This is a genomic window from Paracoccus sp. L-17, from assembly GCF_056857655.1.
In genome coordinates, this window is sequence record NZ_JBSXNM010000045.1 from 109,860 (window position 1) to 164,222 (window position 54,363).

Consider the following 54,363-nt stretch of genomic DNA (forward strand, 5'->3'; position numbering starts at 1 on the left):
GACCGAGCGCGAGGCCAGCACCCGGTCATAGACCTGCAACATGAACAGCGGTCCGGTCAGCATCAACAGGTTCACCACGGCCGAGAACAGCGCGACGGCAAGAAACAGCGGGAAACCCGCCGATCTGGCCTTGCGCAGCTCCTTGCTGCCGGAAAGGGGATATGGCGGCTTGCTCATTGATCTGCCGTCCTTCACGTTCGGAACTGCTGCCATCGGAACCGGGCGGCTTGCCGCAGGCTCGCGGCACGATTATCCGAACTGGATGGTTCCTGTCATCCCCGGACGGCCCCTTATGCCGTAAAACAAGAAGGTTAGAAATCCATTTGCGCCCGATGACCCTCTTTCAGAACGCCGGTATCGCCCTGATCGCGGCGGTCGCGCTGGCCGGATGCGCCGCCTCGCCCCGGATCCAGGACGGAATCGTGATCAACGACCCCTACGAGGCGCAGAACCGCCGGGTCCATGATTTCAACAAGGCGCTGGATGCGCGCGTGGTCGGGCCTGTGGCGAGGCTGGCGTCCTCGGGCGCCGGGGATCCGGCCGGCGCGGGCCGCGCCAAGCCCGTCGATCTGGTCATCAACATGGGCTCGAACCTGTCGCTGCCGGGCAAGGTCTTGAATCAGCTGCTTCAGGGGCGACCCGGCCCGGCCGTGCAGAACACCTTCCGGTTCTCGGTCAATTCCACCCTGGGGATCCTGGGCCTTTTCGACCCCGCCGGCCGCGATTTCAACCTGCCCGAACGCGACACCGACTTTGGCGAGACGCTGGCCGTCTGGGGCGTTCCCGAGGGCGCGTATCTGGAATTGCCGGTCCTTGGCCCCTCGACGCAGCGCGACACGGCGGGCAAGCTGGTCGATGCGCTGATCGACCCGCTGGGCCAGGTGCTGAACCGGGACGAACTTGCGCTGGGCTTCGGGCTGCGCCTCGGCTCAAAAGCCGGTGAGCGGGCCCGTTTCGGAGACACGGTGGATAGCGTATTGCAAGGCAGTGCTGATAGCTATGCGCAGACGCGGCTGATCTACCTGATGCATCGCCGCTACGAGATCGGACAACAGGAGGCGACCATTGACCCCTATGACGACAGCCAGGCGGCGGCCGGCGCGGATGCAGGTTTCATCGACCCCTATGCGCCCTGACCGACGCAACGTCCTGGCGCTGATCGCGGGTGGCGCGGCGCTGATTCCGCTGCGTCCGGCGCTGGCGCTGAGTGCCGACGCCGCCCAGGCGATGATCCAGAAGACCGTGTCCGAGGTCTATGCCGTCATCAACAGCGGCCAGCCGCCGGCGCAATTGTATCGCCAGTTCGAGGCGATCTTCGCGCGCCGCGCCGATGTGGACATCATCGCCCGCACCGTGCTGGGCCCTGCCGCGCGTCAGGCCGGCCCGGCGCAATACGCCGCCTACGAGCAGGCTTTCCAAGGCTATATGGGCCGAAAATACGGCAAGCGGTTTCGCGAATTCGTCGGCGGCCGGGTCGAGGTGGGGGCGGCACGCCCGCTGAAAAGCTATTTCGCGGTCCGCTCGACTGCCTATCTCAACGGCCGCGCGCCGATGGAGGTGGAATGGCACGTCTCGGACAAGGGCGGCGGCATCCGCTTTTTCAACATCATCATCGAGGGCGTGAACATGCTGGCCAGCGAACGGTCCGAAATGTCCGCGATGCTGGCGCAGAACAGGGGCGACCTCGCGGCGCTGACCGCCGCCCTGCGACAGGCCGGATAGCCCGCCCGGCCCTTGCCGTCAGACGAACTGCTCGCGGATCAGGCGTTCCTCCAGTCCGTGACCGCTGTCGAACAGAACCCGGTGCCGGATCTCTGCGGCGCTGCGGATCTGGACCCAGACGACGTGACGGACCGATCGTGAATCGGCGTCTGCCATGACCGGGCGGCGTTCGGGGCTGAGAACCTCGATCGCGATTCGCGCTGTCTTGGGCAGCAGCGCGCCGCGCCAGCGGCGGGGACGGAAGGGGGCGATGGCGGTCAGCGCCAGAACCTCGGAATCGATGGGCAGGATCGGGCCGTGGGCCGAGTAATTGTAGGCGGTGGAACCCGCCGGCGTCGCCAGCAGCGCGCCGTCGCAGACCAGTTCCTCCATCCGCATCTTGCCATCGACGTGAATCCGCAGCTTCGCCGCCTGCGGACCCTCGCGCAGCAGGCTGATCTCATTGATGGCCAGCGCCTCGTGGATCGATCCGTCGGCGCAAGTGGCGCGCATGTGCAGCGGGTTGATGACGGTTTCCTCGGCCGCCGCCAGCCGTTCGGGCAGACCCTCTTCGGCGAATCCGTTCATCAGGAAGCCGACCGTGCCGCGGTTCATGCCATAGACGGGCAGGTCGCGGCCCTCGGTGGCGTGAAGGGTCTGCAACATGAAGCCGTCGCCGCCAAGCGCCACCACCACCTGCGCCCGCTCCAGCGGTGCGTCGCCATAGCGCGCGCCCAGCGTCGCCAGTGCCGCCTGGGCCGGCCCGGCCTGGCTGGCGGTGAAATGAATTCGTGGCGTCATCCGCGTTCCGTCCCCTCGTGCGGGCGCAGCATCGGCCGCGGCCGAGCCGTTGACAAGCCCCGCAGCGCAGGTCGCAGCGGGTCCGCGCGCGGTCGTTTTGACACTTTCCGCAGGTCTGGCCATGCGATAAGACAGCGCCATTCCCGCCGCCCCTCAGCCATGCAAAGGACGCGAGACTGATGAACGCCCCCACCCGCGAATCCGGTTTTTTCACCGATGATCTGGCCAGCAGCGACCCCGAGATCGCGAAGGCGATCCGTCAGGAACTGGGCCGGCAGCGCGACGAGATCGAGCTGATCGCATCGGAAAACATCGTCTCGAAGGCGGTGCTCGAGGCCCAGGGCTCGGTCCTGACGAACAAATATGCCGAAGGCTATCCGGGCAAGCGCTATTACGGCGGCTGCCAGTTCGTCGATGTCGCCGAAACACTGGCCATTGAACGCGCCAAGCAGCTGTTCGATTGCGGTTTCGCCAATGTGCAGCCCAACAGCGGCAGCCAGATGAACCAGGCGGTGTTTCTGGCGCTGTTGCAGCCGGGCGATACCTTCATGGGACTCGACCTGAATTCGGGCGGCCACCTGACGCACGGGTCGCCCGTCAACATGTCGGGCAAGTGGTTCAACGTGGTCAGCTATGGCGTGCGTCAGCAGGACCAGCTTCTGGACATGGAGGCGATCGCCGAAAGCGCACGCCGGGCCAAGCCCAGGCTGATCGTGGCGGGTGGCACCGCCTATAGCCGCATCTGGGACTGGGCCGGCTTCCGCAAGATCGCCGACGAGGTCGGCGCCTACCTGATGGTGGACATGGCCCATATTGCGGGCCTGGTCGCTGGCGGGCAGCATCCCTCGCCCGTTCCGCATGCCCATGTCGTGACCACGACGACGCACAAATCGCTGCGCGGGCCACGCGGCGGGATGGTGCTGACCAATGACGAGGCGATCGCGAAAAAGATCAACAGCGCGGTGTTCCCCGGACTTCAGGGCGGGCCGCTGATGCATGTGATCGCGGCCAAGGCCGTGGCCTTCGGCGAGGCCCTGCAGCCGTCGTTCAAGGCCTATGCCGCGCAGGTCGTGAAGAACGCGCAGGCCATGGCGGACGAGCTGATGAAAGGTGGTATCGACATCGTCTCGGGTGGCACCGACAACCATCTGTGCCTTGCCGATCTGCGCCCCAAGGGCGTCACCGGCAAGGCCACCGAAGCCGCGCTTGGTCGCGCCCACATCACCTGCAACAAGAACGGCGTGCCCTTCGATCCCGAAAAACCCTTCGTCACCTCGGGCATCCGTCTGGGCGCGCCGGCGGGCACCACGCGCGGTTTCGGAGAGGACGAGTTCCGCCAGATCGCGCGCTGGATCGTCGAGGTCGTCGACGGGCTGGCCAGCAACGGCGAGGACGGCAATGGCGCGATCGAGGAAAAGGTCAGGGCCGAGGTCGAGGATATGTGCGGTCGGTTCCCGCTGTATTCCGGCATGTGATCGCCGGATTGCCTTGCCTGCCTGGGGGGGGGGTCGCGGCGGGGCGCCGGACGGAACCTGCGCCGGCGGCGCCGTTTCCCGGATCAGAGCCGCGAGACCGATCGCTGCGCAAACAGCCTTTCGACATCATGGGCGTGGCACAATTCGGTGGCCGGTGTCATCACCGCAGCAGAAGCCCCCGCCGCACCAAGCGCCAGCGCCTCGGGGACGGCCCAGCCGCGTGCCATGGCCAGGACATAGCCTGCCACGAAACTGTCGCCCGCGCCGACGGCGCTGACGACGGGCACCGGAGCCGCCTGGGCGTGCCATGCGCCTTCGGGACCGGCGATGACGGACCCGTCCGCGCCGCGCGCCACGATCACCGATTTCGCGGCCCCGTCGCGGACCAGCCCGGCGGCGAAGGCGGCGCTGTCGGCGCGCAGGGGCAGGGCGCGGCCGGCCAGCGCCTCGGCCTCGTGGCTGTCCATGCGCAGGACATCGACGGGGATGGATGATCCCGCCAGTGCGCGCAAGGCGTCGCCCGACGTGTCCACCAGCAGCCTTGCGCGCCCGTCCTGCAGCCGCACGGTCAGCATCTGTTCGAATCCCGGCGCGACCCCGGGCGGGTTCGAGCCCGACACCACCACCCAGCCACCGCCGCGCGCATGTTCGGCGATGGCCGACATCATGTCGGCGACCTGTGCCATGTGCCATTCCGGCCCCGGCATGACGAACCGGTATTGACCGCCGTGGCGCCGGTCGGTGACGGCCAGCGATTGCCGCGTCTCGCCCGGTGCGGTCAGCCGGACCACGGACAGCCCGTCGGCCTGCAGCATACCGGCGATCCGGGCGCCCGTCGCCCCGCCAAGCGCCACCATCGCGGTCGATGTCCCGCCCATGATCTTGATCGCGCGGCTGACATTGATGCCGCCGCCGCCGGGATCGGCCACCGGCTTGTCGCAGCGCAGTTTCAGGTCGGGACGCACCGCGTCGGCCGCAGTCGACAGATCCAGCGCCGGGTTCAGGGTGACGGTCAGGATCGGTGCCTGATCCGTCATTCCCACCACCGGTCGATCCGCGCGATGTCGTCGTCGGACCAGCCGAAATGATGCGCGAATTCGTGGATCACGACATGGGCGATCAACTGGCCCAGCGTCACGTCACCCCGCGTGGCCCATTCGTCCAGCAGCGGTCGGCGGAACAGCCAGACGATATCCGGTCCGCCCGGCTGGTCGGCCACCGATTTCTCGGTCATCGGAATGCCGTCATAGAGGCCGGTCAGTTCGAACGGATCGTCGATCTGCAATTCGTCCAGAACCTCGTCGGGCGCGAATTCCGCCACCCGGATCGCCACATCCTGCGCAGGGCCGCCGAATTCCGCGGGCAGCGTGGCCAGCGCGGCGCGGGCCATCGCCTCGATCTCGGTCGCATCCGGGGCCGTCAGTTCGTTCCAGTCGCTCATCCGCATCTCCGTCGCCGCGCGCCTCACCGATATGGACAAAAAAGGCGGTCTGTGAAAGAGCAGCGGCAACAGGAGACGTTTCATGACCACCACCCGCTTCGCGCCGTCGCCCACCGGCCACATTCACGTCGGCAACCTGCGTACCGCCCTGTTCAATCATCTGATCGCGCGCCAGGCCGGCGGCAGCTTCATCCTGCGCCTCGACGATACCGATCAGGAGCGCAGCAAGCAGGAATACGTGGACGGCATCAAGCGCGATCTGGACTGGCTGGGCCTGCATTGGGACCGCGAGGAACGCCAGTCGCTGCGGCTGGACCGCTATGCCGAGGCCGCCGACCGGCTGCGCACCGACGGCCGATTGTACGAGGTGTTCGAAACCCCGGTCGAACTGGATCTGAAGCGCAAGAAGCAGCTGAACATGGGGCGCCCGCCGGTCTATGACCGGGCCGGGCTGGCGCTTTCGGATGCCGACAAGGACAGGCTGCGGGCCGAGGGCCGCGAGGGGTATTGGCGGTTCCGGCTGGATCTGGAACGGATCGAGTGGGTGGACGGGATTCTGGGCGACATCTCGATCGACGCCGCCTCGGTCAGCGACCCGGTGCTGATCCGCGCCGACGGGCAGGTGCTGTATACCTTTGCCTCATCCGTCGATGACGTGGATATGGGCGTCACCCATATCGTGCGCGGATCCGATCACGTCACCAATACGGCGACCCAGATCCAGATCATCAAGGCGCTCGGTGGCACGCCGCCCGCCTTCGCCCATCATTCGCTGCTGACCGGTGCGCAAGGCGAGGAATTGTCCAAGCGCATCGGCGCGCTGTCGCTGAAGGATCTGCGCGAGGCCGGCGTCGCCCCCGAGGCGCTGATTTCGCTGATGGCGCGGCTGGGCTCGGGTCAGCCGGTGCGGCTGGCCAGCCTGGACGAGTTGGCGGCCGAGTTCGACCTGTCCCAGTTCGGCGCCTCGCCGACCAAGTTCGACGCCGAAGACCTGTGGCCGCTGACCCGCGAGAAGAATCAGGCGCTGCCCCTCGAGGCCGTGGCCGACCGCATCGCCGCGCTTGGCGTGCCGGCAGAGCAGGCCGAACGGTTCTGGCGCGTGGCCTCGCAGAACATCACGGTGCTGGACGATCTGGCCGGTTGGTGGCGCATCTTCAGCGAAGGCGCCGAGCCGCAGATCGACCCGGACGACGCGGAATTCGTTGTCGAAGCGATGAAACTGCTGCCGCCACCGCCCTATACCGAGACGACCTGGGACGAATGGACCACGCGCGTCAAACAGGCGACCGGCCGCAAGGGAAAGGGCCTGTTCATGCCGCTGCGCAAGGCCGTGACCGGCCAGGCCCACGGCCCCGAGATGGCCGAGGTGATGCCCTTGTTGCAGGTGGTCAGGGCGCGGGGCTGAGGCGATGGTCCGACAGTTGCCGTCGCGGCTTCGATGGCGGCACCCAAGATCAGGCGGAACGGCATGACACCCTCGTCCCAGCCGATGACAGAGACTGGCTGAGCGCAATCGCATGGGCGACGTGGTCACAAGGCTGGCTGCGGCATGGTCTGCAAGCCTGCTTTTTTCCCGCGATGCATGAAGGCTCCCGGTCGGGATCGGCAGGCAGGGCGAACACTTCCATGGCGCGAGCGCGATCACTCCGTTTCGCGTAGACAGGATCACGCGCCGCTGAGTATAGCGTGAGTGTGATGATTTGATTGGAGATTGAGATGCGTATCGGATCCGCGATTGCTGCTTTCGTGATGCTGGTCGGGACGGGGCACATGGCTTCTGCCGCCACCGTCATCAAGCAACCTTCGACGATCACTCTCGTCAGGCATGAGTATGATTGCAATTATTGCCAACCCGGCCAGGTAAAGCCGGTGGCAGGAATTCTGAATGGCCTAAGCACCGGGAATCCTGCCACCGGGATCGTCACATTCACTTTCGATGACGACTCGATGGCCATCGACATGCAATATGGAAACGGTCAGGAAATAAGCTCGCCTGGTCGCCTCGCGAAGTGGGAAGAAGGCGTATACTGGACTGTTGGCGCCGCTCCTGCTTGGCGCATCGACATCGACTGGGACACCATGTCGGGTCTTTTCAGCTACGAAGGCGACGAAACGCCGTATCTCTCTGCGTGGGCCGTGTCATTCTCGCCCAGCCCTGTTCCCGTGCCGGCTGGCGCCGCCCTCGTTCCTGTCGGGATCGGCGCTTTCGCCTTCCTGCGCAGGCGCCGGCGGGCGAATTCGGATGGCTCTCAGGCCGCCGGGTAGGGCCGACGAACACCGGTCTGCGCCCTGGTGGACCGCCATATTTCGGATCGGTCCGGATTGCCGGGCCGTTTGCCCGAGAATGTGATCGAGGGTGGCTCGGATCCGACATCCGCCGGACCTCCGCACGGTGTTCCCGCTTTCGCAATCAAGTCGGGGTTTCTGGTAGCGGAGGAGGGATTTGAACCCCCGACACAAGGATTATGATTCCTCTGCTCTAACCAACTGAGCTACTCCGCCACGGGTGGGGGCGATGTAAGGGAGGGCGCAGGGGGCGTCAAGCGGTTTTCACCCGGTTTCTCGTGGCATCAAGACAGGTTCGCCCGGTCGGTCGGACCGGCGCCGGGCCGCGCGCCGATCAGACCAAAGTGGCATGGGCGATTGGTCGATCCGGGCTGGCGCGGCGCGCGCTTGCGCGGCAGACTGGCCCCGTTCAGCGCAAGGAGGAGGCGATGAACGACGTCCGGGTTGAAACCGATGCCATCGCGCGTCTGGGCGGTCAGATCGGCGCGGCGCTGATCGGTCACGACATGCTGGTGGAACGGCTGCTGATCGCGCTGCTGGCCGGCGGCCATGTGCTGATCGAAGGGCCGCCGGGCATCGCCAAGACCCGTGCCGTCAAACATCTGGCCGCGCATCTTCCGGGCAGCCATGCGCGCATCCAGTGCACGCCCGATCTGCTGCCATCGGATCTGACAGGCACGCAGGTCTTCCGTCCCGAAACCGGGCATTTCGACTTCATGCCCGGTCCGATCTTCCACAGTCTCGTGCTGGTGGACGAGATCAACCGCGCGCCCCCCAAGGTGCAATCCGCGCTGCTGGAGGCGATGGCCGAGCGTCAGGTGACATCGGGCGGCATCACGCGACCGCTGCCCGATCCGTTCATGGTCGTGGCCACGCAGAACCCGATCGAACACGAGGGCACCTTTCCGCTGCCCGAGGCGCAGCTTGACCGCTTCATGCTGCATCTGCGGCTGGATCTTCCCGATGCGGTGGCCGAACGCGCGATCCTCGATCTGGTCGAGGCCGAAGGCATGGCGCCGCCCTCTGACGTTCCGAATGTCGTCACGGCCAAGGATCTGGCGCGGGCGCGTGACCGCGTCTCGCGGGTGCATCTGGCTCCGGCGCTGAAGGATTTCATCGTCCGGCTGGTCATGGCGACGCGACCCGGCGGCGCGGTGGCGGAATGGGTTGAACATCCGGTATCGCCGCGTGGTTCGCTGGCGCTGGCGGCAGGGGTGCGCGCGCGTGCCTGGCTGCATGGCCGCGATCACGGCTTGCCCGAGGATGCCGAGGCGCTGGCCGCAGATGCACTGTCGCACCGGATGGTGCCTGCGTGGCAGGCTGTCAGCGAAGGGCGAAGCAGGCGGTCCCTCGTTGCCGATGCGCTAGCCGCGGTGCGACCGTGGTAGTTCCGGCCGGCTTGCCCGATGTCGCGGGGATCCGGCTGCAAGCGGCCGAACTGCTGGCCCTGCGCGACGAAGCGACGGCCCCCGAAAGACAGCGTCCTGCCACCCGGCGGACCGGAGCGGTGGCGGCGCGACTGCCCGGCAGCGGCATGGATCTGCGCGAGATCCGCGCCTATGTCGCGGGGGACGATCCGCGCCGGCTGGACCCGGCGGCGACAGCGCGCACCGGCCAGCCGCATGTGCGCAGCCTGCACGAGGATCGCGACGACACCACCCTGCTGGTCGCCGATTTCCGCGCGCCGATGCTGTGGGGCACCGGCGCGGCCTTGCGATCGGTCCGCGCCGCGCGGCTGCTGGCGCGGGCCGGATGGCTTGCGGCGCGGCGCGGCGGCTCGGTCGCGGTCCTGTCGGTCTCGGGTGCGGGACTGGCCGAGATGCCGTCCGCCACGGGCGAGGCGCAGATGGCCGCGATCGCGCGATTGCTGGCGCATCAGCACGATCGCGCGCTGGCCGAACCGGGCGCGCCCGGCCTGACCGAAGCGCTGTCCCATGCCGCCCGGCTGGCGCCCGCCGGCGGGCGCGTGGTGCTGGCGACTCTGCCGGGCGGCTGGTTGCAGGCCGAGGCGGCGCTGACCGGGCTGTCGCGGCGGCGCATGGTCAGCGTCGCGCTGGTGCTGGACGAAGCCGAAATCGCGCCCCCGCGCCCGGCCCTGACCATCAGCGACGGCCAGCGCAGCCGTCTGGCACGGTTGCTGGCGCCCGATCTGCGGCCCGAGATCGCGCGCCTGCGCGCCCTTGGCGCCAGCCCGGTCGAGGTCCGGCCGTGACGCAAGATCAGTTGCTGGCGGCCCTGGCCCCGCCGCGCCTGCCGGCTGGCATGGCGGTCATGGACTGGCGCGAGGATCTGGGCCTGCTGGGCCTGGGATTGCTGGTCGGATTGGCGCTGTTTCTGGCGCTGCGGCCCTGTCTCGACCGCCGCCCCTCGCGCCGGGCGCTGATCCGCGCCACCCGCGGATTGCCCGGCCCCGAGCGGATCCTTGCCGTGGCCCGGATCCTGGGCCACCTGCCCGACGCCTTGCGCGCCGCCGCCTATGGTGCCGCGCCGCCCCCCGATGACGGCCGGATCGAGCGTGTCGCCCTGCGCAGCCGCAGGAAGCGGGGATGAGCCTGTCCGCGCCGCTGCTGCTGATCCTTCTGCCGCTGCCGCTGCTGGTGCGCTGGCTGACCCCGCCCCTCGCCGTGCCTCGGCCTGCGCTGATCCTGCCTGCGCATCTGGCTGCGGCGGCCGCGGCAGCCGGCGTCGCGAACCGACGTCGCGGTGTCTGGCTGGCCGGGCTGGGATGGCTGCTGCTGGTGGTGGCTCTGGCCGGCCCGCGTGTTCAGGCGGTCAGCGACATCGTTCCGGCCTCGGGGCGCGACATCGTTCTGGCGCTGGATCTGTCGGGCAGCATGATGAAAAAGGATTTCACGCTGGACGGCGGGCCGGTGACGCGGCTGGAGGCGGTCAAGCGCACGGCGGCGGCCTTCGTCGCGTCGCGTCGCGGCGATCGGATCGGGCTGGTGATCTTCGGCGAAAGGGCCTATTTCGCCGCGCCGCTGACCTTCGACGTGAATGCCGTGGCGCGGGCCATCGACGAGGCGCAGATCGGCATTTCGGGCCGCGGCACCGCGATCTCGGACGGGATCGGGCTGGCCACCAAACGGCTTGCGGCCAGCGATGCGCCCTCGCGGGTGATCGTGCTGCTGTCGGACGGGGTGGATACCTCGGGCAGGGTTCCGGCGGTCGAGGCGGCGCGGCTGGCGCGCGACCACGGCATCCGCATCCATTCCATCGCCCTTGGCCCCGAGGATCTGGAAAACCGCCCCGCCTCGCGCGATGCCGTCGATACGGCGACGCTGCGCGCCATCGCGCGGCAGGCTGGCGGTCAAAGCTTTCGTGTCCGCACGACCGGCGACTTGCGCGACATGGCCGGCAGCCTGGACCGGCTGGAGCCGAACCCGTCGGACCGGCCGTCGATGCGGGTCTGGCGATCCCTGTGGGTCTGGCCCGCCACGGGCGCGGCCCTTTGCCTGCTGCTGATCGGTATCAGGAGGCGCGGTTGGACGGCCTGATCCTGTTGCGGCCGCTCTGGCTGATCGGATTGCTGCCGCTGGCCGGGCTGGTGGCGCTGATCCTGCTGCGCATACCGGATGCCGGCGGCTGGCAACAGGTGATGCCACGTGACATGCTGCGCGCGATGCAGGCACTTGGGGCGCTGACCGGGCGACAGAGGCCGTGGCAGCTTCTGCTGGCGCCCGCCGGCCTGGCGGCGCTGGTCCTGGGGCTGGCGGGGCCGGCGCTGCCCCGCGGAGATGCGCCGGTGCTGGTGCAGACCGACGCGGTGGTGCTGGCGGTCGATCTGTCGCCATCGGTTGCGCAGGGAGGCGCGCTGAGCCAGGCGAAATTCGCGGCGGCGGGGCTGGCGCAGGCGCTGGCGGGACGGCCGGTCGGCCTGGTGCTGTATGGCGGCGAGGGATTCACGGCCTCGGCTCCGACGCTGGATATCGCCAGCCTGCGGACGCAGATCGGGGTGCTGGATTCAGAGACCATGCCGGGACAGGGCACGCGCGCCGCCGCCGCGCTGGCACGGGCGGGGCAGATGCTGGAGGGATTGCAGCGTGCCGATCTGATCCTGATTTCGGACGGCGGCGGCATCGACGCCGCCGCCACGGCCGAGGCCGACCGACTGGCCGACCGGGGCGTGCGCATCTCGGCCCTGCGCGTCGAGGGGCTGGCCCGGGGCGCATCGGTCCCGCCGCCCGATGCTCTGGCCGAGATGGTCCGGGGCGGCGCCGTCGCGACGCTGGCGAATCTGCCGGATCTGGCGGCTCGGTTGCGCCGCGGCGGTGCACTTCGGCGCGATCCGGTGCTGCGATCGCTGCAATATCGCGATCTTGGTCCGTTTCTGGCCGCCCTTGCAGGTCTGCCGCTGTTGCTGATGCTGCGGAGGCAGCGGTGAGGCCGGCGGCCCTGCTGGTCCTTGCGGCCGGTCTGGCCGCGCTGGCGGTTGCGGGGCCGTCGGCGCTTGGGCGGCTGGCCCTGCGCGCAGGCTGGGACGGCGCGGCGGTGCGGTTGCTGGACGATCCGGCGGCGCGCGGCGTCGCCCTGTTCCGGCTGGGCGACTACAAGGCCGCCGACGAGGCTTTCGCGGCGGCGGGACGCGGCCAGACCTATAATCGCGGCCTCAGCCTGGCCGCGACCCGGGAATACGCGCTGTCGGTTGCCTATTTCGACGCGACGCTGTTTGCCAATCCGACCGACGATCAGGCCCGTTCCAATCGTGACCTGGTGGCGGCGCTGGCGCCCGTGGTGGTGGGCGAAAGCACGGCGCCGGGCCGCATCAAGGGCGCGGGCGGCGCACCCGCCGGGGACAGGCCGATCACCGATCTGCTGGCCAACCTGTCCGGCCCGGAATGGCAGCGCAGGCTTGACGCCAAGGGCCTGGCCGCGACGGATGAGTGGCTGGACACGATCGCCGACGATCCGGGCGCGTTCCTGAAGCTGCGCATCCGGGCCGAATTCGACCGCCGCGCCCGGATGGGTCTGATCCGGCCGGTAGAGGGCGATCCATGGTGACGCGCCTTTTCCTTGTCCTGCTGCTGGCGATGGCTTCGGCGGCGCGTGCGGAACAGCCGATGGCGCGGCTGATGCTGCTCTATGATCGCGGCAATCCCGTCGTCGCCGAGATGATCGCGCTGACGGTGCGCGGCGAATATGACCTGACCGTGTCGCTGGAGCAGATGCAGTTTCCCGATTCGCGCGACTACGACTGGATTCAGACCGCTCGCGACGATTGGCGGAAAGAGCGGGTCAACGGCAAGCTTCTGCAAATCTTCGAACGCAGGATCGCGGTGTTTCCGCGCCGTGACGGGCCGGTCAGGATCGGCCCGGTGACACATCGGCTGACCTATGTCACTGCGGACGGCCAGCGCGCCACGCGGGACGTGACCGCGCCGCCCGTCAAGATCGGCGTCAAGCCGTTTCCCGGCGGCTATCGTCCGCTGGCGGCCAGCCAGTTGACGCTGACCGACGACCTGTCGGCCCAGCCGGGGCAATTGCGCAAGGATCAGGTTCTGACCCGCCGCGTCACCATCGAGGCGCTTGGCGCGATGGCCCATGACCTGCCGCCGCGTCCTGACCTCAGCGAGCCGTGGCTGATCAGCTTTACCCGGCCCGAAATCCGCGAGACGGTCCTGACGGAAAAGGGTCCGGTGGCCCGCGTCGTCTGGGAATGGGAACTGCGCCCGACCACCGGCGAGCCCGCGATCCTGCGCGCTGCGGCATTTCCGTGGTTCGACACCGACAGCCGTCGGATCGAGGTCGCGGCAATGAAACCCATTCCTTTCGGTTTTGCCGGGTTCGGCGCGAATTCCGGATCCGCGGACAAGGCGGCGGCACGGCAGGACGCGGCCGCGGTCATGCTGGTGGGGGCGGGGACGGCGTCTGCGCTGGCGCTGCTGCTGCGCGGGCAGGGGATCGCGGGTTCTGGCCGGCTGCGACGGCGCATTCGGCAAAGTCTGCCCAGCCCGCATGGGCGCGCCATGCGACGCGCCGCAAGGTCCGGCGATCTGCCCGCCTTGCGCGCAGCCGCCCAGCGGCATCTGCGCTGGAACGGACGCCCCGCTCCGGTGATCCTGGCGCGGCTGGACGATCAGCTTTATGCTGCCGCGCCGCCGGCGGGTTTCGACGCGCGGGCCTGGTTGGCGGCATTTCGCAAGGCGCTGAAATCGCGGATCCGTCGCTGACAGGCGCGGCCGCAGGTTCGGGGATACGCCACCGGGCGAAACGCCCGGCACGCCGTCGCGCAAGCGGGGCCTTGTCTCTTTTCCGACATTGCGCCACGTTGATCGGCATGAAACCCGGCTCACGGGGCATGACCAACCGACAGGGAAAAACGACCATGAAAGCTTTGCTCACTTCGCGTGCGATTCTTCTGGCATCGGCCATCGCCGTCGCGCCCGCCGCTTTTGCCCAGACCCCGGCCGACGTGCTGGTCGTCGCCGCCACCATCGACGACATCATCACGCTGGACCCGGCGCAGTCCTTCGAGTTCTCGGGCAACGACGTCACCCAGAACCTTTATGACCGGCTGGTCGATTTCGATCCGATGGACATGGAAGCCGGCTTCAAGCCCAGCCTGGCCGAAAGCTGGGAGATCAGCGAGGACGGCAAGACCATCACCTTCAAGATGCGCGACGGCGTCAAGTTCCATTCCGGCAATCCGGTCCGCGCAGAAGACGCGGCCTGGTCGATCCAGCGCGCCGTGAAGCTGAACAAGACGCCTTCCTTCATCCTGACGCAGTTCGGCTTTACCCCCGAAAACGTCGACGAGATGGTCAAGGCCGACGGCAACACGCTGACCATCAAGCTGGACAAGCCCTATGCCCAATCCTTCGTGCTGAACTGCCTGACCGCCAATATCGGCAGCGTGGTGGACAAGGAACTGGTCATGAGCAACGCCGAGGGCGACGACATGGGCAATACCTGGCTGTCCAACAACGACGCGGGTTCGGGGCCTTTCGTGCTGAATGCCTGGCGGCCGAACGAGGCGGTCCAGATGACCGCCTTCCCGGATTATTTCCAGGGCGCGCCGGCGATGAGCCGCGTGATCGTCAAGAATGTCGCCGAATCCAGCGCGCAGCGCCTGCAACTGGAACAGGGCGACATCGACGTGGCCCGCAACCTGTCGCCCACGGATGTCGATGCGCTGCAAACCGCCGACGGCGTCAAGATCCAGGACGAACCGCGCGGCCGAATTCTTTATATGGGCTTGAACCAGAAGGACGAATTGCTGTCGAACCCCGCCGTGGTCGAGGCCATGAAATACCTGGTCAATTACGACGGCATCGCGGGCAGCTTCCTGAAGGGCCAGTTCAAGGTGCGCCAGGCCTTCCTGCCCGAAGGCTATCTGGGCGCGCTGGACGAAAACCCCTGGACCTATGACGTCGAGAAGGCCCGGAAGATTCTGACCGATGCCGGGATCGAGGGCGGCACCATCACCACCAAGATCCGCGATCTGCGGGAATATGTGGATACGGCACAGACCTTGCAGGCGTCGATGGCCGAGGTGGGGTTGACGCTGAACATCGAACAGATGACCGGCGCGCAGGTTCTGGACGCCTATCGCGCCCGCGAGGTGCCGATCTTCCTGGGCGAATGGGGCCCGGATTATTCCGACCCGAACACCAATGCCGCGACCTTCGCCTATAATCCCGACAACAGCGACGAGGCGCGGGCGACCGGCCTGCTGGCCTGGCGCAACGCCTATGCGGTACCGCAGTCGATGAACGAGGCCACGGTGGCCGCGACGCTGGAACAGGACACCGACAAGCGCGCCCAGATGTATCGCGACATCCAGAAGCAATATCAGGCCGAGGCCCCGATCATCCCGCTGTTCCAGCGCATCGAACCGACCGGATTGCGCGACAATATCCAGAACTGGAATTCCGGACGCTCGGTCACCTCGGTCATGTATCGACAGGTGACGAAGGGCGAATAGGCCTTGTCTTCCGCGGCCGACCTGAACACCGGGACCGGACGGGGCAAGACCCCGCCGGAACCGGGCGGTCACCGCGCCGCGGCGACGCGGCGCAAGGCCAGACGCATCGGCGGCGTCCTGCTGTCGCTGCTGCTGACGATGCTGGGTCTGTTGCTGGTCACCTTCGTGATCGGCCGCGTCATGCCCATCGACCCGGTGTTGAAGGTCGTCGGCGATCGCGCCACCCAGGCGCAATACGACGCCGCCTATCAGGCGATGGGGTTGGACCGGCCGCTCTATGTCCAGTTCGCAGGCTACGTGAGCGAGGTGCTGACCGGCGATTTCGGGCGCTCGATCTCGACCGGGCAAATGGTCATCGACGACATCAGGCGGGTCTTTCCCGCGACGCTGGAACTGGCGACGCTGGGCACGCTGATCGGCGTGTTCGCGGGCGTGCCCCTGGGCGTGATCGCGGCCGCCCGGCGCGGCGGCATCGTCGATCAGGTCGCCCGCGTGGTCGCGCTGGTCGGCTATTCGATGCCGATCTTCTGGCTGGGCCTGATGGGCCTGTTGATCTTCTACGGTATTCTGGGCTGGGTCGGCGGGCCGGGTCGCCAGGGCATCATCTATGACGGCATGGTTCCCAAGGTCACCGGGCTTCTGCTGGTGGACACCCTGGTCGCGGGCGATTGGGGCGCGTTCAAGGACGCGTTCAGCCACATCATCCTGCCCGCCTCGCTGCTGGGCTATTTCAGCCTCGCCTATATCAGCCGCATGACCCGCAGCTTCATGCTGGAACAGCTTTCGGCCGAATACATCACCACCGCCCGCGTCAAGGGCCTGTCCGAGAGCGCGGTGATCTGGCGCCACGCTTTCCGCAACATCTCGATCCCGCTGGTCACGGTCATCGCGCTGTCCTTCGGCTCGCTGCTGGAAGGATCGGTGCTGACCGAGATCATCTTCTCGTGGCCGGGCCTGGGCCAATACATCACCAAGGCGCTGCTGGCCGGCGACATGAACGCGGTCCTTGGCGGCACGGTCGTCGTCGGGACCTCTTTCGTGGCGCTGAACCTGCTCAGCGACATCCTGTATCGCGTGCTGGATCCGAGGTCCGAATGAGCCGACAGATGACCCGCCGCGCATGGCTGCTTTCCGATGCGCCGCAGACCCGCAACCAGGCGCGGCTGGGCGCGATCTATCAGGGCTGGCTGACATTTCGCGGCAACAAGCTGGCCATGTTCGGGCTGGTGATCCTGATCCTGCTGATCGCGATGGCGATTTTCGCGCCGCTGCTGGCCCCGCAAAACCCCTTTGCGCAGGATCTCGCGAACCGGCTGAAACCGCCATCGGCGCAGAACCTGCTGGGCACCGATGCGCTTGGCCGGGACATCCTGTCGCGCCTGATCCACGGCTCGCGGATCACGCTGTTCATCGTCGGCACGGTGGCCCTGATCGCGCCGATCATCGGACTGTTCATCGGCACCGTGGCGGGCTTCGCGGGGGGCTGGGTCGATCAGGTGCTGATGCGGATTACCGATATCTTCCTGGCCTTCCCCAAGCTGATCCTGGCGCTGGCCTTCGTGGCAGCACTTGGTGCAGGGATCGGCAACGCGGTGCTGGCGCTGGCGCTGACAGCCTGGCCGCCCTATGCCCGCCTTGCCCGGGCCGAGACGCTGACCATCCGCAACGCGGACTACATCGCCGCCGCCCGCCTGCAAGGGGCGGGGCGCATGCGGCTGCTGATCCGGCACATCTGGCCGCTGTGCCTTTCGTCGCTGATCGTGCGGGTGGCGCTGGACATGGCGGGGATCATCCTGTCGGCGGCGGGACTGGGCTTTCTGGGTCTGGGCGCGCAGCCGCCGATGCCGGAATGGGGGGCGATGATTTCGGACGGGCGGACCTATATCCTGGATTTCTGGTGGGTCGCGGCGATGCCCGGGCTTGCCATCTTCATCGTCAGCCTTGCCTTCAATCTGCTGGGCGACGGGTTGCGCGACGTTCTGGACCCGAAGGGCGCAAAGGAATGAACGCGCCGTTGCTCTCGGTCCGGGATCTGCGGGTGGCCTTTCCGACGCGGCAGGGCATGTTCGAGGCGGTGCGCGGCGTCAGCTTCGACCTGGGGCGCGAAAGACTGGGCGTGGTGGGCGAATCCGGGTCGGGCAAATCCATGACCGGCCGCGCGATCCTTGGCCTTGTCCGTCCGCCGGGCCGGGTCACCGCCCGGCGGATGGACCTGCATGGCCAGCCGATCCTGAATCTGTCCGAACGCAAGATGCGCAAGATCCGCGGCAGCCGGATCAGCATGGTCATGCAGGATCCGAAATTCAGCCTGAATCCGGTGATGACCATCGGCGACCAGATCATCGAGGCCTATCGGCTGCATGCCGGCGGCCCGAAGGGCGCGGGCCGCGCCAAGGCGCTGGAAATGCTGGAGGCGGTCCAGATCCGCGACCCCGAACGGGTCATGGGCGCCTATCCGCACGAGGTCTCGGGCGGGATGGGTCAGCGCATCATGATCGCGATGATGCTGGCGCCCGACCCCGAGATTCTGATCGCCGACGAACCGACATCGGCGCTGGACGTATCGGTCCGGACCGAGGTGCTCAACATCATGGACCGGCTGGTCCGCGATCGTGGCATGGGACTGATCTTCATCAGCCACGACCTGAACCTGGTCGCGCAATTCTGCGACCGGGTGCTGATCATGTATGCCGGACGCATCGTCGAGACGCTGGCCGCCAAGGATCTGCATGCCGCCCGCCACCCCTATACGCAGGGCCTGCTGAACAGCCTGCCGCGCCTCGATGCGCCGGTCGAACGCCTGCCGGTGCTGCAACGCCAGGACACGTGGCGCGACGGCGATCCGATCACCGAAAGCCTTGAAACCGAACTTCCCGGAGGCTTGTGACATGGTCCTGCTTCGGTCCGGAAATATCCTGCGGGGGTGCTGGGGTGCAATATCCCGGCCCGCGCCGGTGCCGCCATGCTGACGGTCGACGATCTGAATGTCTGGTTCGGCTTTGCGCCCGACCGTGTGGACGCGGTCCAGCACGCCGCCTTCACCGTGGCCAGCGGCGAAAGCTTCGGTCTGGTCGGCGAATCGGGCAGCGGCAAATCGACGATCCTGCGCGCCATTGCGGGACTGATCGACACCTGGTCGGGCAGCATCGAGGTGGACGGGCAGGCCGTCACCGGAACCCGCCGCAGCCGCGCCTTTCACAAGACCGTCCAGATGGTCTTTCAGGATCCCTATGCCAGCCTGCATCCGCGCCATTCGGTCGATGCGGTGCTGTCCGAGGCGCTGAAGCTGCAAGGCATGGACGATATCGACGCCCGCATCACCCGGCTGCTGCAGGATGTGGGACTGGGACGCGGCTTCCGCTTCCGCTATCCGCACCAATTGTCGGGCGGGCAGCGTCAGCGTGTGGCCATCGCCCGCGCGCTGGCGGCCGAACCGCGCCTGCTGTTGCTGGACGAACCGACCAGCGCCCTGGATGTCAGCGTTCAGGCCGAGATCCTGAACCTGCTGACCGATCTGCGGGCGGAACATGGCCTGACCTATGTGATGGTCAGCCACGATCTGGCCGTTGTCGGGCATATGTGCGACCGGCTGGCGGTGATGCAGCATGGCCGCATCCTGGAAGTGATGGATGTCGATGCCCTGCGCCGCGGCGCGGGCAAGACGGATTACACCCGCCACCTGATCGAAGCCTCGGCAGGCTACATCCGGGGCTGAGGGCCTTTCACGCCGCCCTCATGGCGAATTCACGCCGAACTCCTAGACCTGGTACCGCGCCGCATGTCGCGGCGTGTCATATCGTCAGGGGTTTGAAATGGGTCGCTCATGTCGCGAGATCCAGGAATGGGTCGAGGAACAGGTCGAAAGGCCGATCGAGGAATGGGAACAGCGGCAGGAACAACGCTGCCGCGAAGAGCCATGCAAATGGTGGATGCTGTGCCTGAACAAGTTGTTCTGCTGGCTGGTCTGGGTCGCGGTCAAGGTGGTCCGCTGGGTCGTCGTGACAATCGGCAAATGGGTCGTGCGCGTCGTCTGCACGATCGTCAATGTCATCCTCGACGTGATCGCCTTCGTGATCGGGCTGATCCTGTCTATCCCGGTGATCGGCGGGATCATCCGGACGGTGCTGAACTGGCTGACCGAAATCGTCTGGCGGCTGGTGGGCATCCTGGATTTCGTGGCCAGCCTCGCGGGTATCCGGCCGCGCAAGAAGATGTATTTCGGGATCATCATTCCGGTCATCGACGGCACGCCCCTGGCCACCGAGGCCGCTTTGCAGCCGCAGGTCGATGCGGTGATCGAGATCTATGACCGCACCTGCAACATCGATGCGCGCTTTACCGGTTTCTGCCAGACCCGTGTGTCGCCTCCGGGTGGCAGCATCAGCGTGCAATGCGGCGCGGGCGGCTTTTTCGCCGATTGGTGGGTGGATGGCTCGTGGTTCGAACTGGTCCAGAGCCTGTGCAAATTCGAAAGCGGCTGGCGGCGGATCATCGGCTATGGCGCCGAGCTGATCGGCATCGTCGTCAACGACATCCAGCCGCCCTCGACCATCGGCTGTTCGATGGCGGGAACCCATAATTACGTCACCATCGAGCCGCGCGTGGCGCGGGCGACACTGGCGCATGAACTGGGCCATGCCTGCCTGCTGCCGCACGACGAATCGGCCGGCAATCTGATGAACGCCAGTGTCGTCGGCGCGGCCTTTCCGGTGCTGTCGAACCTGCAAGTCGCCATCGTACGGGGCTCGCGCCACGTCACCTATCTGTAGGAGGTTTCCATGACCGACAAGAACGAACACGACCATGGCAAGGGCCGCGGCTGCGGCGCACCCCATCCGCTTTTCGGGCTGGCCATAGCCGCCGCCATCGTCGCGGTCGCGGCGGTGCTGGTCCTGGCGCTGACATGAAACCGGCAACCTGCGTGATCCGTTCGGCCGATGATCTGCGGCTGCTGACGGATGCCGCGCCGCCCGCGCGGCTGATCCTGGACCTGCCCGGAAAGCCGCGGGACGAGGTTGCGGCGCGGCAGGCGCGGCTGTCCGCAACTCTGAGCGCCTGCGGCTGTGCCGCGGGCGCGGTCGGGTTGCTGGCCGGGCTTTGTCTGGCGCCGATCGCCGGGCTGACGGGCTGGCTGCCGGGGCAGGGCGCGGCCCATGCCGCGATCGGTGCGCTGCTGCTGGCCAGCCTTGGCGGCGTTGCGGGCAAGCTGGCGGGGCTGATGCGCGCCCGCCGCGCGATCCGGGCCGAGATCGACGCCCTTTCGCGCTGGATCGAGGCCGAGTGAGCAATGGCGCCGGGCCGGGTTGCACCCGGCCTGGTTATCGCTACCGTCCGCAGCGCGTCAACGAAGCGGAGCGGTCATGAAACGGGTCACACTGGGCGGCAGCGACATCGAGGTCAGCGCGATCTGCCTCGGCACGATGACCTTCGGCAACCAGACGGACGAAGGCGATGCCCAGAGGCAGATGGATCGCGCGCTGGACGCGGGGATCACCTTTTTCGACAGCGCCGAGATGTATCCCGTCAATCCGGTCCGCCGCGAGACGATCGGCGCCACCGAAGAGATCGTCGGCCGCTGGCTGGCCGGGGCCGGCCGGCGCGAGCGCGTCGAAATCGCCACCAAGATGACCGGACCCAGCCAGATGGTCCGCGATGGCGCCCCCTGCGACGGCGCCACGATGCGCGCGGCCATCGATGGTTCGCTGCGGCGGTTGCGGACCGACCGGATCGATCTTTACCAATTGCACTGGCCGGTGCGCGGCACCTGGGCGTTCCGGCAGAACTGGTCCCATGCGCCGAAGGCAGACAAGGCCCGCATACTGGATCACATGGCCGACATTCTCGCGGCCGCGTCCCAGGCGCGGCGGGCGGGCAAGATCGGCGCCTTCGGCCTGTCGAACGAAACCGCATGGGGGCTGGCGCGCTGGTGCGACGTGGCGGACCGGACCGGCGCGCCCCGACCCGTGGCGATCCAGAACGAATATTCGCCGCTCTGCCGGCTTTATGACACCGATCTGGCCGAGACGGCCGTCCAGGAGGATGTGACCCTGCTGGGATTTTCGCCGCTGGCGGCGGGCCTGCTGACGGGAAAATATTCCGGCGGCGCGGTCCCCGGGGGCAGCCGCGCGTCGGTGGACAAGGCGCATGGCGGTCAGGGCCGGCTGGGTGGGCGTCTGACCGCCCGAGCCATCGCCGCCGCCGACGCCTTCGGCGCGCTGGCCTCGGGTCACGGCTGGGATCGGGTTCACATGGCCGTGCTGTGGCAAGCGACGCGGCCCTTCAAGGCGATCCCGATCATCGGCGCGACCTCGGTGACACAGCTCGATCACCTGCTGGCCGGAATGGACCAGGCGTTGCCCGAGGATCTGGTCCGCGCCATCGACCGGCTGCACAGGGATCACCCGCAACCCTATTGACGCCGGCGTCGCGCTTTCGTCCGCAACCGCGCCCGGTCGGGCATCGTCCCGGGGCCGGGCCAGGGCGACGAAGCCGCCCCCCGCACAGCCGGCCGGGCGAGGCTTGATGAAACCGGCGCAGGTTCTATCTTGTTGATCCGAAAGACGGGCAAAGGGGGCAGAAGATGGCAGGCGATCCATATGCAGATCTGGGATTGACCAGATCGGCCAGCGAGGCCGAGATCAAGAAAGCCTATCGCAAGATCGCCAAGACCGATCATCCGGACCTGAACCCCGATCCGGCGGCCACCCAACGCTTCAAGGCCGCATCGGCGGCCTATGATCTGTTGAAAGACCCCGAACAGCGCCGCCGCTTCGATGCCGGCGAGATCGACGAACAGGGTCACGAACGGCCACAGCGCCGCTATTACCGCGATCATGCGGAGGCGGCCGGCAATCCCTATGCGCAGAATTATGGTTTCGAGGGCGATCCGGATCTGTCGGATGTGTTCTCGGATCTGTTCGGGCGCCGGGCGGCCGGAGGATTCGGGCAGGGTTTCCGGCAGGAGGGCGGGCGCGAATTCCACATGCGCGGACAGGATTACCGTTTCGCCCTGGAGGTTGATTTCATGACCGCGGCCAGGGGCGGCAAGACCCGGATCTCGCTGCCCGAGGGCGGCGATCTCGAGGTGACGATCCCCCGGGGCGTGCGTGACGGGCAGACGATCCGGCTGAAGGGCAAGGGCGGCGCGGGCATGGGCCAGGGCGGTCCGGGGGATGCCTATCTGACCGTCTCGGTCGCGCCCCACCCCGATTTCCGTCGCGAGGGCGACGACATCTTCCTGACGCTGCCGATCACGCTGGACGAGGCGGTTCTGGGCGCCAAGGTCGCGGCGCCGACAGTGGACGGGCCGGTGAACCTGACCATCCCCAGAGGCGCCACCACGGGCCAGAAGCTGCGCCTGCGCGGGCGCGGGATCAATGGCGGCGACCAGCAGGTCGAACTGAAGATCGTGATGCCGCCGAAGGTGGACGGCGATCTGGCGAAATTCATGGAGGGATGGCGCAAGTCGCATGGCTACGACCCACGCCGGGGGATGACGATATGAGCCGCTATTACACCGAAACCGAAGTCATCGCGATGGTCGAGGAACTGACCCGGCCGCGCCTGCGCCGCTATTGCCGGGCGCGCATCGTGCAGCCGGTGACGACGCCCGATGGCCCCGGTTTCCGCGAGGCCGACCTGGCGCGCCTGCAATTGCTGTGCGATCTGGCCGATTGCCACAACCTGCCCGAGGACGGGTTGCGCATGGTCATGTCGCTGATCGACCAGCTGAACACCGCCCGCGGCGACATGCGGGCGCTGATGCAGGCGGTCGCGGCCGAACCCGACGAGGTTCGCATTCGCATCCACCGCAGCATTCGCGGCAGGCGCGGCTGAGGCGCCAGATCGCCGCGCGATCCTTGCGGTGCGGCGTCAGTCATCCGGAGATCCATCAGGCCGGATTTCCCATGCGAATTCTTTCGGCCCCGCTTCCTGCGCTGTGCCAGGCCGCGCCCGGCCCGGCTGGGCTCGGAATGGCGGGGCAAGGGACATATCGGGCAAGGCGCTGTTCTGGTCGTTCCGGGACGACCGAGCCGCTACCCGTCGCGCCGGCCATTCCGGCCGCCACGGCGTCTTTTCAGCAGCGGTTTGCGGGCCGGCAGTTCGGCGATGACCGCGCGCCGCGTCTCGGCGGGCATCGAGGCCCAGTCGGCGATCTCGTCCAGCGTGCGGTAGCAGCCCACGCAGATACCCTCGTGCGGGTGTATCACGCAGATGTTGATGCACGGACTTTGCGGTTCGGTGCGGGTCCATATGGGCGGGGCGTCGGTCATGGCGGCACGCTAGGCGCGGGTCCGCAGCCGGGCAAGCCGGGAAGCGACGCTTTCGTGACGCAATGTCACCTCGGGTCACGGACCGGGCCATGCCCGGCCGGGTCGCGCCCGATCGGGTCTTCGGCACGCGCCTGGTCCGAGGTCGATCCCTGTGCTTTCAGGAACGCCTCGAAGGCCGACAGGGTCCGGCGCGAGACATGGTGCTCGATCCCTTCCGCGTCGATCTCGGCGACATCTTCGGGAACGCCGACGGCGATGAGCAGTTCGGCCACCGTGCGGTGACGGGCGCGGACGCGATCGGCAAGATCGGCCCCGTCGTCGGTGAGAAAAACCCCGCGATAGGGGCGCGCCGTCGCCAGACCCTCGCGCTTCAGCCGCGAAATCGCCTTTGTTGCGGTCGGCTGGGCGACCCCCATCCGTTCGGCAATATCGGCCACCCGCGCTTCGCCCAGTTCCGCGATCAGATCCCCGATCAGTTCGGCGTAATCTTCCAGCAGGGCGCGCGACTGCTTTTCCCGCGCCCTCGCAAAGCGGTCGGCCTGCTTTTTTGCCGGCGTCGTTCTGTCGGTCATGGGCAGGCTCTTTCGAAAGCGTGAAGAGGATTTATAGCCAAAGCTATTCGGTTTTACCAACCGATAATCGGCGTGATCGCGGCAGCCGGACGGCACCCCCTTGCGCCGGGCATAGCAATGGCTATATTCCATTGATCACGCAATCATTGTTAGTCCATGCAAAAACTGACCTACCGAACCCGACGTGGAATGACAGATGTCCTGACCGGCCACCGCAAGGATTGGCGCGGCCGTCTTCTGTTCGCGGGGCCGGCGGTGATCGCCTCGGTCGCCTACATGGATCCGGGCAATTACGCGACGAACATCCAGGCGGGCGCGGGCTATGGCTATCAGTTGCTATGGGTCGTGCTGCTGGCGAACCTGATCGCCATGCTGTTTCAGGCGATGTCGGCCCGACTGGGGATTGTCACCGGCAAGAACCTGGCGGAACTGTCCCGCGACAACTTTCGAAAGCCCGTGGTATGGGTCATGTGGGTGGTCAGCGAAATCGCCGCCATGGCCACCGACCTGGCGGAATTCCTGGGCGGGGCGATCGGGTTGGCGCTGCTGTTCGATCTGCCGCTGATCGTCGGCATGGCGATCACCGCCATCATCACCTATGCCATCCTGATCTTTGAACGTCAGGGATTTCGCCCGATGGAGCTGATCATCGGCGCGCTGGTCATTGTGATTGGCCTTTCCTATCTCGCCGAAACGCTGATCGCGCCCATCGACTGGAAATCCGCCGGGATCGGCATGTTTCAGCCGGCCCTGCCGGACGGCAATGCCCTGATCATCGCGGTCGGCATCATCGGTGCCACCGTGATGCCCCATGCCATCTACCTGCATTCCGGTCTGACCCAGAACCGCATTGAAATCCGCGACGAAAGGGACCGCCGCCGGGTGCTGAAATTCTCGAACATCGAGGTCGTGGTCGCGCTTGCGATCGCCGGCATGGTCAACATGGCGATGGTGATGATGGCGGCAAGCGCCTTTCACATGGGCTACCCCGAGGTGGCCGAGATCGAGACCGCCTATTACACGCTGACGCCGCTGCTTGGCGCCGCGGCCGCCGGCATCTTTCTTGCCTCGCTGATCGCCTCGGGCATTTCAAGCTCGGTCGTCGGCACGATGGCCGGGCAGATGATCATGCAGGGTTTCCTGAGGTTTCGCGTCCCGATCTGGCTGCGAAGACTGGTCACGATGCTTCCCGCCTTCGTCGTTGTCGCGATGGGCGTGAACGTGACGCAGGCGCTTTTCCTCAGCCAGGTGGTGCTTTCCATCGCCTTGCCCGTCCCCATGATCGCGCTTCTGATCTTTTCCATGCGCAAGGACATCATGGGCGAATTCGCGGTGGGAAAGCTGCTGGGTTCGCTGGCCGCCATGGCGGCGATCATTGTGCTGGGGCTGAATTTCGTGCTGCTGGGCGATGCCTTCGGGATACCGGTGCCGTTCCTGGACGGTTGATTGCGGTCCCGAGGCCGGCAGCGGGGCCGTGAGGAGCCGCCCACCGCACGTCGTTGCGGAATCCGGCTGAGCTGAAATCCGCGGCCGACCCCGACCGGATTCGCCGGGCGCCCGGATGCGGCTGCCAGCGACGTCAGGGCAGATTGCGCAGCCGGTCCAGGGCGCCCTGCAAAATATAGGCCGCCGCCACCTGGTCGATGACCTCTGCGCGCCGCTTGCGCGAGGTATCGGCCTCAAGCAGCGCCCGTTCGGCAGCGACGGTCGAAAGGCGTTCGTCCCAGAAGCCGATAGGCAGGTCCGTCAGGCGCGACAGGTTGCGGGCGAAGGCGCGGGTGGATTGGGCGCGGGGACCCTCGCTGCCATCCATGTTGCGCGGCAGGCCAAGGACCAGGCCGGCAAGGCCGCGCTCGGCTGCGGCTGACAGCAGCGCGGCCGCGTCCAGCGTGAATTTCCGGCGGCGGATTACCGTCAGCGGAGAGGCCACCTGCCGCAAGCCGTCGCTGACCGCCACGCCGATGGTCTTGGTGCCAAGATCAAGCCCGGCCAGTGCGCCGGTGCGGGGCAGGGTCGCGGCAAAATCCGCGATATCCTCGTGGATCACTCGGTCAGCCCCGAGGATTGCGCCGCCGCGCGTACCGTCGCCAGCGCCTGAGGCGCCGAGGCGAAACGCTGCTGCGCCTCGTCCCAGATGGCGCGCGCCCGATCGGCATTGCCCAGCACCGTCAGGGACGTGATCAGCCGGGCCCATTCCTCGGGCGAACCGCCCTGTTCGGCCAGCCGCGCCTCGAGCTGCGAGACCATGCCGCCGATCATCTCGCGGCGTTGCTCGGGCGTCATGTTCTCGGCTGCGGCCATCGCCTCGGCGTCGGGACCGGGCAAAGCCGGGGCCGTCGCCGAGGGCGGCGTATAGTCCGGCTGACCCGCCAGCCATGCAAGATCGGCGATGGATTGGCTGATCGGCGGAATCCAGGGCGCATCGGGCGGTCCTTCCTCAAGAAGCTGGCGCCACAGCGGAAAGGCACGGTCGGGACGGCCATTCTGAAGTTGCAGGATGCCCAGCATATAGCGCGCCTGCGGCTGCGTCGGGTCAGTCTGCAGCGACCGGGCCAGAACCGCCTCGGCCTCGGGCGTGATCAGGCCACCTGCGGCTTCGGTCATCAGCGCCGACAGACGCATCAGTTGTTCCGCGCTGGCGCGGTCGCCCAGAACCTCGATCAGCCGCTGCTGGGCCTCGCGTGCGGCCCGGACATTGCCCAGCCGCGCCTCGTGCGTGGCCAGAAGCGAAAGGCCCTCGGGATCCTGCGGATTTTTGGCAACCGCCTCGCGCAGCTTCTGAACCAGATTCTCGTATTCGGCATCGACGGTCGGCGCCTGGGCCGCGGGTGCCTGGGCTTCGGCCTGTTCCTGGCTGGGCCGGCTTTCATAGGCCTGCTGGGCCAGCGCAAGGCGCCGCGCAAGCGGCAGATCGGCCACGCCGGGCGCGCCTTCGCGCAGATACACTGCCATGCCGCCGCCAAGGGCCACCAACAGGATCACCCCGGCCCAGAGTGCGGTGCCGCCGCGGGCGGGGGCAGGGGCATCGGCCATGCGGCGGTCGGCATCCAGCACCTTGCGGCCGATCTCGGTGTGCAGGCGCTGCGCATCCTCGGGGGCGATCACGCCGCGTTCCAGATCGCGATCCACCTCGCGAAGCTGATCGCGATAGACGCGCAGGTCATAGGTCGCGGACGATTCTGCCCGGGCACCGTCGCGGGCGCGCCAGATCGGCAAGAAGATCGCAACCGCGACCAGCAAGGTCAGTGCGGCGGAGAATATCCAGAACATCGCGTGCCCCCCAAAATCGCCTTTCTTCCTAAAGTTCTTTGCGGCCGAGCGGAAGTGTCGCAAGGTCGCAGTCATTCACGTCCGCGCCAGAGCCCGCCTGCCCGCTGCGCCAGGCGACCGCATGTCGCATTTGGCGCCGATCTGCCGCATCCACTCTTGAGGCCGGCGCGGCCAGTCGCCATGCTGCGCGCAACGTCTGTCAGGGGGTGGGCATGTCTCAATCGCGCCGCTATTCGGTCTTTGCCATCGCCCGCGAGGCGTTTCGCGAACATCGCGGCTGGTCCAGGGCATGGGCCAGCCCCGAGCCGCGCCAAAGATACAAGGTGGTGATCGTGGGCGCGGGCGGGCACGGATTGGCCACGGCCTATTACCTCGGCCGGAACTTCGGCATCACCGATATCGCGATCATCGAAAAGGGCTGGCTGGGCGGTGGCAATACCGGTCGCAACACGACCATCATCCGCAGCAATTATCTGCAGGATCCCTCGGCTGCCATCTATGACAAATCGTTGAAACTGTACGAGACCCTTTCGCAGGATCTGAACTACAACGTCATGTTCAGCCCGCGCGGCCTGATCATGCTGGCGCAGACCGAACACGAGGTGCGCGGCTACAAGCGCACCGTCCATGCCAACAACCTGCAAGGCGTCAGCACCGAATGGATCGAACCCGCACGGCTGAAGGAACTGGTGCCGATCATCAATCTGGACGGGCCGCGCTATCCGGTTCTGGGCGGTCTGTATCAGGCGCGCGGCGGCACCGCGCGCCATGATGCGGTGGCCTGGGGCTATGCCCGGGCCTGTTCGGACATGGGGATGCACGTCATCCAGAACTGCGAGGTCACGGGGATTGAAACCGATGGCGGCGCGGTGCAGGCCGTCAATACCAGCAAGGGCCGCATCGGTTGCGAGAAGCTGGCCCTGGTCGTGGCGGGTCATTCCAGCCAGCTTGCCGGGATGGCCGGTTTCCGCCTGCCGATCGAAAGCGTCGCCCTGCAAGCCCTGGTCAGCGAACCGATCAAGCCTTGCATGGATGTGGTCGTCATGGCCAACACCGTGCACGGCTACATGTCGCAATCCGACAAGGGCGAGATGGTGATCGGAGGCGGCACCGACGGTTTCAACAATTTCACGCAGCGCGGCTCCTGGCATCACGTCGAGGAAACCGTCCGCGCCCTGGTCGAGACATTTCCGATGATCTCGCGTCTCAAGATGTTGCGGCAATGGGGCGGAATCGTTGACATGACCGGCGACCGCTCGCCCATCCTGTCGACGACGCCGGTGGACGGAATCTTCGTCAATTGCGGTTGGGGCACCGGTGGTTTCAAGGCGATTCCCGGATCCGGCTGGGCCATGGCCGAACTGGTGGCGCGGGGCCGTCCCGGTCCGTTGGCCGCGGGGTTCGGGCTGAACCGTTTCCGCGAAGGGCGTTTTGTCGACGAATCGGTCGCGGCCGGCGTGGCCCACTAGCATGAACCCGCTTATGTTGATTTTACCCGGAACCAGTCATGCGGGCCATGAATTGCCTCTCCATACGGTTGAAATCCGAAAGGAAAGATCATGGCTGAAGGCAACAACAACAATAACAACCTCTATTTCATTGTCGGCGGCATCGTCGTCGTGGTGGCACTCCTGTTTTTCTTCATGTCCGGAGGCGACGTGGAAAGCCCTGCGGCAGACGCGACTATGCCCGCGGCAGAGACCACCACTGCCCCGGCCACGGCCGACACAACCACCACCACCGACACGGCACCTGCTCCTGCGGATACCGCTCCTGCGGACACCGCTCCGGCCGACACGGCCCCTGCCGGGGAACCTGCACCCGCGTCGAACTGAGCCGAATCCGGCGCGGTCCGTCGCGCGAAACAAGATCGGGTCCGGGGGCGCGCAGTCCCCGGCCCCTGCACGCCGAGAACCGCCCCGATGACGCGCGATCCGGGGCTTGAAGCGCAGCTTCTGGATGATCCGGGCCATCCTGACGGGGTGACCGGCCACGCGATGTCCGGCGGTTATTGTCACATGATCAACGGTCATATGCTCTGCGCTGCGCGTCAGGGGCGCGCAATGTTTCGGGTGGGCAGGACCGCCGAGCCCGCAGCATTGTCTTTGCCGGGAACCGGGCGAATGGTCCAGCGGCACCGTGAGATGCCGGGATATGTCTGGCTGTCCGGCCCGCCGCTTTCCGACGACACGATTCGCATCCGCCTGGCGCGGATGGCCCTGTCCCATGTCATGACCCTGCCGCCCAAGGACATCTGAATGCTGATCCTGACTTGCCCCTATTGCGGAATTCCCGCCGAGGAAACCGAGCTTGCCCCCGGCGGCGAGGCACATCTGACGCGCATAGGCCCCAACGGTGCCGATACCGAATTCGAGGCCTACATGTTTGCCAGGAAGAACCCGAGAGGCGTCCATTTCGAACGCTGGCGGCACGCCTATGGCTGCGGCAAATGGTTTCTTGCGGCCCGCGATACAGCAACCTTGCAGGTCTATGGCACATACGAGGCGCAGAACACCCGACCCCCGGCGCGTATCGTCAAGGCGATTCGCGCCGCTCGTCCCGATTGGCAATCTGACTGGACCGACGCCGAATGACGCACACGCCCCCCTTCCGTCTGCCCGGCGGCGGCCGCCTGATCGACCGCGCCTATCAGGTTCCGTTCCGCTTCGACGATCGCCAGTTGCGCGGGCTTCAGGGCGATACGCTGGCCTCGGCGCTGCTGGCCAATGGCCAGATGCTGATGGGCCGGTCCTTCAAGTATCACCGCCCCCGCGGGCCGCTCGCTTCGGGCGCCGAGGAACCCAACGCCCTGTTCGGTCTGGGCGAGGGTGGCCGGTTCGAGCCCAACCAGCGCGCCACCACCACCGCCCTTCTGCCGGGCATGACGCTGCGCAGCCAGAATTGCTGGCCATCGCTGGATGCCGATATCGGTGCGGTGAACACGTGGCTTGCGCCGCTGTTGCCGGCCGGCTTCTATTACAAGACCTTCATCCATCCGCGGCCCTTCTGGAAGCATGTGTTCGAACCCATCATCCGCCGCAGCGCCGGGCTGGGTCGCGCGCCGACGGATGCCGATCCCGACCGCTACGAACAGGCCTACGGACATGTCGATACGGTCGTTGTCGGCGGCGGCATCGCCGGTCTGCGGGCGGCGCTGGACGCCGCGCAGGCCGGTGGCAGCGTTGTGGTTCTGGAACAGGGCGCAATCTGGGGCGGTCGGACGCCCGTCGATCACAAGGGCGGGCAGAAGGCGGTGGACATGCTGCTGGACCGGTTGCGGGGGATGAAGAACGTCACCCTGCGCCGCAATACGATGGCGACCGGACTTTACGATCACGGCTATCTTCTGGCGCGCGAGGCGCTGGCCGACCACGACATCGAGGCAGCCATCCCGCGTCAGCGGTTGTGGCGCATCCGGGCTGGACGGGTCATCACCGCGACCGGCGCGCTGGAACGGCCGCTGGCCTTTGCCTGCAATGATCTGCCTGGTGTCATGCTGGCATCGGCCGTTCGGGATTTCATCACCGATTACGGCGTCGCACCGGGCCAGAGGATCGTCGTGGTCACCAACAACGACGACGCCTATCGCACCGCCCTGACCGCCAGGGCGGCAGGTCTGGATGTCACGGTTCTGGATGCCCGCACCGGTGCCGATGGCGATCTGCCGCAGGCCGCGCGGGCGCAGGACATCAACGTCCTGACCGGCACCGCGATCGCCAGGGTCAGGGGCGGGCGGCATGTGGAAAGCGTGGTCCTGTGCGATCAGGCGGGTGACGGCACACCGATCGGGTCGCTCGATTGCGACGTGGTCGCGATGTCAGGCGGCTGGTCGCCGGTCGTCCACCTCTACAGCCATTGCGGCGGCAAGCTGATCTGGGACGAAGGCCAGGCCATGTTCCGCCCCGATCCCGACCGTCCGCCGCTGGGTGCCGACGGTCAGGGCAATGTCACCGCCACCGGCGCCGCAAACGGCGATCTGCGCTGTGCCGGCGATCCGGAGCGCGAGGAAAGCGCCACCCTTCCGGTCTGGTGCATGCCCCAGGAGGCGCCCTACAAGCTGCGATCGAAGATGTGGCTGGATTTCCAGAACGACGTGAAGGTCAGCGACGTCGAACTGGCCGCGCGCGAAGGCTATGCCAGTGTCGAACATACCAAGCGATACACCACGCTCGGGATGGCGACGGATCAGGGTAAAGTCAGTAATATCAATGGACTTGCCGTTCTTTCCAATGCGTTGCGACAACCCGTTCCGGCAACCGGAACGACAACCTTCCGCCCGCCCTACACGCCGCTGACGCTGGCCACGATCGCCGCCGAGGCGCGGGGCGAGGCGTTTCAGCCGCTGCGCAAGACGCCGATGCATGACTGGCACCAGCGTCACGGTGCCTCGTGGGAGCCCGTCGGCCACTGGCGCCGACCCTATTGCTATCCGCAGGTGGGCGAGGACCGCCACGCCGCCGTCAACCGCGAAATCAGGATGGTGCGCGGCGGGGTGGGCACTCTCGATGCCTCGACTCTCGGGAAAATCCTTGTGAAAGGGGCGGATGCGGGCCGCTTCCTCGACATGCTCTATACCAACATGATGTCCACGCTGCCGGTCGGAAAATGCCGCTATGGCCTGATGTGCAGCGAGAACGGATTTCTCATCGACGATGGCGTCGTCGCGCGGCTGACCGAAGATAGCTGGTTGTGCCACACCACCACCGGCGGGGCCGAACGGATCCATGGTCACATGGAGGACTGGCTGCAATGCGAATGGTGGGATTGGCAGGTCCATACCGTCAATCTCACCGAACAATTCGCCCAGATTGCCGTGGCCGGCCCCAGGGCGCGCGACCTGTTGCAGCGGCTGCCCGGCAGCATCGATCTGTCGCAGGACGCACTGGCCTTCATGCAATGGACCGAGGGCGATATTGCCGGCATTCCGGCGCGCATCTATCGCATCAGCTTTTCGGGCGAATTGTCCTATGAGATCGCCGTGCCGGCCGGGCGCGGGCTGGAATTGTGGACCAAGCTGCACGAGGCCGGCCGCGATCTGGGTATCACCCCCTATGGCACCGAGGCGATGCATGTGATGCGCGCGGAAAAAGGTTTCATCATGATCGGGGACGAGACCGACGGCACCGTGATCCCGCAGGACCTGGGTCTGGACTGGGCGATCTCGAAGAAGAAGTCCGACTATATCGGCAAGCGGGCGCAGGCTCGCAGCCACATGACCGACGGCGCGCGCTGGAAACTGGTCGGGCTGGAAAGCCTTGACGGCCGGGTCATCCCGGATGGCGCCCATGCGGTGGACGAAGGCAGGAACGCGAATGGCCAGCGCAAGATGCAGGGGCGTGTAACCTCCAGCTATCATTCGCCGACGCTGGACCGCCCGATCGCGATGGCGCTGGTGCGCCATGGCCCCTCGCGGATGGGGCAGGTGCTGGAATTTCCCATGCCCTCGGGCGAGGTGATGAAGGGCCGGATCGTCGAGCCGGTCTTTTACGACAAGGAAGGGAGCCGTCTGAATGGCTGAGCCGCTTGCGAATGTGGCCCGCGTGGACGGGCTGGGCATGATCGCCATCCGCGCGGATCTGGCGCGGTCGGGCGATGCCATCGCCGAGGCCGCGGGCCTTGCGATTCCCTTGACCACGCGCATCGTCACCGATGGCGACCGCGCCCTGGGATGGATGTCGCCCGACGAATTGCTGCTGGTCCTGCCCGGCGCGGATCTGGCCTCGGCCCTGACCGCGCTGAGGGATGCGTTGACCGGCGAACACGCGCTGGTCGTCGATCTGTCCTACGCGCGCGCGGTCTTCGACGTGACCGGGCCCCATGCCGGCGACGTGATCGCCAAGCTGAGCCCCGCCAACCTGGACGCGATGCCTGGCGACGGGCTGCGGCGGTCGCGGGCGGCCCAGGTGGCCGCCGCATTCTGGCGCATCGACGGCGGCTTTCGCGTCATCGGCTTTCGTTCGACCGCCGATTATCTTGGCCTGGTGCTGCGGAACGCGGCCATACCGGGAAGCGGGCTTGCGCCGCGCTGATCGGCTGTCGATCGGCGCCGGCTTTCCGCGACGATCGGGCGGGCATTTCTCAGCCTTTGCAGGAACCTGCCCGCACCCCTTGCGTTGATCCGGCGAATGCGGGACGGTGCGCCTCGACCTGCAAGCTCAACCCTTTCAGAAAGGAGAGGAAAATGGCTTTCACGCTTCCCGATCTTCCCTATTCCCACGACGCGCTGGCGGGCGCGGGCATGTCCAGAGAGACGCTGGAATACCACCACGACAAGCACCACAATGCCTATGTCGAAAAGCTGAACGAACTGATTGCCGGTTCCGAATGGGAGGGCAAGTCGCTTGAGGAGATCGTCAAGGGCACCTATCAGAAGGGTGCCGTGGCGCAGAACGGCATCTTCAACAATGCCAGCCAGCATTGGAATCACAGCCAGTTCTGGGAAATGATGGCGCCGTCGTCGTCGTCGATGCCTTCCGAGGTGGAAAAGGCGCTGACCGACAGCTTCGGCTCGGTCGATGAATTCAAGAAACAATTCGCGGCCAAGGGCGGCGGGCAATTCGGCTCGGGCTGGGCGTGGCTGGTCAAGAAATCTGACGGTTCGCTGGACGTCACGTCGACCGAGAACGGCGTCAACCCGCTGTGCTTCGGACAGACGGCGCTTCTGGGCTGCGATGTGTGGGAACACAGCTACTATATCGATTTCCGCAATGCGCGCCCGAAATATCTGTCGAACTTCCTCGACAATCTTGTGAACTGGGAAAACGTCGCTTCGCGCATGTAGCCGGCGGGACGATGATGATATAGGGAAAATCCCGCCGGAGATGATCCGGCGGGATTTTCTCTGTCGATTCGGACAAGGAGGAGAGGATGGTCAAACGGCGCCGCCTTCCGGACCGCCAGCGCCCGCTGGCTGTCGGATCTCTGGCTCTGGCCGGTCTGGCGGGCCTGGCGGCCTATGCCCTGTGGTACGAACCCGCCATGTGCCTGCGTCTTGTCCGGTGGCGGGTCGCATTGCCCGGCTGGCACGGCCGGCGGCCGTTCCGGCTGGTCATCATATCGGATCTTCACGCGGGCGCGCCGCATATCGGACTGCGCCGGGTCCGTCGGATCGTGCGCCGGGCCAACGCTTTGCAGCCGGATCTGGCGATCCTGCTGGGCGATTATGCCGCAGCCCATCCCTTTACCTGGAGCGGCACCGGCAAGCGCGACATCATCGAGAGGCTGCGGGATTTCACCTCTCCCAACGGTCTTTATGCGGTGCTGGGCAATCACGATTGGTGGCAGGATGCCGATGCCCAGGCACGCCGCGCCGGTCCGACCCAGGCGCATCGCGAACTGGCGCGGGTGGGGATACCCTGTCTGGAAAACCGCGCCGTGCGGATCGGACGGGGCGATGAAGCGTTCTGGCTGGCCGGTCTGGGCGATCAGCGCCCCTTCCAGGAGGGGCCGCAAAGCGATGGCATGGACGACCTGCCGGCGGCCTTGCGCGATGTGACCGACGACGCGCCCGTCGTCCTGCTGGCCCATGAACCGGATATCTTCGGATTGCTGGGCGCGGCGGACCGCCATGTCGCACTGACGATTTCGGGACATACCCATGGCGGTCAGGTCCGGATCATGGGCGGGGCGCCGCTGATCAATGCCTCGGACAACGAGACCTGGAGCTGGGGACGCTATGACGACGATGCCGGGCGCAGCCTGATCGTGTCCGGCGGCATCGGCTGTTCGGTCCTGCCGATGCGGCTGGGTGTGCCGCCCGAACTGACCGTGATCGATCTGGTGCCGCCGGACGAGGATGCCAGCCGCGAAAAGAGAGAGGCACGCAAACGCTACGAGGCCATGCGCCGCGCGGGGCAGCTGGTGCCGGAAGGCGGCTGATCGAACCTGTTCGACGCCGGTCCTTGCGGCTGGCGCGGCCCGGCGATCCGCCCGCCCGGCATTGGCATTCCCATCGCCGTCGTTATAAGACGGGCGGCAAGAACGACAGCGCGGAAGACGGCCATGGCCAACCAGAATGACAGTTTCATCGACGAAGTGACCGAGGAGTTGCGGCGCGACCGGCTGTTCCGGTTGTTCCGCCGCTGGGGCTGGGTTGCTGTCGTCCTGATCGTGGCGCTGGTGGCGGGCGTGACCTGGCGCGAATACGCGCAGTCGCGCGACCAGGCCGAGGCCCGCGCCTGGGGCGATGCGATCCTGTCGGCCGAGACTTCGGGCGATCCGGCGGCGATCATGAAGGTCGATCCCGACGGGTCGAAAAGCCGCAAGGCGCTGGCGGCGCTGCTGGCCGCGGGCGCCTGGGCCGAGAACGGTGGCAATGATGCCGCGGCCGAGGCCTTGCGCAATGCGGCAGGCGACAATGCGGGCGACAGCGTGCTGGGCGATCTGGCCGATCTGAAACTGGTCATGATGGCGGGGCAGGACATGGACCCCGCCATCCGCGACCAGATCCTGTCGCGGCTGTCGCGGGCAGGGGCGCCGTTCGAATTGCTGGCGCTGGAACAGAAGGCCGTGGCGCTGATCGAGGCCGGGCGCAACGACGACGCGATCACGCTGATCCGGCAAATCCAGGCCAAGAACGGGCTTAGCGAAGCCTTGCGCCGCCGGCTTTCGGAGATGATGATCGCCCTGGGCGTCGAGCCCCAGCCGGCCGAGACCATGCCGAACGAAGCCATGCCGACGGAAACCACGCCCAATGCGGGCTGATCGCCCGCGGCCGAGATGCGAAACGAGGGAGAGGCGAGGATGGATGCCACGCTGCGACTGACCATGGCCCTTGCTGCTGCGCTGAGCCTTGCCGCCTGCCAGCGCGAGATCATCCTGCCCGGCGAACGGCTGGACCCGCTTGCGGTGACCTCGCCCGACGGACCCGCTGTCCAGGGCCCGGCGCCCGTCACCTCGACCGCGCTGTCGCTGGCGCCGCCGCGTCTCAACTCCGAATGGACCCATCGTGGCGGCAACGCCGCCCACCAGCCGGGCCATGTCGCGCTTGGCGGCGGCACCAGCCGTGTCTGGACCGCCGATATCGGCGAGGGCAATGACCGCCGCCACCGGATCGCCGCCGATCCCATCGTGGGTGGTGGTCGCGTCTTCACGCTGGACAGCCGCGCCCGCGTCACCGCGACGGCGCTTTCGGGCGGCCGCGCATGGTCAACCGATGTGACACCGGCGCTGGAAAACCGCGACAGCGCCTCGGGCGGCGGGCTGGCCTATGAGGGCGGCCGCGTCTATGTCACCACCGGCTTCGGCGAACTGGTCGCGCTGGACGCGACCAGCGGTGCGGTGCTGTGGCGGCAGCGCGTCGGTGCGCCCATCGGCGGCGGCCCGGCGGTCGCGAACGGCGTCGTCTATGTGGCCGCGCGCGACAATGTCGGCTGGGCCGTCCGCGCCGCGGACGGCAAGGTCCTGTGGCAGACATCGGGGATCGTGTCCGAGGCAGGCGTCATGGGCGTCTCGGTGCCCGCGGTGCAGGGCGACACCGTCGTCTTTCCCTTCTCGTCGGGCCAGTTGACCGCCGCCGACACGCAGACCGGCGCGACCAGATGGAACGCGCAGATCGCCGGCACGCGCACCGGGCGCGCCATCGCCGTGATCCGCGACGTGACCGGCGATCCGGTGATTTCGGACGGCACGGTCTATGGCGGCACCTCGTCCGGACGGATCGACGCGGTCGATCTTGGTTCGGGCATTCAGGACTGGTCCGCGAAGGACGGCGCCAACAGCCCGGTCGCGGTCGCGGGCGGGTCGGTTTTCGCGGTCACCGACGAGGCCGATCTGGTTCGACTCGATGCCGCGACCGGCGGCGTCATCTGGCGCGTCGATCTGCCCTATTATACCGATTCCCGCGTGAAGAAGCAGGACCGCATCTATTCCCATTTCGGCCCGGTGCTTGCCGGGGGGCGGCTGTTCGTCGCCTCGTCGGACGGCGTCCTGCGCGCCTTCGACCCGGCCTCGGGCCGTCTGGTCGGACAGGGCGACATTCCGGGCGGAGCGGCTTCGGCCCCGGTCGTGGCGGGACAGACGCTGTATGTCGTCTCGCGCGCGGGACAGTTGCACGCCTTCCGATGAGCTTTACCCTCGCCATCGTCGGTCGGCCCAATGTCGGCAAATCAACCCTGTTCAACCGGCTGGTCGGCAAGCGCCTGGCGCTGGTCGACAACCAGCCCGGCGTGACCCGCGATCTGCGCGAAGGCGCCGGCCGCCTGGGCGATCTGCGGTTCGTCGTGATCGACAGCGCGGGGCTGGAAATGGCCGATGACGACAGCCTTCAAGGCCGGATGCGCCGTCTGACCGAGCGCGCCGTGGACGAGGCCGATATCTGCCTTTTCGTGGTCGATGCCCGCGTCGGTGTGACGGCCGCGGATGAATACTTCGCCGAAATCCTGCGCAAGCGCGCGCGCCATGTCATCGTGGCCGCCAACAAGGCCGAGGGGATGGCGGGCGAAGCCGGCGCACTCGAGGCCTGGTCGCTGGGTCTGGGCGAACCCTTGCGCATCTCGGCGGAACATGGCGAGGGGATGGATGATCTCTATCGGGTGCTGATGCCGCTGGCCGACCGGGTCGAGGCCGAGCGGCCCGAACCCGTCGCCGCGCTGACCGATGTGGACCTGTCCGAAGCCGATGCCGCAAGTGGTGAAGGCGCCGAAGAATGGCGCCCCTCCGATGCGCGTCCGCTGCAATTGGCGGTGATCGGGCGTCCCAATGCAGGCAAGTCCACGCTGATCAACAAGATCATTGGCGAGAATCGTCTGCTGACCGGCCCCGAAGCCGGGATTACCCGCGATTCGATCAGCGTGGCGACGACGTTCATGGGCACGCCCATGCGGATCTTCGACACCGCCGGGATGCGCAAGCGTGCCAGAATTACCGACAAGATCGAGAAGCTCTCGGTCGCCGACGGCTTGCGCGCGGTGCGGTTCGCCGAAGTGGTGGTCGTCCTGCTGGACGTGGCAATTCCCTTCGAGCAGCAGGATCTGCGCATTGCCGATTTCGCCGAAACCGAAGGCCGCGCCGTCGTCGTTGCCGCCAACAAATGGGATCTGGAAGACGACAAGCCCCACAAGCTGAACGAACTGCGCGCCAGTTTCGAACGTCTGCTGCCACAATTGAAGGGGGCACCGCTGGTCACCGTCTCGGCCAGGACCGGCAAGGGACTGGACCGGTTGCACGCGGCGGTCATCAAGGCACACGAGGTCTGGAACCGTCGCGTTTCCACCGCGAAGCTGAATCGCTGGCTGGAGGCGATGACCGAAAGCCATCCGCCCCCCGCGCCCGGTGGGCGGCGGATCAGGCTGCGCTACATGACCCAGGTGAAGACCCGCCCCCCCGCCTTCATCGTCAAGGCCACGCATACCGACAAGCTGCCCGACAGCTATCAGCGCTATCTGGTCAACGGCTTGCGCGTCGATTTCGACATGCCCGGCACGCCGATCCGGCTGTTCTTCCGAGATCAGGGCGGCGACAACCCCTATCGCGCAAAGGCCGGCAAGATCAGCCAGTCCGGCGCGCTTTCGAAACACAGGGTGCGGCAGAAACCCAAGGGCGGCTGATCCTAGCTGGCGGCCTCGATCAGCACCATCGCCATCGCCGAGACGCCCACGATCGCGGCCATGGCGATCATCGGGCTGGAACCCATGGTCGTGGTCGCCAGCGCAACGAAGGCCCAGATAAGCGCCGTCGGATAGGTGATTGACGGTCCGATCCTGCCCTGCGCCGCAAGGCCGATCAGCACGCCCGGCAAAATCGCCAGAACCGCGGCCTGGGCGATGGTCAGGCCGAGGCGTTCGGCCAGGATGGCGGCCAGGGCCGCGATGCCGGTCGCGGTGCTCCACCCCGCCAGAAAGCCGATCGCTGGCCGGTTCGAACGTCGCGCGCGCCTGGCCGCGATGACCGTGGCCAGCACCATGAACAGCGCGCCCAGCAGGACGGGCTCGTTCTGCCGGTCCACCATCCAGGGCCAGGCTGCGCCTGCAAGCAGCGCCAGCGACAGGGCCGGCCAGACGACATTCGGTCCCGCTGCGGCGGCGAAAGAATAATCCTCGGACGATTCGCGAAGCTGCGTGATCGCGTCCAGGGCGAGGCTGAGCCACAGAACGATCAGCAGCGCCCACATCAGCGGATTTTCGGGGCTCATGTACAATTGCGGCAACGCAAGCGTTTGGGCGGCGTCGCTTGCTGCCGGCACGCCCGGCAGTACCACCGCGCCGTCCGAGCCCTGAAACGCTGCCAGCAGCGGCGCGGGACGGGATTGCACCGCATAGGCGAAGCTGCTGCCGACGAATAGCAGCGTGGCGGAGCCGTGAATGATCTGGCCGAAGCGTTTCATGGCGGCAGAACGCGGCGGCGGGCGAATTTGTTTCGCTGCCGCCGCTTTGCCGCCCGGCACCGCCCTCGCGCCGGGAAGACCGCTCAGGCCAACGTGCCGTCGGCGCTCAGCCGGCTCGCCCCGCCCAGATAGGGATGAAGCGCGGCGGGCAGATCGACGGATCCATCGGGCTGCTGACCGTTTTCCAGCACGGCGATCAGTGTCCGGCCCACGGCCAGACCCGACCCATTCAGCGTGTGGACGAATTCCGGCTTCCCGCCGCCCTCCGGGCGATAGCGGGCATTCATCCGGCGCGCCTGGAAATCGCCGCAATAGCTGACGCTGCTGATTTCGCGATAGCGATCCTGGCCGGGCAGCCAGACCTCGATGTCGTGGGTAATGCGGGCACTGAAACCCATGTCTCCGGTGCACAGCACGATGGTCCGATAGGGCAGGTCCAGCGCCTCCAGCACCGATTCGGCACAGCGCGTCATGCGGGCATGTTCGGCCAGACCGCTGTCGGCATCGGTGATCGAGACCATCTCGACCTTCTCGAACTGGTGCTGGCGCAGCATCCCCGTGGTGTCGCGGCCTGCGCTGCCCGCCTCGGACCGGAAACACTGGCTGTGGGCGACCATGCGGCGCGGCAGGCTGGCCTGATCGACCAGATCGCCGTGGACAATGTTCGTCAGCGTCACCTCGGCCGTGGGAATCAGCCAATAGCCGTCGCGCGTCTGATAGCTGTCGTCGCCGAATTTGGGCAGTTGGCCGGTGCCGACCATCATGTCCTCCAGCACCAGGACCGGCGTCCAGGTCTCTTGCAGGGCGTTTCTGGTCACATGCAGATCCAGCATGAATTGGGCCAGCGCACGATGCAGGCGCGCCACCGCGCCCTTCAGCATCACGAAGCGGCTGCCCGACAACTTCGCCGCCGTCTCGAAATCCATGCCGGGCCGGACACCGGCGATCTCGAAATGCTCGACCGGGCCAAAGTCGAACCGGCGCGGCGTCCCGCGACGATGCAGTTCGACATTGTCATTTTCGTCGGCGCCATCGGGCACATTCTCCAGCGGCAGGTTCGGCACCCCCAGAAGCATGTCCCGCAGGCGCCCGTCCAGCGCCGCGGCCTCGGCCTGCATTCGTGCCACATCGGTCTTCTTTTCGGCCACCAGCGCGCGCAGGCGTTCGAATTCGGTCGTCTCGCCGCGGCTTTTGGCGGCGCCCACTTCCTTGCTGGCGCGGTTCTGTTCGGCCTGCGCTGTCTCGGCCTCGGCGATCTTGGCCCTGCGCTCGCCATCGAGGGCCAGGATGGCCTCGGTCACGCCTGACAGGCCGCGTCGTTGCAGCGCGGCTTCGAAACCGTCGGGATTGTCGCGAATGGCGCGAATGTCATGCATGGGACTCACCGTGGCAAAATGTCTGAGATTTGCCTAACCCAAGCCCGCGCCGGACAAAAGCCCGTCGCCTGATCCGGTCTTCGAATACCTCCCGCAGGCCACCGCCAGCCGCTGCATCATCCCATGCCCGGCGCGTTGCGCGCGCTTGGCATTTTGCCTTGGTGCAAATATCCACGGGGGTGCGGGGGCAGTCGGCCCCCGCCTGCCACGGTGCTGCATGGACGAACTTCTCGACGGATTGACAGGCGGAGACCGGCGCGCCTTGTCACGCGCGATCACCCTGATCGAATCGACGCGCGCGGATCATCGCGCGCAGGCTACGGATCTGATTGCGCGGCTGCCCGAACGAACGGCCTTGCGGATCGGACTGTCGGGCACGCCCGGCGTCGGAAAATCCACCTTCATCGAGGCTTTCGGCACGATGCTGACCGGACAGGGGATGAAGGTCGCGGTTCTCGCCGTCGATCCTTCTTCGGCGCGTTCGGGCGGCTCGATCCTTGGCGACAAGACCCGGATGGAACGTCTGTCACGCGACCCGAAAGCCTTCATCCGGCCCACGCCCGCCAGTCGCGAGCTGGGCGGCGTCGCGCGCCGCACGCGCGAGGCGATCCGGCTTTGCGAGGCCGCAGGTTACGATCTGGTCCTGATCGAGACGGTCGGCGTGGGCCAGTCCGAGACGATGGTGGCCGAGATGTCGGATCTGTTCGTGCTGCTGCTGGCGCCCGCCGGCGGCGACGAATTGCAGGGCGTCAAGCGCGGCATCATGGAGATGGCCGACCTGATCCTTGTCAACAAGGCGGATGGCGACCTGCTGGCCACGGCGCGACGCACCGTCGCCGACTACGCGGGCGCCCTGCGCCTGCTGCGCAAGCGACCGCAGGATCCCGAGGGTTTTCCCAAGGCGCTGCCCGTCTCGGCCGCGACGGGCGACGGGCTGGACGAAGCCTGGGCGCAAATCCGGCAACTTGCCGATTGGCGGCGCAAGAACGGGCATTTCGACCGGAACCGGGCGCAGCAGGCCCGTCACTGGTTCATGGCCGATGTGCGCGCCGGCCTTCTGGCGCGGTTGAATCAGCCCCGGTTGCGAAAGGAACTGGACAGGCTGGGCGAGGCGGTTGCCGCGGGCGATCTGCCGCCGGGTCTGGCGGCGGCGCGGATGCTGGATCGTCTGCACCGGGAGGACGGGAAATAGACGCCCGTTTTGGTGTCCCGAAGCCGCGCCGAATCGGCTAGAAGAAAGTAGGGGAAAGGATGTCGCCATGCTGGATCTGCCCGAAGCCGATACGCTCTATGCCGCGCTGATCGCGCGCGATGCGACCTTCGAGGGACGCGCCCTGGTCGGCGTTACCACGACCGGGATCTTCTGCCGGCTGACCTGCCCGGCGCGCAAGCCTCTGGCGCGCAATTGCCGCTGGTTCAGCCGGCCCGAGGACGCGATGGCGGCGGGTTTCCGTCCCTGCCGGCGCTGCCACCCCGCAGGTCTGAGCGCCGAGGGCGAACCGCTGGTCCGAGATCTGGTGGCGCGGCTTGGCGCCGATCCGGGACGGCGCTGGTCCGAGGGCGATCTGGTATCACTGGGGTTCGACCCCTCGACCGTGCGTCGGGCCTTCAAGCGGCATTTCGGGCAGAGTTTTCTGGCCATGGCCCGCGAGCGGCGGATCCTGGGCGGGATGCAGGCGTTGAAGGAGGGATCGCCGATGATCGAGGCACAGCTTGATGCCGGATTCGAATCGGCTTCCGGGTTCCGCAATGCCTTTGCCCGGCTTTTCGGCCATTCACCGCATCGCTGGCGCGGGCCTGCGGATCTGCGCGCCGATTGGATCGAGACGCCGCTGGGCGGCATGATCGCCATTGCCGACGACCGGTCCCTGCATCTGCTGGAATTCACCGATCGCAAGGCGCTGCGCCAGGGGCTGCGCCGCCTGTCGGCCCATGTCGGCGGTCGGATCGGTCTGGGCCGGAACGCCGTTATCGACCAGACCCAGGCCCAGCTTGCCGCCTATTTCGAGGGCCGCGATCCGCGCTTCTCGATACCCGTCCATCTGCACGGCACCGATTTCCAGCAGCAGGTCTGGCGCGGCTTGCAGAGAATACCGGCCGGCGAGACTCGCAGCTATGCGGCGCTGGCCGGGCAGATCGGTCGCCCTTCGGCCGTTCGCGCCGTGGCCCGTGCCAACGCGACCAACCGGCTGGCCCTGATCGTGCCCTGCCACCGCGTCATCGGTGCCGACGGCCGCATGACCGGCTATGCGGGCGGATTGTGGCGCAAGGAAAAGCTGATCCGGATCGAGGCCGCCTATGCCTGATTCAAGGCTTTTTCCGCGTCCCATCCCGGCCGGCGCGCCGCCGGTGCCGTTCGGTCTTCGGGATGCCGCAAGCGCCCGGTATTCCCGGTCCGATCGGTCAGCTGCGACATGCCTGCAAGGACGCAGACCCTTGACCGATCCGGACCGATCGCGTCGCGGCCGATGTCTCAGGGGGGTTGACGAAGGCGGGGCGTCGCTGTAATCACCCGCGAACGGAATTTCCGGGCGCTGCCTCGCGGCGCCCTTGTCAATTGGGCCGGACCCATCCGTCGGGAACGCCCGCCAAGCTGAGACGAAGGATCAACATCATGTCGCGCGTCTGCGAACTGACCGGCAAAGGCCCGATGACCGGCAACAATGTCAGCCACGCCAACAACAGAACCCGTCGCCGGTTCCTGCCGAACCTGAACGACGTCACGCTGACCTCGGAGAAGATGGGCCGCAGCTATTCTCTGCGGATCTCGGCCGCGGCCCTGCGCTCGGTCGATCATCGCGGCGGGCTGGACGAATTCCTGGCCCGCGCGAAGGATGGCGATCTGTCGGCCCGCGCGCTGAAGCTGAAGCGCGAGATTGCCAAGAAGGACGGCCCGGCGGAACTGCAGGCCTGAGCCCTGGCCATTGTGGCCCGATCGGCCCCGCTTCGGCGGGGCTTTTGACTGTGCGCCAGCTAATAGGGCGTCCTCACGCCTTCCGTAGTCCTCGCCTGTGATGCAGACGCGGATGCCCGCGGATCCTGGCGCTAGCCCGGGGCCTGTGCGGCGCGCGTCGCCGCCACCAGATCCTGCACCTTCGGTCCCAGGTGATCGACGATCAGCCTGATACCCTGTGACGACGGGTGGATGCCGTCGCGCTGCAACAGCGGCGCCCGGTCGTCGCGGGCGATCGCAGCCAGCGGTGCATAGAGATCGGGCAGCAACAGCGTGCCGTGACGGCGGGCGAGGCGCGGCCACAGCCCGGCCCAGGCCCGTCGCCATTCGCGCGCCCCGGCCGGGGCGCTGATGCCGATCAGAAGAACGGGACGGCCGCGCGCCGTGGCCTTCGAGAGGATCGCATCCAGATTGGCCTCGGCCCGCGCGGCGGTCCAGCCCAGAAGCATGTCATTGCCGCCCAACTCGACCATCACCGCATCGGCGCCACCGCGCAGCGCCCAGTTGATCCGCACCCGGCCGCCATAAGTCGTCTCGCCCGATAGCCCGGCATTGGTCAGCCGCGCGGGCGTTCCGCGCCGCGCCAGCCAGTCCGACAGCACGGGAACCAACCCCTCTTCGGGCGGCAGACCGAAGCCCGCGGTCAGGCTGTCCCCGAAGGCGAGGATGCTTGGACCGGCAGGCCGAGCCGACAGGCGCGCGGGCATTGCGACCGCGCCCGCAGCCGCCATGGCAAGGACGCGGCGGCGATCGGGGCGGGGGAGGTGGCGTGATGTCATGACAGCGGAATGTCGCCCGGCGGGCCGCGAATCAAGCCACGAATACGTCAGATGCGTGCAGATCAGTTGCAGGATGCCCCTCTTTTGCTGTATTCAGACAAGGAAAAGACCAACCCGAGCAGCCTGCAGGAAATGATCGCCATGAACCGCCGTCAGTTGATGTCGTTGGCCTTGCCGCTGATCGCCGCCCCGTCGCTGGGACTGGCGCAGGCTGTCACCGCGCCGGCTTCGACCCGCGACCCCTATGCGCCGACAGAAGTCGCCATCCGCAACGATTTCGAGGTCGGCAGCATCGTCGTCGTCAGTGACGACTTCTTTCTTTATCATGTGATCGCGCCGGGACGGGCGATCCGCTATGGCGTGGCCGTCGGCAAGGCCGAACTGGTCTGGAAGGGCCGTGCCCGTATCGGCCGCAAGGTCGAATGGCCCAGCTGGACGCCCACGCAGGACATGATCAAGCGCAATCCGGGTCAATATGCCAGATGGGCGGGCGGCATGCCGGGCGGGCCCACCAATCCGCTTGGGGCGCGCGCGCTGTATCTCTATAACGCGAAGGGTCAGGATACCGCGATCCGCATCCACGGCACGACCGAGCCGGGCTCGATCGGTCGCGCGGTCTCCAACGGATGTATCCGGATGCGCAACGAATCGGTGATGAGCCTGTTCGATCGGGTTCCGGTGGGAACACCCGTTTACGTCTACTGACTTGATACTGAAGCCCGCTTGCGTTGCCGATCCGGCTTTTGCCGGGTTTGACAACATCATCGATGTCCGCGCCCCCGCCGAATATGCCGAGGATCATCTGCCCGGCGCGATCAACCTGCCGGTTCTGGACGATGCCGAAAGGATCGAGGTCGGCACGATCTACAAGCAGGTATCACCCTTTGACGCGCGCAGGATGGGTGCGGCCCTGGTCGCCGCCAACGCCGCGAGGCATCTGGCGGGTCCGCTGTCCGATCGCGGCGGCGGCTGGCGGCCGCTGGTCTATTGCTGGCGCGGCGGGCAGCGTTCAGGCAGCTTTCAGACGATCCTGTCGCAGATCGGCTGGCGCGTGGCGCGCCTGGAAGGCGGCTACAAGGCGTGGCGCGGGCTGGTCGTGGATCGCGTGCAGAACGGGCCGGTCGCCGCGCCTGTCGTGGTTCTGGACGGCAATACCGGCAGCGCCAAGACGGCAATCCTGCACCGGCTGGCCATGCGCGGCGTTCAGGTGATCGATCTGGAAGGTCTGGCGCGCCACCGCGGCAGCCTGTTCGGGGCGATCGAGGGCGGTCAGCCCAGCCAGAAATGGTTCGAGAGCCGTCTGGCCATCGCGATCGAGGGGCTGGATCCCGGCCGCCCTGTGATGGTCGAGGCCGAAAGCAGCCGGATCGGACAGATCTCGGTCCCGAAGGCGATGTGGCAGGCGATCTGCGCGGCGCCCCGCATTAGGCTGGATGTCCCGGTCGCGGCGCGGGCAGCCTATTCGGCCCGCGACTATGCCGATGTGGTCGCCGATTCCGAACGGCTGGCGGCGATCATCGCGGCCTTGTCCCGGCAGCATCCGGCCGAACGCATCGCGACATGGCAGGCGCTGGCAGAGGCCGGTGCCTGGGTGGAACTGGCCGAGGGGCTGATGCGCGACCATTACGATCCGCGCTATCGGAAACACCGTTCGCGCTATGCGCAGCGCGAACGGGCGGTCGTTGCGCTGGATGATCTGCGCGACACGGATGCGGCGGCGGCGGCGGTCGAGGCTGCCCTGGCCGGTCTTCGCCTCTGAAAGAGCGTTTGGTCCTGGCAGGGCGACGGGGATATGAAAGCCGCCGCGACCCCTGCCGTTGTGCCGGCGCAGAACGTCGCGCCCGGAACCGGAATGGCAAAATGTCATCCGTGCCGATCGCGCAGGAAGCGGCGCAGCACCGCCTCCAGTTTCGCGGCGCCCTGCGGGGCCATGGCCTTGGTGTGTTCGTGGCTGATCGCCTCGTCCGACAGGCCCGCGCCCATATTGGTGATGACCGAAATCGCCGCGCAGCGCAGCCCGAGAAACCGTCCCAGGATGATTTCCGGCACCGTGGACATGCCGACTGCGTCGGCGCCCAGCGTCCGCGCGGCGCGGATTTCCGCGGGGGTTTCGAAGCTGGGGCCCGAGAACCAGCAATAGACGCCCTCGGGCAGATCGACACCCTCGTCGCGCGCCGCGGCGCCAAGTCCGGCGCGGATTTCGGGATCATGCGCCCGGGTCATGGGCACGAAGCGGGCATCGGTGCCTTCTCCGATCAGGGGGTTGGTCCCGGCAAAGGCGATATGGTCGTTCAGCAGCATCAACCCGCCGGGCGGAATGTCGGGGCGCAGCGATCCGGCCGCGTTGGTCAAGATCAGCCGGTCGCAGCCAAGCTCGGCCAGCACCTCCAGCGGCAGACGCATCGCATCCGCGCGGCCCGATTCGTAGTAATGGGCGCGTCCCCCGAAGACCGCGACGCGGCGCCCCTCGAGATCGCCGATCACCAGGTGCGGGACATGGCCCGATACGCCCGCATGGGGAAAGCCCGGCAGTTCGTCATAGGGAATGGCGGTGCCGTCTACCTGCGCCGACAGGTGGCCGAGGCCAGAGCCCAGGATGAAGCCGTATTCGGGCGCCGCCGCACCGGCGCGCGACCGGATCAGGGCGGCAAGTTCAGCGTTCCTTGACATAGGGTTCTCCGCCCGCGCGGGGCGGGATGGCGCGACCGACAAAGCCCGCGAGGATGATCACGGTCAGGATATAGGGCAGCGCGTTCATGAACATCGACGGCACCGTGACGATGCCGAGATCCAGATTGGGATAGCGGTTGGCGATGGCTTCCAGAAGCCCGAACAGGAAGGTCGCGCCAAGCGCCCCCCAGGGCCGCCATTTGGCAAAGATCAGCGCCGCCAGCGCGATGAACCCCCGCCCCGCCGTCATTTCCTTGACGAAGCCCGCCGAGAGGCTGGTGGCAAGATAGGCGCCGGCGATGCCGGTCAGGACGCCGCAGATGCCGATGGCGGCATAGCGCAGCCGCGTCACCGACACGCCGGCCGTATCGACCGAGGCGGGGTTTTCGCCCACCGCGCGCAGGCGCAGGCCGAAACGGGTGCGAAACAGCACCCACCAGGTCAGCGGCACTGCCAGGAAGGCCACATAGACCAGGATCGAGTGTCCCGAAATGAGCTGCGCATAGATCGGTCCGATGACCGGCACCTGACCAAGCGTATCGGCCAGCGGCAGGGTGATTTCCTGAAAGCGGGCGGCGCCTTGCAGCGACGGCGTCCGTCCGCCGAGGCCGAAAATCTTCTGGCCCAGAAGAACGGTCATCCCCGAAGCCAGGAAATTGATCGCCACACCGGAAATCAGCTGGTTTCCCATGAAGGTGATCGAGGCGAGGCCGTGGATCAGCGACATCGCCATCGACCCGCCGATACCGGCCAGAAGGCCCAGCCATGCGCTGCCCGTCGCATAGGCGACCGAGGCGGCGGTGAAGGCGGCCATCAGCATCTTCCCTTCAAGGCCGATATCGAACACGCCGGATCGTTCGGAATAAAGCCCCGCCAGGCAGGCCAGCAGCAGCGGCGTCATCAGCCGCACGGCGCTGTCGAGGATCTGCAGGACGGTGTTGAAATCCATCATGCAGCCCTCCGCTTGCGCAGCGCGAGGAACATCCGCTCCAGCGGCATCCGCACCATGTTGTCCAGCGCGCCGGTGAACAGGATCACCAGCGCCTGGATGACGACAATCAATTCGCGCGGGATACTGGTCCACAGCGCCAGTTCCCCTCCGCCCTGATAAAGAAAGCCGAAGAGAAGCGCGGCCAGAAAGACACCGAAAGGATGGTTGCGGCCCATCAGGGCCACGGCGATGCCGATGAAGCCCGCACCCTCGACCGCGTTCAACACCAGCCTTTCGCTTTCGCCCATGACGTTGTTGATCGCCATCAGTCCCGCCAGACCGCCCGAGATCAGCATCGCGATCACGATGATGCGCACCGGGCTGATGCCGGCATAGAGCGCGCCCGGCTCGGACCGGCCGAGGGCGCGGATCTCGTATCCCAGGCGCGTCCGCCAGATCAGCAGCCAGACCAGCAGGCAGGCCAGGATCGCGATCAGGAAGGTGATGTTGACCGGCGTGTTCTTGCCCCATTGGATTCCGATCGCCGCGGCGATGTCGGTCAGCGCCGGAAGATAGGTGCTTTCAGGGAACCGGGCCGAGGCCGGGTCCATACTGCCGACCGGGCGCAGGATGTTGACCAGGACATAATTCAGCAGGGCCGCGGCGATGAAGTTGAACATGATCGTGGTGATCACGATATGACTGCCGCGCTTCGCCTGAAGCCATGCCGGGATCAGCGCCCATGCCGCGCCGAACAGGGCCGCGCCGATCATCGCGGCGGGCAGGGCCAGCAGCCAGTGAGGCAGCGGCACCGACAGCAGGACCAGCGCGACGCCCAGCCCCCCCATCATCGCCTGACCTTCGCCGCCGATATTGAACAGGCGCGCGTGATAGGCCACCGCGACGGCAAGGCCGGTGAAGATGAAATTCGTCGTGTAATACAGCGTGAAGCCCCAGCCATAGCTGGATCCAAGCGCGCCATCGACCATCGTCTTCAGGGCCGCGGCGGGGCTTTCGCCGATGGCCAGGATCACGAGGGCCGAAATCGCCATGGCCAGAACCAGCGAAATCAGCGGCGTCAGGATCACGTCGGCCCATTTCGGCATCTTGTCCATCAGCGCGGCCCCCCGTTCGCGGTCTCGTCCGGCAGGTCATCGACATGCCTGTGTTCAGGCGGGATGCCATCTTCGGCGGCGTGATGTTCGGTATCGGTCACGCCGGCCATCAGCAGGCCAAGCTCGCCCGTCGTGGTCTGATCGGGCAGCCGCTCGCCCATGATGCGGCCATCGAACATGACTGCGATGCGGTCGGACAGCGACAGGATCTCGTCCAATTCGACGCTGACCAGCAAGACCGCCTTGCCCGCGTCGCGCAACTCGATGATCCGCTTGTGAATGAATTCGATGGCGCCGATATCGACGCCGCGCGTGGGCTGGCCGATCAGCAGCAGGTCGGGATTGCGCTCGAGCTCGCGGGCCACCACCAGTTTTTGCTGGTTGCCGCCGGAAAAATCGCGTGCGGCCAGGTCGCAATTGCGCGGGCGGCAGTCGAAATCTTCCATGTATTTCTTGGCATCGCGGCGGATGGCGTCATTGTCCATCAGCCACCCCTTCTGGTATTCGGCTTTGTCGTGATAGCCGAAGGCGATGTTCTCCCAGGCGGTGAAATCCATGATCAGACCCTCGGTCTGCCGATCCTCGGGCACATGGCCGATGCCGCGCCTGCGCCGCGTCCGCGCGTCGGAACCGGCACCCGTCAGGTCCAGCGCCTCTCCGTTCATGCGGATCGCGCCGCTGACCCTGGCGCCCTTTTCGGGATAGCCGCCCAGCAATTCCAGAAGCTGGGTCTGGCCGTTGCCGGACACGCCCGCGATCCCCAGGATCTCGCCTGCACGGATGTCGAAGCTGATGCCGCGAAGACGCTCCACGCCCTCGTGGTCGATCAGGTGCAGATCGCGCACTTCCAGCACCGGGGCGCCGGGCCGGGCAGGGGTCTTGTCCACGTTCAGCAGCACCTTGCGGCCCACCATCAGTTCGGCCAGCGCCTCGGGGCTGGTCTCGGCGGTGCTGACCGAGGCCACCATCTCGCCGCGCCGCATGACCGAGACGGTGTCGGTGATGTCCATGATCTCGCGCAGTTTGTGGGTGATCAGGATGATCGTCTTGCCCTCGGCCTTCAGTCCCTCGAGGATGCGGAACAGATGGTCCGCCTCGGCCGGGGTCAGAACGCCGGTCGGTTCGTCCAGGATCAGGATATCGGCCTGGCGATACAGCGCCTTCAGGATCTCGACCCGTTGCTGATGGCCGACCGACAATTCCTCGATTGTTTCGTCTGGATCGACGTTCAGTTCGTATTCGTGGGCCAGTTGCTTCAGCACGCCGCGCGCCTTGGCCAGCGAAGGGCGCAGCAGGCGGCCGTCCTCGACGCCGAGGATGATGTTTTCCAGAACCGTGAAATTCTGCACCAGTTTGAAATGCTGGAACACCATGCCGATGCCGGCACGGATGGCGGTCTGGCTGTCGGCGATGGCGATCGGTTCGCCATTGACCAGAATCCGGCCCCGGTCGGGCTTGTAGAAGCCGTAAAGGATCGACATCAGCGTCGATTTCCCGGCGCCGTTCTCGCCGATGATGCCGTGGATCGAGCCCTTGGCAACGCGCAGATCGATATCCTTGTTCGCCTGCACCGGACCGAAGGCTTTCGAAATCCCCTTCAGCTCGATGGCGTAGGGGGCAGCCGTCTCCGGCCGCCCCCCTGCGTCTTGTGCCGTCATGGCCATTGCTACTCGACCGGGCAGGCGTTGTCGGTCATGTAGTCGTGGACCTTGATCTCGCCCGAGGCGATCTTGGCCGTTGCGTCGTCCACCGCGGCCTGCATCTCGGCGGTGACCAGATCCTTGTTGTTGTCGTCGATGGCGACGCCCACGCCATTGGCCTTGAGATCCATGACCTTGACGCCGGGCTCCAGATCGGGTCCGGCGGTGAAGGCGTCGTAGACGGCGTTGTCCACGCGCTTGACCATCGAGGTCAGCATCGAACCCGGATGCAGGTAGTTCTGGTTGCTGTCCACGCCGATGCCCAGCTTGCCGTCATCCGCCGTCGCCTGCAGCACGCCGATGCCGGTTCCGCCGGCGGCAGCATAGATCACGTCCGCGCCCTGGCTGATCTGCGCCTTGGCCAGTTCGCCGCCCTTCACCGGGTCGTTCCATGCCGCAGGCGTTGTGCCGGTATAGTTGATCAGCACCTTGCCATCGGGCTTCACGGCCTTGAAGCCCTGGGCATAGCCGCATTCGAACTTGTGGATCAGCGGAATGTCCATGCCGCCGATAAAGCCCACGATGTCGGATTTCGAGGCCATCCCGGCCATCATCCCGGCCAGATAGCTGCCCTGTTCCTCGGTGAAGACGACCGATTGCACGTTGGGCTGATCCACGACCATGTCGATGATCGCGAATTTCGTGTCGGGATAATCGGGCGCGACCTTGTTCAGCACGTCGCCGAAGGCAAAGCCGGTCATCACGATCGGATTGGCGCCGGTTTCGGCCAGCCGGCGCAGCGCCTGTTCGCGCTGCGCCTCGGACTGCATCTCCAGTTCCTTGTAGGAGCCGCCGGTTTCCTCGACCCAGCGTTTGGCGCCGTTATAGGCGGCCTCGTTGAACGACTTGTCGAATTTGCCGCCCAGATCGTAGATCAGGGCCGGTTCGGCCAGGGCCGCGCCCGCAGTCAAGGCCATGACGGCCGAGCCCGCCATCAGCGTTTTCATCAGATTCATGCCAGAACCTCTTCCTGTTGGGGCAGGCGATTCAAGCCGCCCGCCGAATGGGCCGATTAGGGCGCATCGGGCAGAGCCGGTCAACCGGGTTCTTGGGGCGCGGCAAGGTCGAGACGCATCAGGATCGCATCCAGGCCCGGCGCGTAATAGCCGCGCCTGCGCCCCGCATCACGCCAGCCTGACGCATGATACAGTGCGCGGGCGGCGATGTTGTCATGGGCCACTTCCAGAAAGGCGGTGCCGGCGCCCAGGCGGCGTGACGTTGCGGCAAAATCCTGCGTCAGGGCGCGTCCCACGCCCCGCTGCCGCGCCTCGGGCGCGACTGCGAGGGTCAGCAATTCGGCCTCGCCCGCGATGCTGCGACCCAGAAGGAACGCATCGGGCCGAAGCAGAAGGAAGGCGCCCGGCATGTCCAGCAGAGCGCGGAACTCGGTTTCCGACCAGGGGCGCGGGGCGACGAAGCAGCGCGCGTGCAGCGCGGCAAGCCGGTCGGGTGTCATTCTCTTTCCAGAATGACCAATCCCGCCTCGCGCGGGGGGGCGGCATCGGCCGGACGCAGATAGATCGGCGCGGGGCGCGGCTGGGCGGGACTGTCGCGGCGCTCCAGCGCCAGACGCGCAATGGCCTCGGCCAGCGGGATTGCCGGCGCAGCCGGCGCGGGGCCGGGCGGCAGCGCGCCGGCCGCAGCTTGCTGCGGCCGGCCCCCCGCATCATCCGCCGCGCCGGTGCCGAAATCCTGCCAGATCACCTGCTCGCGCCGCGCAGGGATCACGACGCGGCAGGGTCGGGGCAGGCCATGGGCCGCAGCCTCGGTCACGGCGACGCCCAGGGCCGGAATGCCCAGCGACAGGGCCAGTCCGCGCGCCGCCGCAACCGCCACCCGGATTCCAGTGAAGTTGCCGGGCCCGGTGCCGACGCCGATGACATCCAGATCGTGCCAGTTCAGTCCCGCCTCGGCCAGCAGCTGTTCCAGCAGCGGAAACAGCCGTTCGGCCTGTCCCCTGGCCATCGCTTCATGATGCTGGACCAGCACCCGGTCGCCCCGAAGCAAAGCGGCCGCGCAATGCGCGGCCGATGTGTCGAAGCCCAGGGCAATCCCCTCAGGCAACGGGCCTGACCTCGATCACCTCGGGGATATAGTGGCGCAGCAGGTTCTCGATCCCCATCTTCAGCGTCAGGGTCGAGGACGGGCAACCCGCGCAAGCCCCCTGCATGTGCAGATAGACCACGCCCCGGTCGAATCCGTGAAAGGTGATGTCGCCGCCATCCTGCGCCACCGCCGGGCGGACACGGGTATCCAGCAATTCCTTGATCTGGACCACGATCTCGGAATCCGGGCCGTCATGCGCGGCATGACCGGCGCTTTCGGGGGCCTCACCCTCGATCACCGGGGCGCCGGACTGGAAATGCTCCATGATCGCGCCCAGGATCGAGGGTTTGAGATGATCCCAGGGCTGATCCTCGACCTTGGTGACGGTCACGAAATCCCGGCCCAGGAAAACGCCGGCGATACCCTCGATGGCGAAGATGCGGCGGGCCAAAGGCGATTTCGCGCCGGATTCAGGCGTCGGGAAATCCGCGGTGCCGCTGCCCAGGACGGTTTCGCCGGGCAGGAATTTCAGGGTCGCCGGGTTGGGCGTGGTTTCGGTCTGGATGAACATGGGGCGCGCTCCTTTCCGCATGATATGGCGATGCGGCCTGTCCGGGTCAAGCAAGCCGGCTCAGGTGATCGCCTCCAGCCGCTCCTTGGAGATGTCGCCGGGCACGATGGTGATCGGGCAGGGCAGGTTGCTGGCCTCGCGCAAAAGCCTGTTCAGC

60 protein-coding genes and 1 tRNA gene (2 of these 61 running past the window's edge) are annotated in these 54,363 nt (G+C 66.9%); 40 read left to right on the plus strand and 21 right to left on the minus strand.

What is annotated here, in order from left to right:
* On the minus strand, positions 1-177 hold the beginning of the coding sequence (locus AC13CR_RS16360) for a type I secretion system permease/ATPase (RefSeq protein ID WP_292954512.1). Its footprint begins 1,575 nt before the window's first position; 177 of the gene's 1,752 nt are visible here — the first part of the coding sequence; it begins with the start codon at positions 175-177; its stop codon lies off the left edge, out of view.
* Between the two features lie 155 nt (positions 178-332).
* Here AC13CR_RS16360 and AC13CR_RS16365 point away from each other — a divergent pair, with 155 nt between their 5' ends.
* Entirely contained in the window at positions 333-1,136 is an 804-nt protein-coding gene (locus AC13CR_RS16365; RefSeq protein ID WP_292954509.1) for an MlaA family lipoprotein, read from the plus strand.
* On the plus strand, positions 1,126-1,722 hold the full coding sequence (locus tag AC13CR_RS16370; RefSeq protein WP_292954506.1) for an MlaC/ttg2D family ABC transporter substrate-binding protein: 597 nt from the start codon (positions 1,126-1,128) through the stop codon (positions 1,720-1,722). The genes AC13CR_RS16365 and AC13CR_RS16370 overlap by 11 nt, the downstream gene beginning before the upstream one ends.
* Positions 1,723-1,740: 18 nt before the next feature.
* Here AC13CR_RS16370 and AC13CR_RS16375 read toward each other — a convergent pair whose 3' ends face one another.
* Positions 1,741-2,502, minus strand: coding sequence for an NAD kinase (locus AC13CR_RS16375; RefSeq protein ID WP_292954503.1), 762 nt, complete (start codon positions 2,500-2,502; stop codon positions 1,741-1,743).
* Positions 2,503-2,681: 179 nt separating this feature from the next.
* Between AC13CR_RS16375 and glyA the strand changes: the two genes are divergently transcribed.
* Positions 2,682-3,977: a serine hydroxymethyltransferase gene (gene glyA / locus AC13CR_RS16380; protein WP_292954500.1), complete on the plus strand. Its 1,296-nt coding sequence runs from the start codon at positions 2,682-2,684 to the stop codon at positions 3,975-3,977.
* Positions 3,978-4,060: 83 nt separating this feature from the next.
* On the opposite strand, the gene AC13CR_RS16385 is transcribed toward glyA, so the two are convergent.
* Both AC13CR_RS16385 and AC13CR_RS16390 read right to left on the minus strand, forming a co-directional pair.
* Complete coding sequence (locus AC13CR_RS16385; protein WP_292954497.1) at positions 4,061-5,014, minus strand: 1-phosphofructokinase family hexose kinase; 954 nt, start codon at positions 5,012-5,014, stop codon at positions 4,061-4,063.
* On the minus strand, positions 5,011-5,418 hold the full coding sequence (locus tag AC13CR_RS16390; protein WP_292954494.1) for a metallopeptidase family protein: 408 nt from the start codon (positions 5,416-5,418) through the stop codon (positions 5,011-5,013). Before AC13CR_RS16390 ends, AC13CR_RS16385 begins: the two co-directional genes overlap by 4 nt.
* 82 nt (positions 5,419-5,500) lie before the next feature.
* On the opposite strand from AC13CR_RS16390, the gene gltX reads away from it, so the two are divergent.
* Both gltX and AC13CR_RS16400 read left to right on the plus strand, forming a co-directional pair.
* On the plus strand, positions 5,501-6,823 hold the full coding sequence (gltX, locus tag AC13CR_RS16395; protein ID WP_292954491.1) for a glutamate--tRNA ligase: 1,323 nt from the start codon (positions 5,501-5,503) through the stop codon (positions 6,821-6,823).
* Between the two features lie 311 nt (positions 6,824-7,134).
* Positions 7,135-7,683 carry a hypothetical protein gene (locus AC13CR_RS16400; RefSeq protein ID WP_292954488.1) on the plus strand — a complete coding sequence of 183 codons (549 nt, stop codon included), beginning with the start codon at positions 7,135-7,137 and terminating at the stop codon, positions 7,681-7,683.
* Positions 7,684-7,843: 160 nt separating this feature from the next.
* Here AC13CR_RS16400 and AC13CR_RS16405 read toward each other — a convergent pair.
* Positions 7,844-7,920, minus strand: a tRNA-Met gene (locus AC13CR_RS16405).
* 212 nt (positions 7,921-8,132) lie between these two features.
* Between AC13CR_RS16405 and AC13CR_RS16410 the strand changes: the two genes are divergently transcribed.
* From AC13CR_RS16410 to AC13CR_RS16495, 18 genes are all read left to right on the plus strand, one after another.
* The gene (locus AC13CR_RS16410; RefSeq protein WP_292954484.1) at positions 8,133-9,092 is read left to right on the plus strand and encodes an AAA family ATPase; all 960 of its coding nucleotides are present in this window, start codon (positions 8,133-8,135) and stop codon (positions 9,090-9,092) included.
* Complete coding sequence (locus AC13CR_RS16415; protein WP_292977989.1) at positions 9,086-9,916, plus strand: DUF58 domain-containing protein; 831 nt, start codon at positions 9,086-9,088, stop codon at positions 9,914-9,916. Before AC13CR_RS16410 ends, AC13CR_RS16415 begins: the two co-directional genes overlap by 7 nt.
* Positions 9,913-10,254, plus strand: a complete 342-nt coding sequence (locus AC13CR_RS16420; RefSeq protein WP_292954478.1) for a hypothetical protein — start codon at positions 9,913-9,915, stop codon at positions 10,252-10,254. The genes AC13CR_RS16415 and AC13CR_RS16420 overlap by 4 nt, the downstream gene beginning before the upstream one ends.
* On the plus strand, positions 10,251-11,201 hold the full coding sequence (locus tag AC13CR_RS16425) for a VWA domain-containing protein (protein ID WP_446235851.1): 951 nt from the start codon (positions 10,251-10,253) through the stop codon (positions 11,199-11,201). The genes AC13CR_RS16420 and AC13CR_RS16425 overlap by 4 nt, the downstream gene beginning before the upstream one ends.
* Entirely contained in the window at positions 11,189-12,088 is a 900-nt protein-coding gene (locus tag AC13CR_RS16430) for a VWA domain-containing protein (protein ID WP_482900699.1), read from the plus strand. Before AC13CR_RS16425 ends, AC13CR_RS16430 begins: the two co-directional genes overlap by 13 nt.
* Positions 12,085-12,705, plus strand: a complete 621-nt coding sequence (locus AC13CR_RS16435; protein ID WP_482900700.1) for a hypothetical protein — start codon at positions 12,085-12,087, stop codon at positions 12,703-12,705. The genes AC13CR_RS16430 and AC13CR_RS16435 overlap by 4 nt, the downstream gene beginning before the upstream one ends.
* Positions 12,699-13,874: a hypothetical protein gene (locus tag AC13CR_RS16440; RefSeq protein WP_446233644.1), complete on the plus strand. Its 1,176-nt coding sequence runs from the start codon at positions 12,699-12,701 to the stop codon at positions 13,872-13,874. Before AC13CR_RS16435 ends, AC13CR_RS16440 begins: the two co-directional genes overlap by 7 nt.
* Before the next feature lie 155 nt (positions 13,875-14,029).
* Positions 14,030-15,628: an ABC transporter substrate-binding protein gene (locus AC13CR_RS16445; RefSeq protein ID WP_292954463.1), complete on the plus strand. Its 1,599-nt coding sequence runs from the start codon at positions 14,030-14,032 to the stop codon at positions 15,626-15,628.
* 105 nt (positions 15,629-15,733) lie between these two features.
* On the plus strand, positions 15,734-16,726 hold the full coding sequence (locus tag AC13CR_RS16450) for an ABC transporter permease (protein WP_446232157.1): 993 nt from the start codon (positions 15,734-15,736) through the stop codon (positions 16,724-16,726).
* On the plus strand, positions 16,723-17,634 hold the full coding sequence (nikC, locus tag AC13CR_RS16455) for a nickel transporter permease (protein WP_292954460.1): 912 nt from the start codon (positions 16,723-16,725) through the stop codon (positions 17,632-17,634). The genes AC13CR_RS16450 and nikC overlap by 4 nt, the downstream gene beginning before the upstream one ends.
* Positions 17,631-18,515 carry an ABC transporter ATP-binding protein gene (locus tag AC13CR_RS16460; RefSeq protein ID WP_292954457.1) on the plus strand — a complete coding sequence of 295 codons (885 nt, stop codon included), beginning with the start codon at positions 17,631-17,633 and terminating at the stop codon, positions 18,513-18,515. Before nikC ends, AC13CR_RS16460 begins: the two co-directional genes overlap by 4 nt.
* A gap of 75 nt (positions 18,516-18,590) precedes the next feature.
* On the plus strand, positions 18,591-19,343 hold the full coding sequence (locus tag AC13CR_RS16465; protein WP_292954454.1) for an ABC transporter ATP-binding protein: 753 nt from the start codon (positions 18,591-18,593) through the stop codon (positions 19,341-19,343).
* 97 nt (positions 19,344-19,440) lie between these two features.
* Complete coding sequence (locus AC13CR_RS16470) at positions 19,441-20,397, plus strand: hypothetical protein (protein ID WP_292954451.1); 957 nt, start codon at positions 19,441-19,443, stop codon at positions 20,395-20,397.
* Between the two features lie 9 nt (positions 20,398-20,406).
* The gene (locus AC13CR_RS16475) at positions 20,407-20,535 is read left to right on the plus strand and encodes a hypothetical protein (protein ID WP_292954448.1); all 129 of its coding nucleotides are present in this window, start codon (positions 20,407-20,409) and stop codon (positions 20,533-20,535) included.
* Positions 20,532-20,912: a hypothetical protein gene (locus AC13CR_RS16480; protein ID WP_292954445.1), complete on the plus strand. Its 381-nt coding sequence runs from the start codon at positions 20,532-20,534 to the stop codon at positions 20,910-20,912. Before AC13CR_RS16475 ends, AC13CR_RS16480 begins: the two co-directional genes overlap by 4 nt.
* A 76-nt stretch (positions 20,913-20,988) precedes the next feature.
* Positions 20,989-22,044 carry an aldo/keto reductase gene (locus AC13CR_RS16485; protein ID WP_482900701.1) on the plus strand — a complete coding sequence of 352 codons (1,056 nt, stop codon included), beginning with the start codon at positions 20,989-20,991 and terminating at the stop codon, positions 22,042-22,044.
* 164 nt (positions 22,045-22,208) lie between these two features.
* Positions 22,209-23,132, plus strand: a complete 924-nt coding sequence (locus tag AC13CR_RS16490; protein WP_292954439.1) for a DnaJ C-terminal domain-containing protein — start codon at positions 22,209-22,211, stop codon at positions 23,130-23,132.
* Complete coding sequence (locus tag AC13CR_RS16495) at positions 23,129-23,464, plus strand: hypothetical protein (RefSeq protein WP_292954436.1); 336 nt, start codon at positions 23,129-23,131, stop codon at positions 23,462-23,464. The genes AC13CR_RS16490 and AC13CR_RS16495 overlap by 4 nt, the downstream gene beginning before the upstream one ends.
* 200 nt (positions 23,465-23,664) lie before the next feature.
* Here AC13CR_RS16495 and AC13CR_RS16500 read toward each other — a convergent pair whose 3' ends face one another.
* Positions 23,665-23,901: a DUF1289 domain-containing protein gene (locus AC13CR_RS16500; RefSeq protein WP_293015474.1), complete on the minus strand. Its 237-nt coding sequence runs from the start codon at positions 23,899-23,901 to the stop codon at positions 23,665-23,667.
* Positions 23,902-23,966: 65 nt separating this feature from the next.
* Positions 23,967-24,473: a manganese-binding transcriptional regulator MntR gene (gene mntR, locus AC13CR_RS16505; protein ID WP_292954430.1), complete on the minus strand. Its 507-nt coding sequence runs from the start codon at positions 24,471-24,473 to the stop codon at positions 23,967-23,969.
* 189 nt (positions 24,474-24,662) lie between these two features.
* On the opposite strand from mntR, the gene AC13CR_RS16510 reads away from it, so the two are divergent.
* Positions 24,663-25,919, plus strand: a complete 1,257-nt coding sequence (locus tag AC13CR_RS16510) for an Nramp family divalent metal transporter (protein WP_292979008.1) — start codon at positions 24,663-24,665, stop codon at positions 25,917-25,919.
* 133 nt (positions 25,920-26,052) lie between these two features.
* On the opposite strand, the gene ruvX is transcribed toward AC13CR_RS16510, so the two are convergent.
* Positions 26,053-26,520 (minus strand): Holliday junction resolvase RuvX, encoded by a 468-nt coding sequence (gene ruvX, locus AC13CR_RS16515; RefSeq protein WP_292954424.1) that lies wholly within the window; start codon positions 26,518-26,520, stop codon positions 26,053-26,055.
* The gene (ccmI, locus tag AC13CR_RS16520; RefSeq protein WP_292954421.1) at positions 26,517-27,743 is read right to left on the minus strand and encodes a c-type cytochrome biogenesis protein CcmI; all 1,227 of its coding nucleotides are present in this window, start codon (positions 27,741-27,743) and stop codon (positions 26,517-26,519) included. The genes ruvX and ccmI overlap by 4 nt, the downstream gene beginning before the upstream one ends.
* A 212-nt stretch (positions 27,744-27,955) precedes the next feature.
* On the opposite strand from ccmI, the gene AC13CR_RS16525 reads away from it, so the two are divergent.
* The 11 genes from AC13CR_RS16525 to der all read left to right on the plus strand — a co-directional run bounded on the left by AC13CR_RS16525 (position 27,956) and on the right by der (position 39,289).
* The gene (locus AC13CR_RS16525) at positions 27,956-29,212 is read left to right on the plus strand and encodes a sarcosine oxidase subunit beta family protein (protein WP_292954418.1); all 1,257 of its coding nucleotides are present in this window, start codon (positions 27,956-27,958) and stop codon (positions 29,210-29,212) included.
* 90 nt (positions 29,213-29,302) lie between these two features.
* Positions 29,303-29,578: a hypothetical protein gene (locus AC13CR_RS16530; RefSeq protein ID WP_292954415.1), complete on the plus strand. Its 276-nt coding sequence runs from the start codon at positions 29,303-29,305 to the stop codon at positions 29,576-29,578.
* An 87-nt stretch (positions 29,579-29,665) separates the two neighbouring features.
* Positions 29,666-30,001, plus strand: a complete 336-nt coding sequence (locus AC13CR_RS16535) for a hypothetical protein (protein ID WP_446232155.1) — start codon at positions 29,666-29,668, stop codon at positions 29,999-30,001.
* On the plus strand, positions 30,002-30,337 hold the full coding sequence (locus AC13CR_RS16540; protein ID WP_292954409.1) for a sarcosine oxidase subunit delta: 336 nt from the start codon (positions 30,002-30,004) through the stop codon (positions 30,335-30,337). It abuts the gene before it with no gap.
* Positions 30,334-33,261: a sarcosine oxidase subunit alpha family protein gene (locus AC13CR_RS16545; protein ID WP_292954406.1), complete on the plus strand. Its 2,928-nt coding sequence runs from the start codon at positions 30,334-30,336 to the stop codon at positions 33,259-33,261. Before AC13CR_RS16540 ends, AC13CR_RS16545 begins: the two co-directional genes overlap by 4 nt.
* Positions 33,254-33,772, plus strand: coding sequence for a sarcosine oxidase subunit gamma (locus AC13CR_RS16550; RefSeq protein ID WP_482900702.1), 519 nt, complete (start codon positions 33,254-33,256; stop codon positions 33,770-33,772). Before AC13CR_RS16545 ends, AC13CR_RS16550 begins: the two co-directional genes overlap by 8 nt.
* A gap of 152 nt (positions 33,773-33,924) precedes the next feature.
* Positions 33,925-34,524 carry a superoxide dismutase gene (locus tag AC13CR_RS16555; protein ID WP_292954400.1) on the plus strand — a complete coding sequence of 200 codons (600 nt, stop codon included), beginning with the start codon at positions 33,925-33,927 and terminating at the stop codon, positions 34,522-34,524.
* A gap of 86 nt (positions 34,525-34,610) precedes the next feature.
* Positions 34,611-35,621: a metallophosphoesterase gene (locus AC13CR_RS16560; protein WP_292954397.1), complete on the plus strand. Its 1,011-nt coding sequence runs from the start codon at positions 34,611-34,613 to the stop codon at positions 35,619-35,621.
* Between the two features lie 123 nt (positions 35,622-35,744).
* Positions 35,745-36,446 (plus strand): tetratricopeptide repeat protein, encoded by a 702-nt coding sequence (locus tag AC13CR_RS16565; RefSeq protein WP_292954394.1) that lies wholly within the window; start codon positions 35,745-35,747, stop codon positions 36,444-36,446.
* A 39-nt stretch (positions 36,447-36,485) separates the two neighbouring features.
* The gene (locus tag AC13CR_RS16570) at positions 36,486-37,808 is read left to right on the plus strand and encodes an outer membrane protein assembly factor BamB family protein (protein ID WP_292954391.1); all 1,323 of its coding nucleotides are present in this window, start codon (positions 36,486-36,488) and stop codon (positions 37,806-37,808) included.
* Positions 37,805-39,289 (plus strand): ribosome biogenesis GTPase Der, encoded by a 1,485-nt coding sequence (der, locus tag AC13CR_RS16575; RefSeq protein ID WP_293014555.1) that lies wholly within the window; start codon positions 37,805-37,807, stop codon positions 39,287-39,289. Before AC13CR_RS16570 ends, der begins: the two co-directional genes overlap by 4 nt.
* Before the next feature lie 2 nt (positions 39,290-39,291).
* Here der and AC13CR_RS16580 read toward each other — a convergent pair whose 3' ends face one another.
* Together AC13CR_RS16580 and serS are read right to left on the minus strand one after the other, a co-directional pair.
* A complete protein-coding gene (locus AC13CR_RS16580) occupies positions 39,292-40,065 on the minus strand; it encodes a hypothetical protein (protein WP_292954385.1) in 774 nt (257 codons plus the stop codon).
* Between the two features lie 83 nt (positions 40,066-40,148).
* On the minus strand, positions 40,149-41,441 hold the full coding sequence (gene serS / locus AC13CR_RS16585; RefSeq protein ID WP_292954382.1) for a serine--tRNA ligase: 1,293 nt from the start codon (positions 41,439-41,441) through the stop codon (positions 40,149-40,151).
* 217 nt (positions 41,442-41,658) lie between these two features.
* Between serS and meaB the strand changes: the two genes are divergently transcribed.
* From meaB to rpmB, 3 genes are all read left to right on the plus strand, one after another.
* Positions 41,659-42,633, plus strand: coding sequence for a methylmalonyl Co-A mutase-associated GTPase MeaB (gene meaB / locus AC13CR_RS16590; protein WP_292954379.1), 975 nt, complete (start codon positions 41,659-41,661; stop codon positions 42,631-42,633).
* 67 nt (positions 42,634-42,700) lie between these two features.
* Entirely contained in the window at positions 42,701-43,747 is a 1,047-nt protein-coding gene (locus AC13CR_RS16595) for a bifunctional transcriptional activator/DNA repair enzyme AdaA (protein WP_292954376.1), read from the plus strand.
* A gap of 308 nt (positions 43,748-44,055) precedes the next feature.
* On the plus strand, positions 44,056-44,355 hold the full coding sequence (gene rpmB, locus AC13CR_RS16600) for a 50S ribosomal protein L28 (protein ID WP_292954373.1): 300 nt from the start codon (positions 44,056-44,058) through the stop codon (positions 44,353-44,355).
* A 131-nt stretch (positions 44,356-44,486) separates the two neighbouring features.
* Here rpmB and AC13CR_RS16605 read toward each other — a convergent pair whose 3' ends face one another.
* A complete protein-coding gene (locus AC13CR_RS16605) occupies positions 44,487-45,173 on the minus strand; it encodes an arylesterase (protein ID WP_292954370.1) in 687 nt (228 codons plus the stop codon).
* A gap of 141 nt (positions 45,174-45,314) precedes the next feature.
* Here AC13CR_RS16605 and AC13CR_RS16610 point away from each other — a divergent pair, with 141 nt between their 5' ends.
* Both AC13CR_RS16610 and mnmH read left to right on the plus strand, forming a co-directional pair.
* The gene (locus tag AC13CR_RS16610; protein WP_292954580.1) at positions 45,315-45,878 is read left to right on the plus strand and encodes a L,D-transpeptidase; all 564 of its coding nucleotides are present in this window, start codon (positions 45,315-45,317) and stop codon (positions 45,876-45,878) included.
* A 1-nt stretch (position 45,879) separates the two neighbouring features.
* The gene (mnmH, locus tag AC13CR_RS16615; RefSeq protein ID WP_414692151.1) at positions 45,880-46,932 is read left to right on the plus strand and encodes a tRNA 2-selenouridine(34) synthase MnmH; all 1,053 of its coding nucleotides are present in this window, start codon (positions 45,880-45,882) and stop codon (positions 46,930-46,932) included.
* A gap of 104 nt (positions 46,933-47,036) precedes the next feature.
* Here the strand turns inward: mnmH and AC13CR_RS16620 are convergent, their stop codons facing one another.
* The 9 genes from AC13CR_RS16620 to AC13CR_RS16660 form a co-directional block, all read right to left on the minus strand.
* The gene (locus AC13CR_RS16620; protein WP_446238282.1) at positions 47,037-47,843 is read right to left on the minus strand and encodes a purine-nucleoside phosphorylase; all 807 of its coding nucleotides are present in this window, start codon (positions 47,841-47,843) and stop codon (positions 47,037-47,039) included.
* Positions 47,827-48,792, minus strand: coding sequence for an ABC transporter permease (locus tag AC13CR_RS16625; RefSeq protein ID WP_292954575.1), 966 nt, complete (start codon positions 48,790-48,792; stop codon positions 47,827-47,829). The genes AC13CR_RS16620 and AC13CR_RS16625 overlap by 17 nt, the downstream gene beginning before the upstream one ends.
* Positions 48,792-49,889 carry an ABC transporter permease gene (locus tag AC13CR_RS16630; protein WP_292954364.1) on the minus strand — a complete coding sequence of 366 codons (1,098 nt, stop codon included), beginning with the start codon at positions 49,887-49,889 and terminating at the stop codon, positions 48,792-48,794. The genes AC13CR_RS16625 and AC13CR_RS16630 overlap by 1 nt, the downstream gene beginning before the upstream one ends.
* Entirely contained in the window at positions 49,889-51,547 is a 1,659-nt protein-coding gene (locus AC13CR_RS16635) for an ABC transporter ATP-binding protein (RefSeq protein WP_292954361.1), read from the minus strand. Before AC13CR_RS16635 ends, AC13CR_RS16630 begins: the two co-directional genes overlap by 1 nt.
* Before the next feature lie 8 nt (positions 51,548-51,555).
* Positions 51,556-52,545, minus strand: coding sequence for a BMP family lipoprotein (locus tag AC13CR_RS16640; protein WP_292954358.1), 990 nt, complete (start codon positions 52,543-52,545; stop codon positions 51,556-51,558).
* 80 nt (positions 52,546-52,625) lie between these two features.
* Positions 52,626-53,045: a GNAT family N-acetyltransferase gene (locus AC13CR_RS16645; protein ID WP_293014549.1), complete on the minus strand. Its 420-nt coding sequence runs from the start codon at positions 53,043-53,045 to the stop codon at positions 52,626-52,628.
* The gene (tsaB, locus tag AC13CR_RS16650) at positions 53,042-53,653 is read right to left on the minus strand and encodes a tRNA (adenosine(37)-N6)-threonylcarbamoyltransferase complex dimerization subunit type 1 TsaB (protein ID WP_292954352.1); all 612 of its coding nucleotides are present in this window, start codon (positions 53,651-53,653) and stop codon (positions 53,042-53,044) included. The genes AC13CR_RS16645 and tsaB overlap by 4 nt, the downstream gene beginning before the upstream one ends.
* Positions 53,646-54,206, minus strand: coding sequence for a NifU family protein (locus AC13CR_RS16655; RefSeq protein WP_292954349.1), 561 nt, complete (start codon positions 54,204-54,206; stop codon positions 53,646-53,648). Before AC13CR_RS16655 ends, tsaB begins: the two co-directional genes overlap by 8 nt.
* Positions 54,207-54,266: 60 nt before the next feature.
* On the minus strand, positions 54,267-54,363 hold the end of the coding sequence (locus tag AC13CR_RS16660) for a universal stress protein (protein WP_292954572.1). The gene runs 359 nt beyond the window's last position; 97 of the gene's 456 nt are visible here — the last part of the coding sequence; the start codon falls outside the window, past its right edge; its stop codon occupies positions 54,267-54,269.

Excerpts from the sequence above, each read along its gene's own strand:
- AC13CR_RS16365 (WP_292954509.1), top strand. The coding sequence starts at position 333 with ATGACCCTCTTTCAGAACGCCGGTATCGCCCTGATCGCGGCGGTCGCG.
- AC13CR_RS16370 (WP_292954506.1), top strand. The coding sequence starts at position 1,126 with ATGCGCCCTGACCGACGCAACGTCCTGGCGCTGATCGCGGGTGGCGCG.
- AC13CR_RS16375 (WP_292954503.1), bottom strand. The coding sequence starts at position 2,502 with ATGACGCCACGAATTCATTTCACCGCCAGCCAGGCCGGGCCGGCCCAG.
- glyA (WP_292954500.1), top strand. The coding sequence starts at position 2,682 with ATGAACGCCCCCACCCGCGAATCCGGTTTTTTCACCGATGATCTGGCC.
- AC13CR_RS16385 (WP_292954497.1), bottom strand. The coding sequence starts at position 5,014 with ATGACGGATCAGGCACCGATCCTGACCGTCACCCTGAACCCGGCGCTG.
- AC13CR_RS16390 (WP_292954494.1), bottom strand. The coding sequence starts at position 5,418 with ATGAGCGACTGGAACGAACTGACGGCCCCGGATGCGACCGAGATCGAG.
- gltX (WP_292954491.1), top strand. The coding sequence starts at position 5,501 with ATGACCACCACCCGCTTCGCGCCGTCGCCCACCGGCCACATTCACGTC.
- AC13CR_RS16400 (WP_292954488.1), top strand. The coding sequence starts at position 7,135 with ATGCGTATCGGATCCGCGATTGCTGCTTTCGTGATGCTGGTCGGGACG.
- AC13CR_RS16410 (WP_292954484.1), top strand. The coding sequence starts at position 8,133 with ATGAACGACGTCCGGGTTGAAACCGATGCCATCGCGCGTCTGGGCGGT.
- AC13CR_RS16425 (WP_446235851.1), top strand. The coding sequence starts at position 10,251 with ATGAGCCTGTCCGCGCCGCTGCTGCTGATCCTTCTGCCGCTGCCGCTG.
- AC13CR_RS16440 (WP_446233644.1), top strand. The coding sequence starts at position 12,699 with ATGGTGACGCGCCTTTTCCTTGTCCTGCTGCTGGCGATGGCTTCGGCG.
- AC13CR_RS16445 (WP_292954463.1), top strand. The coding sequence starts at position 14,030 with ATGAAAGCTTTGCTCACTTCGCGTGCGATTCTTCTGGCATCGGCCATC.
- nikC (WP_292954460.1), top strand. The coding sequence starts at position 16,723 with ATGAGCCGACAGATGACCCGCCGCGCATGGCTGCTTTCCGATGCGCCG.
- AC13CR_RS16460 (WP_292954457.1), top strand. The coding sequence starts at position 17,631 with ATGAACGCGCCGTTGCTCTCGGTCCGGGATCTGCGGGTGGCCTTTCCG.
- AC13CR_RS16465 (WP_292954454.1), top strand. The coding sequence starts at position 18,591 with ATGCTGACGGTCGACGATCTGAATGTCTGGTTCGGCTTTGCGCCCGAC.
- AC13CR_RS16470 (WP_292954451.1), top strand. The coding sequence starts at position 19,441 with ATGGGTCGCTCATGTCGCGAGATCCAGGAATGGGTCGAGGAACAGGTC.
- AC13CR_RS16475 (WP_292954448.1), top strand. The coding sequence starts at position 20,407 with ATGACCGACAAGAACGAACACGACCATGGCAAGGGCCGCGGCTGCGGC.
- AC13CR_RS16480 (WP_292954445.1), top strand. The coding sequence starts at position 20,532 with ATGAAACCGGCAACCTGCGTGATCCGTTCGGCCGATGATCTGCGGCTG.
- AC13CR_RS16485 (WP_482900701.1), top strand. The coding sequence starts at position 20,989 with ATGAAACGGGTCACACTGGGCGGCAGCGACATCGAGGTCAGCGCGATC.
- AC13CR_RS16490 (WP_292954439.1), top strand. The coding sequence starts at position 22,209 with ATGGCAGGCGATCCATATGCAGATCTGGGATTGACCAGATCGGCCAGC.
- AC13CR_RS16495 (WP_292954436.1), top strand. The coding sequence starts at position 23,129 with ATGAGCCGCTATTACACCGAAACCGAAGTCATCGCGATGGTCGAGGAA.
- AC13CR_RS16500 (WP_293015474.1), bottom strand. The coding sequence starts at position 23,901 with ATGACCGACGCCCCGCCCATATGGACCCGCACCGAACCGCAAAGTCCG.
- mntR (WP_292954430.1), bottom strand. The coding sequence starts at position 24,473 with ATGACCGACAGAACGACGCCGGCAAAAAAGCAGGCCGACCGCTTTGCG.
- AC13CR_RS16510 (WP_292979008.1), top strand. The coding sequence starts at position 24,663 with ATGACAGATGTCCTGACCGGCCACCGCAAGGATTGGCGCGGCCGTCTT.
- ccmI (WP_292954421.1), bottom strand. The coding sequence starts at position 27,743 with ATGTTCTGGATATTCTCCGCCGCACTGACCTTGCTGGTCGCGGTTGCG.
- AC13CR_RS16525 (WP_292954418.1), top strand. The coding sequence starts at position 27,956 with ATGTCTCAATCGCGCCGCTATTCGGTCTTTGCCATCGCCCGCGAGGCG.
- AC13CR_RS16530 (WP_292954415.1), top strand. The coding sequence starts at position 29,303 with ATGGCTGAAGGCAACAACAACAATAACAACCTCTATTTCATTGTCGGC.
- AC13CR_RS16535 (WP_446232155.1), top strand. The coding sequence starts at position 29,666 with ATGACGCGCGATCCGGGGCTTGAAGCGCAGCTTCTGGATGATCCGGGC.
- AC13CR_RS16540 (WP_292954409.1), top strand. The coding sequence starts at position 30,002 with ATGCTGATCCTGACTTGCCCCTATTGCGGAATTCCCGCCGAGGAAACC.
- AC13CR_RS16545 (WP_292954406.1), top strand. The coding sequence starts at position 30,334 with ATGACGCACACGCCCCCCTTCCGTCTGCCCGGCGGCGGCCGCCTGATC.
- AC13CR_RS16550 (WP_482900702.1), top strand. The coding sequence starts at position 33,254 with ATGGCTGAGCCGCTTGCGAATGTGGCCCGCGTGGACGGGCTGGGCATG.
- AC13CR_RS16555 (WP_292954400.1), top strand. The coding sequence starts at position 33,925 with ATGGCTTTCACGCTTCCCGATCTTCCCTATTCCCACGACGCGCTGGCG.
- AC13CR_RS16560 (WP_292954397.1), top strand. The coding sequence starts at position 34,611 with ATGGTCAAACGGCGCCGCCTTCCGGACCGCCAGCGCCCGCTGGCTGTC.
- AC13CR_RS16565 (WP_292954394.1), top strand. The coding sequence starts at position 35,745 with ATGGCCAACCAGAATGACAGTTTCATCGACGAAGTGACCGAGGAGTTG.
- AC13CR_RS16570 (WP_292954391.1), top strand. The coding sequence starts at position 36,486 with ATGGATGCCACGCTGCGACTGACCATGGCCCTTGCTGCTGCGCTGAGC.
- der (WP_293014555.1), top strand. The coding sequence starts at position 37,805 with ATGAGCTTTACCCTCGCCATCGTCGGTCGGCCCAATGTCGGCAAATCA.
- AC13CR_RS16580 (WP_292954385.1), bottom strand. The coding sequence starts at position 40,065 with ATGAAACGCTTCGGCCAGATCATTCACGGCTCCGCCACGCTGCTATTC.
- serS (WP_292954382.1), bottom strand. The coding sequence starts at position 41,441 with ATGCATGACATTCGCGCCATTCGCGACAATCCCGACGGTTTCGAAGCC.
- meaB (WP_292954379.1), top strand. The coding sequence starts at position 41,659 with ATGGACGAACTTCTCGACGGATTGACAGGCGGAGACCGGCGCGCCTTG.
- AC13CR_RS16595 (WP_292954376.1), top strand. The coding sequence starts at position 42,701 with ATGCTGGATCTGCCCGAAGCCGATACGCTCTATGCCGCGCTGATCGCG.
- rpmB (WP_292954373.1), top strand. The coding sequence starts at position 44,056 with ATGTCGCGCGTCTGCGAACTGACCGGCAAAGGCCCGATGACCGGCAAC.
- AC13CR_RS16605 (WP_292954370.1), bottom strand. The coding sequence starts at position 45,173 with ATGACATCACGCCACCTCCCCCGCCCCGATCGCCGCCGCGTCCTTGCC.
- AC13CR_RS16610 (WP_292954580.1), top strand. The coding sequence starts at position 45,315 with ATGAACCGCCGTCAGTTGATGTCGTTGGCCTTGCCGCTGATCGCCGCC.
- AC13CR_RS16620 (WP_446238282.1), bottom strand. The coding sequence starts at position 47,843 with ATGTCAAGGAACGCTGAACTTGCCGCCCTGATCCGGTCGCGCGCCGGT.
- AC13CR_RS16625 (WP_292954575.1), bottom strand. The coding sequence starts at position 48,792 with ATGGATTTCAACACCGTCCTGCAGATCCTCGACAGCGCCGTGCGGCTG.
- AC13CR_RS16630 (WP_292954364.1), bottom strand. The coding sequence starts at position 49,889 with ATGGACAAGATGCCGAAATGGGCCGACGTGATCCTGACGCCGCTGATT.
- AC13CR_RS16635 (WP_292954361.1), bottom strand. The coding sequence starts at position 51,547 with ATGACGGCACAAGACGCAGGGGGGCGGCCGGAGACGGCTGCCCCCTAC.
- AC13CR_RS16640 (WP_292954358.1), bottom strand. The coding sequence starts at position 52,545 with ATGAATCTGATGAAAACGCTGATGGCGGGCTCGGCCGTCATGGCCTTG.
- AC13CR_RS16645 (WP_293014549.1), bottom strand. The coding sequence starts at position 53,045 with ATGACACCCGACCGGCTTGCCGCGCTGCACGCGCGCTGCTTCGTCGCC.
- AC13CR_RS16655 (WP_292954349.1), bottom strand. The coding sequence starts at position 54,206 with ATGTTCATCCAGACCGAAACCACGCCCAACCCGGCGACCCTGAAATTC.